The organism is Iodobacter violaceini (assembly GCF_011601265.1).
In the GTDB taxonomy this organism is placed as follows: Bacteria; Pseudomonadota; Gammaproteobacteria; order Burkholderiales; family Chitinibacteraceae; genus Iodobacter; species Iodobacter violaceini.
Window position 1 is genome coordinate 1 of sequence record NZ_JAAOLX010000014.1, and the last position, 56,217, is coordinate 56,217.

A 56,217-nucleotide genomic window follows, 5' to 3' on the forward strand; every position below is an offset into this window, starting at 1 on the left:
CTGCATGGCGAGGACGGCGTAGCGATCACCAGCCCGCAAAGCCAGACCATCGCCGCAGGCACAAACCTCGATCTGGTCGCCCAAAGAGACACCAACCAAACCTCCGGCCGCCGCTGGATACACAATGCTGGATCACACATCAGCCTGTTTGTAGCCGGGGTAAAAGACCAAGTTTCGCTCAAACTGATCGCAGCCAAAGGCAAAATCTAGCTGCAGGCGCAGAGCGACGATATTGAAATCACCGGCGACAAAGATTTAAAAGTCACCGCCTGCAAAGAAAGCATCACCGTGGTGGCTAAAGATGAAATTCTGGTCACCGCTGGGGGCGGCTATATCCGGCTGAAAGGCGGCAATATCGAAATCCACTGCCCGGGAACGGTTACGGTGAAAGGTGCAAACCACGATGTGAGCGGGCCTGCGCAAATGATGCCAACTTTGCCTTTTTTTCCAGATTCATTTTGTAAATCCTGCATGCTAAAAGCGAAAGCTGCAGGTAGCCCATTTGCGAAGAAATCATGATGATGATGGATGCTTATCCTCAAGACAGTGACCAAGTATTGTTTGCACAATTGGCCACTTACCTTTCTGAATCAATACAAGTCTATGCTTTGCTGGATCATAGTTTCGATCCTCGTTTGTTAAAGAAAATGAGAGATCGGATTGTATGGACTTCGCTTTATCAAGATCATGGGGCTGAGACAGATGTTTCTCCATTGCTTTGCGTGCTCAATAGTGAGAATGAAGCGGAGCTTATGGAGCAAATTAAGTTGCTGCTCAAAATCACCAATGGGCAGCCTATGCTTAGTTTTTATCTAAGCACACTGGATAGAGAAGCAATCTTTAGCCATTTTGATCACTATTTTGATGTCAGTATTCTTCCTGAAAAATTGAGTTATATATTGCGCTATGCGGACACGCGTATTTTGCCCAATTTGCTTGCGCAACTTAGCCCTGAGCAAAAAGCGGCATTTTTATCTCCATTCAGCAGCGTGGTTTATTTTGATCGGGCCGCGCAAATCATACAGCTTGAAGGTGGCGGACAAACTAAAATTACCAATCAGGCGTTGGTACTGACTGAAGTACAATTTATAAGCATGATGGATAAGGCTTTACCTGATCAAATTTTGCAAAATATCCAATTGCTTGGGCTTCAGTCGTTATTACCTATAGAGCCTTCAAAAGCCTATGCGCAAATAAGGGAGCTTTGCGATATCGCATTGGCTCAGGGGAGTAGTGATGATGAGATTCTTAGCTTTTGTGTTGAACATTTACGCGGCGAAGCAGGATGATTTCTGAATGAGTTGAGAAAGATATTCTAAGAGATGCATTATTAAATATATAAAAATACTTTCTTACTTAATTTTAATTATTTTCATAAAGGTTTATCAATGGAATTACCAGAAGAAACGCCGGATAAAACTGAGATTACAGATACTGAGCATGGATTTAATTTGTTTATGATTGTGGTGTCTGGTTTGAATGCTTATGCCCTGTATCAAAGCATGACCGGCTCTGGCTATGGAGCTGCTTACTTGATGATCCTTTCTCTTTTTGGATTATTCCTGAGTTATATCGTGGTGCTAATTTGGGCAGGTAAAGTAAAAGCAAGACTATGGCTTGTGTTTAAGCATTCACTCATGATTAACGGCCTTGTTTTTATTGCAATGGGGATTGCAATGAACGGGCCATCTGCTCAGACTGAAAATGATACGGTGAATAAGCCTGGTAATACGATTTCGGCCTCTGTTGATTCGGTTAATTATATGCATGATTGGGCTGTGAAATATACATTAACCGATTTGCGCAGTAATCAGGCCATAGGCGGCAGTATTGTTAATTTTCTGGAAGGTCCAGGAGGAAAAAATTGCTGTATCAGCTTGCCAAAACAATGGCAGCCGGGAATGTACGTGAGTGTTGATTGGCAAGAGGCGGATAAAATACGTACTAAACCCGATAAATATCATCGTGAATTAGAAATACCCAGCTATCAGCAGGCCGGTGATCTTTATGTATTGTTTCATCCTGGGCAGGAAGTGGAGTTGGTCGTATCCAAAGTGGAGCCAGGTTATCCGGCTTGGCCGGGAAGAATTAAAAAAGATGCAATGGCCGCATGTGTTGAACGGCTTTCGGAAAAGGAGTGTAAGAGGAATTTGCCGAAATACCTTTCAAACTCTTCAGAACAAATTGCGGCTGACTATAGAAGGTATTGTCAGCCAAAAAATATTAAGCCAGATGGTGACTCAACGGGATGGGATAAAAAAGGATGTTCGGAAATGAGAGAGTACTGCATGAAGGAATTGGATATTGATAAGCGCATGTGCGAAATAGATTATAAAGAGGACTAATAATGACAGCTCGATTTACTGAGGCATGCAGAGCTTCACCGCTGGATTTATTCAAAGATGAGCTTACAGCCAGATCAAAAACTCAAAATCGTCCCAAATGCCTGCCCTGTGAGCAAGACATTTATCTTGGTTTCTTTTTTGATGGCACAAATAATAATAAATACCGTGATACAGAGGCTTTTGCCCATAGCAATGTGGCGCGTTTATACGAGGTTTACTCGGGCGAACCCACCGTAACTCAATTGAAAATCCTTAAAAAGGCCGGTAAACCTGATGCCAAAGCTGTATGGTCTTCAGCGGTACCTAAGGGTGAAGAAAAGTATTACCGTAAAACGTATATTCCTGGGGTCGGGACACCCTTTATTGAACTGGGTGACTCAGGGGAAGGCATGGACAACACCCTGGGGCTGGCCATGTCAAAGCATGGCGAGGTTCGTATTAACTGGGCTTTGCTGCAGCTGGGCAACCATATTCATGCTGCGCTGATGGGGAAGGCATTGAGCGAGCCGCTGGAGGATGATGGCAAGCTGGCCGGAGAAATGTTGGAAAAATCGGTAGGGAGCGCTGTGCCCAATAGGGGCAGGAGCGCAATTTTGCAGGAAAGGACGCGGCTATTGAGTAAGGCCATTGCACCTATTATCCGGGGCTCTCCCACTATTCGTTCTGTTCGTATTTCCGTGTTTGGTTTTTCACGCGGTGCGGCCGAGGCCAGGGTTTTCTGCAGCTGGCTGCAAAAATATTACAGCGATGGCATTGCAGGTATTCCTTTAAAAATCGATTTTTTGGGCATTTTTGATACAGTTGCCTCGGTTGGTTTGGCCAACTCTATGCCTATTGGCGGTGTTGAAGGGCACTATGCCTGGGCTAGTGTGGAGAACTTGCAGGTGAGCTCTGCGGTTAAGCGTTGTGTGCATCTGGTATCAGCACATGAAGTGCGTGGCTCGTTTCCACTTGATTCAATTGGCAGTGGTGCACACTGTAAAGAGGTGGTCTACCCCGGTGTGCATTCGGATGTAGGTGGTGGCTACCCGCCAAATGATCAGGGGCGCTCTATTGGTGCGGGTGCGGCGGGGGATGCAAAAAAGCTTTCGCAGATTCCATTGGCACAAATGTACCGCGAAGCCCTTATTGCCAGTGTGCCCTTGCTGGCCCCAATAGATTTTAATGATTTTCATAAAAGCAATTTCAAAATTGATCCGGGCACGGTCAAAGCCTTTAACGATTATATTGCGGCCACGCGCTTTGGCAGCGGCAAGCCGTCTGGCGTGATGTGGCTGACAGAAACACAGGCTGAAGAGCCTTTACTGCAGATTATTCACCGCCACTATGGCATTTTCTTGCGCTGGCGAAAAAGCATGCTGGGTAAGATTCATTTGCTGCCCGGTATTGCAGCTTCGCTGGATAGTGCAGCGAAAAAAACGCAGGACCGGCATGACATACAAACAACGGATCAGGCTTTACAGCAGGAATTAAATATGCTGGAAAAATACACGTCCCTTGTTTCTGAGCTTTCAATCTGGCCGGCTAAAGTGGGGGATTGGAATGGGGGTGTTTATGCGGAATGGATTAAGCAGGAGGCGGTGCTATTTGCAAGTAAGGTGTTATTTGAAACGCTGGTTCATGATTCCAGGGCATGGTTTAAACCTGGTAATTTTAGTGACGATGATCAGGCTTGGTTTAATGAAGGCGGCATGGAAAAATCACGACGAGTAATGATTAAAAGTATTGAAGCGGAACAAGAAAGGATTCGCTCACCCTATCGTTTAAGTGATGAGCAAATGAAGTCGGTTGATAATAAAGATTACAAAAAGAATGTTGAGCGAATTGAAAATCTGAAAACCAATAAAACGTATATGGTAAGAAGCGGGGGCCAGGAGCCGATCAGGCTTTATGGCTATCTGCGCTGGCGGCATGTTTTTGGTGCGGCGGCTCTGTCTGCTCCGCTGCAAGAGCCTGTCAGCAAAGAAATCATGCGCCGCAGAGAGCTTGAAAATCAGCAGTATGAGAATAATCTGCAAAGCTTAAATCAGCAAAACATCAATGCCAGAAAGCGTTATCAGGAAGGGCAAATAAATGCCCAAAGTTATGGAGAAGCTTTGCGGGATAATAGCTTACGTATGAGTACTGAGCATCAGAGGCATGCTGCTGCAATGGCAGCAATAAAATAATATTTAAGTGTTTAGCTTTGCATAAATAAGGCCTGCATTTTTGAATTTTTCCCTTTGTCTTGTTCTGTATTGTTGCAGGCACTGCATGAAAGGCGGCAATAATTGCCGAAGGTTTGTGCCGGTATGTTTCAAAGCCCGCTGAATGCGGGCTTTTTGCTTGGCACGCTTCCTGCTTACAATAACGGGGAAAGCGCGTATTGTGTGGCGTGATGAGATAAACAGGAGTTTGGCTATGTTAGGTCGTTTGGACGATTACTTCCGCCCGCAGGAAACTGCGCTGTCGCTGCGCAGCCAGCGGCAAGAGGTATTGGCTTCAAATATTGCTAACAATGACACGCCGGGCTACAAGGCGCGCGATTTTGATTTCAAAAAAACATTTGAAGCGGCTTTACAAAAAAATCCGGTGAAACCACTGCAAAGCACCGATCCGCGCCATCTGCAGCCTAAAGATAATCTTGATCCTTTATCAAAGGCATTGCTCTATCGCAATCCAAGGCAATCGGGTATTGATGGCAATACGGTGGATATGAATGCTGAGATGGCGGCGTTTTCAGATAATGCGATTCGCTATCAGGCAGGGATTACTTTTATGCAAAAGCGGATTGAAGGCATGCGCACTGCGCTGACTGGCCAATAAGGGATAAATGATGTCGATGTTCAGAGTTTTTGATATTGCGTCTACTGCGATGCATGCGCAGACCACTCGTCTGAATACGGTGGCATCTAATTTAGCCAATGCTGAATCAATTACCAGCTCTAATGGCCAGCCTTATCGTGCCAGGCAGGTGGTTTTTCAGGCCGCGCCGATTGCGGGGGGCGGCAAGGGGGCAGTAGGGGTGCAGGTTTCTGATGTGATTGAAGATCAATCCCCGCCTAAGCTGGTGTATGACCCTAAAAATGTATTGGCCGATGCCAATGGTTATGTAGCGATGCCCAATGTCAATGTGGTTGAAGAAATGACCAATATGATATCCGCTTCGCGCTCTTATCAAACCAATGCCGATGTAATGAATACGGCTAAAACCCTGCTGCTGAGAACTCTGGCACTTGGTCAGTCATAAGGATAATCATCATGATCCCTCGTACAACGATTAATTCGACTACTGATTACTCCACCATTAATAAAAAGGCGGATACCAAAGCTTCGGCGGCAGATCAGCAGCAGGATCGCTTTTTAAAGCTGCTGGTGAAGCAGCTGCAGAGCCAGGATCCGATGAATCCTATGGATAACGCGGCTACAACCAGCCAGATGGCTCAGATCAGCAGTGTAACGGGGATTGAAAAGCTCAATACCACGATGCAATCGATGATGGCAAGTTTTGCCTCTGCGCAAAGTTTTCAGGCGGCCGCTCTGATCGGTAAAGAGGTGCTGACTCAGGGCAATCAGATGAAGTTTGATGGCACAAAGCCGATTGATGCCCGGGTGGATTTGCCTGCCAATGTCAGCAATATCAAAGTGACCATTACCGATAAAAATGGCGCGGTGGTGGATAAAATCACTTTGCCACAGCAGGCCGCCGGGGCCGCTGGTGTGGTTTGGGATGGCAAGTTAGAGGGTGACAAGCTGGCAGCGGCCGGTGATTACTATATTTCTGCGACTGGTGTGAAAGATGGCAAGGAAATTGCTTTAAATACTCTGACCTGGCAAACGGCAAGTAGCGTTGAGCTGGCAAAAACGGGTGTGAATGTCATGTTGGGCAATCAAAAAACCGTTGCATTTAGCGATGTGAAACAAATCCGCTAGTCGTGGATAGAACAAGGTGAGGTTAGGGTTATGGGTTTCCAGCAGGGCTTGAGTGGTTTAAGTGCGTCGTCCAAGAGCCTGGACGCAATCGGTAATAATATCGCCAACTCGAGCACGGTCGGTTTTAAGCAGTCGCGCTCAGAGTTTGCGGATATGTACGCCAACTCTTTTGCCAGCTCCTCAACGATTTCCGGGATGGGCGGGCGCACGGTTGCGGTGACTCAGCAGTTTGGTCAGGGCAATATTACGTCGACCAATAATCCGCTGGATATTGCCATTACAGGGAATGGTTATTTCCGCATGGTGGATGGCGAAGCCGTGAGCTACACCCGTAATGGCCAGTTTCAGGTCGATAAAGAAGGTTTTATTGTGGGCAATACCGGCCAGAAATTAACCGGCTGGCCCTTTGATCTGAACGCCAATGCCTTACAAAAGGGCGGTACACCTACCCCTTTACAACTGGCAAATGGCAATATCGGTGCCAAAACAACGGGCTGGACTGAAGTTGCTGGCGGAGGGGTGAGTGCAGGCCTGCAGTTTGGGATGAATCTGGATGCCAGCCAGCTGACTAAAGACAGAACCAATCCGCTGGCGGCTAATTATGTAGGGGCATTAAACCCTGCAGACGTAAAAACTTTTACCAATTCAACCTCGGCGCAGGTCTATGACTCGCAAGGGGTTGCTCATACGCTGACGATGTATTTTACAAAGACAGCACCTAATACCTGGGAAGTAAGAACCCGCTTCGACAGCGATCCGGTATCGCCTCCTAATGATCCGGTTACCAATTTACCCTACCCTAATGTGACTTTTGATTCAAATGGTAAGTTGGTTGATAACACGCCGCTTTCATTCAGTACCACTTTAACTTCCGGGGCCACAACGCCGTTTGCGTTTCATGTGGGCCTTGAAGGTACAACGCAATATGGCAGCCCGTTTGGTGTAAATACGATCAAGCAGGACGGCTACCCGGACGGGGTGTTAACAGGCGTTGCGGTAGACCGGGAAGGCGTTATTCTGGGTAAGTATTCTAATGGCCAGAACAGGGCGATTGGCCAGGTTACGCTGACTAACTTTACCAATTCTCAGGGGCTGCAAAATCTGGGTGATAATCGCTGGGGCGAAACCTTTGCTTCGGGGCAGCCCAGAACCAATGATCCGGGCACCAGTGATCTGGGCTCGCTTCAGTCTGCTTCTGTAGAAGACGCTAACGTTGATTTAACGGGTGAGCTGGTTAATCTGATTACGGCTCAGCGTACCTATCAGGCCAACGCGCAAACGATTAAGGCCCAGGATACGATCCTGCAAACGATTGTGAACTTGCGTTAATCAATTTCTGCGTGGGCCTGTTTTTTATGCCCACGCTGTCTTTCTGATCGTCCTGCCTTTGAGTAAAAATCAATGGATCGAATGTTGTACATTGCAATGACCGGGGCAAAGCAAACCATGCTGCGCCAGGCGTCTGTTGCCAATAATCTGGCCAACGTGGCCACGCCGGGTTTCAGGGCAGAGCTGACTGCTGCACGTGCAGTGCCGGTCATTGGCGGCACTGGCGTGCCAAGCCGTGCTTATGTGGTTGAGCAGACCACCGGCGCAGATTTTACGCCCGGGATTGTGCAGCAGACTGGCCGGGTTTTGGATGTGGCGGTGAATGGTGAAGGCTGGCTTTCCGTGCAAACACCGACGGGCGAGGCTTATACCCGTAATGGCGGCTTTGAAATTGATGCGGCCGGGCTGTTGAAAACACGCAGCGGTCTGGTGGTGCAGGGTGAGAATGGCCCGCTGACTATTCCTGAAAATACCCGCATTACGATTGCAAAAGACGGCACTATTTCAGGAGCGCCGTTTGATAATCCGGCTCAGGCAGTAGAAATTGGCCGGCTTAAACTGGTGAATCCTTCTGAGCGTGAGCTCGAGAAAGGCAGTGATGGTTTGTTTCGCCAAAGAAACGGCGAAGTGGCGCAGGCGGATGCTGGCGTGAAACTTGCTTCGGAGTCTTTAGAGGTGAGTAATGTGAACCCGGTTGATCAGCTGGTGCAAATGATCGGATCGCAGCGCCAATATGATTTACAGATCAAAATGATGCAAACCGTTGATCAGAACGCCAGAAGTGCGGCGCAGCTGTTAACACTGACAGGCTGATCAGCGTGAGCAGCGGGCTGGATAGTTAAAGTTTTATATTCATTCAGCCCTCTGAAGAAGACAAATTGTGTGGCTGAATAAGCAAGGGCCGCCTTGCGCGCCCGGCAGTAATCAAACCAAAAAATAGGAAGTACGCATCATGATGCGCTCGCTGTGGATTGCCAAAACCGGCATGGATGCCATGCAGATGAATGTAGACGTCATCTCGCATAATCTGGCTAACGTCAGCACGAATGGTTTTAAGCGGGAACGTGCGGTATTTGAAGATTTGCTTTACCAGAATTTACGTCAGCCCGGCGGTTCAACCAGCGCGCAAACCCAGCAGCCAACAGGTTTGCAATTGGGAACCGGTGTGCGGCCCGTGGCCACGGCAAGAATTCATATGCAGGGTAATTTGCAGCTTACAGATGGCCCGCTGGATGTGGCGATTAATGGTCAGGGCTTTTTGCAAATTGCCATGCCCGATGGCACGACGGCATATACCCGGGATGGCTCGTTTCAGGTAGACAGCCAGGGCGCGGTGGTAACTGCAAGTGGCTATGCCCTGCAGCCTGCTTTACAAGTTCCTCAGGGAACAACCAAGTTAACGATTGCTAAAGATGGTACGGTCACGGCGATTGTGAATAATGACTCAGCCGCACCAGTACAGCTGGGCAATATTCAGCTGGCTACATTTATTAACCCGCCGGGCTTGCAGTCTGTGGGTGAAAACTTATACATGGAAACCACCGCTTCGGGCGCGCCAACGGTGGGTACACCGGGCACCAATGGTCTGGGTGCGCTGAATCAGGGCTATGTAGAAACATCTAATGTGAATGTGACTGAAGAGTTGATCAATATGATTCAGGCGCAACGCTCTTTTGAAATTAACTCAAAGGCGATTAAAACGTCTGACGAAATGCTGCAGAAGCTGACGCAGCTTTAGTCTTAAAGGGGGTCGAATGATGATGCGCCTTGCCGTTACGGCAATGATTGCCGTTTTGCTTGCCGCTTGCAGTACCACGCCGCCATCGGTGGTGACGCTGCCTACAACGGCCAGACCCGTGCAGCCTGTGGTGGCAAGTATCAATAATGGCTCTATTTTTCAGCCCAATAGCTCGCGCTTGTTGTTTGAAGAGCGCGTGGCCCGGAATATCGGTGATTTGCTGAATATCACGATTGAAGAAAACCTTTCTGCCGTGAATACGTCTAACAGCAGCAGTAACAAGGCCGGATCGCTCGATTACAGTACCACCGGCAATATTCCTTTAGTGCCGTGGGATATTGAAAAATACTTCTCGCGGGAAGGGGCTGCTGCTGTGAAGCTGGCAGGAACCAATAAATTTGAAGGGAAAGGGGCGACCAATAGCACTAATACCTTTAAAGGTACGATTTCGGTCACGGTAACTGATTTGCTGGCCAATGGTAATTTGATTGTGGGTGGCGAAAAGCAAGTTGCCGTCAATAATCAAATTAATACCCTGCGTTTTACCGGCGTGGTTAACCCGCTGGATATCAAGGCAGGGAATACGATTTCATCGAATAAAGTGGCCGATGCGCGCATCGAGCAACTGGGTGTGGGCTCTATGGCAGATGCTAATACCATAGGCTGGTTGCAGCGGTTTTTCTTAAATGTCATGCCATTTTAAGTGTGTAGCCTGATGTTTTTAAATGTGATTTAAATAGGTTGTGTGTATGTCTCGCTTTGCCCTGATTTGCTGTTTGTTATTTGTGCTTTCGCCCGCCCGTGCTGAAAAGCTGAAAGAGCTGGCGTCCGTTGCAGGCGTGCGTAATAACCAGCTGGTGGGCTATGGTTTGGTGGTGGGCCTCGATGGCAGCGGGGATCAGACCACGCAAACGCCGTTTACTGTGCAATCGGTTGTGAATATGCTGACCAACCTGGGGATTCAGGTGCCCAGTGGTGGTAATTTGCAGCTCAAAAACGTGGCAGCGGTAACGGTTACATCGACTTTGCCTGCTTTTGCAAGACCCGGTCAGCCTCTGGATGTGACGATCGCCTCGATTGGTAATGCCAAGTCTTTGCGTGGCGGCACGCTCCTGATGGCCCCGCTGAAAGGGGCCGACGGGCAAATTTATGCCATGGCTCAGGGTAATATTATTGTGGCCGGAGCCGGTGCATCGGCAGGTGGCTCGAGTACACAGGTGAATCAGCTGGCGACAGGGCGTATCCCTGCTGGTGCGACAGTCGAGAAATCGGTGCCTACTCTTTTAGGTAATGGTGAGTTTATTCAGCTGGAGCTGCTGGCAACCGATTTTACTACCGCTAATCGTGTGGTGAATGCAGTGAATTCGCAGTATCCGGGTACGGCAGTGGCTTTGGATGGCCGGGTGATTCAGGTTCGTGCGCCGCAGGATAATAATTTGCGCGTGGCATTTTTATCCCGGCTGGAAAACATTGATGTTACCCCGGCAGAATCCGGGCCTAAGGTCATTATTAACGCCCGCACAGGCTCGATTGTGATGAATCAGGCCGTGAAGCTGGATAGTTGCGCAATTGCGCATGGCAATTTAACCGTGACTATCACTGCAGATAATGCGGTTTCTCAGCCCAATCCTCTTGCGGGTGGCAAAACGACTAAAGTGCAAAACGCGGATATCCAGATTCAGGCGGATAAAGGCCCTATCGTGCGTTTGCCTAAATCCAGCACCTTGCGCGATGTGGTGCGGGCGCTGAATGCTGTGGGTGCAACGCCCCAGGATTTGCTGGCTATTTTGCAGGCAATGAAAGCTGCGGGCAGCTTAAAAGCGGAGCTTGAAGTAATCTGATTTTTTTATAGGGGCTGATGATTTTGGCTCCTTATTTCTATCTGCCACCCCCTCTTTTTTCCTCGGCACGCTTATTGCTTGATATAAGCATATATTTTATCTGAGCTGCCCGGAATGATCTCTTCAGCTAATCCATCCAGTAATGATCTTGCCATTGATGTTCGTGGCGTGGATAGCCTGCGTCAGCTGGCACGCAAAGATCCCAATAAAGCAGCGCTGGCCGTGGCGCGTGAATTTGAAGCTTTGCTGACCAGCCAGATGCTGAAATCGATGCGCGAAGCCACACCTAAATATGATGAGATGGAATCCGGTACGGCTGATATGTTTCGCGGTATGCACGATCAGCAGCTGACCCAGATGTGGTCTAAGCAGGGTGGCGTAGGATTTGCTGAATCGATTGTGCGACAGATTGAGTTGCAACGGGACCCTTCGCTTTATCAGAAGCTTTCGCCTTCATTTCATAACAGCTTGCCAGCGGCAAAAGCGGCAGGGGCTTCGGCAAAAGATGCCGTTTTGAGCGGTGATTCTTTTGCTTCAAAATTAGCCTCTCACGCTGAAGGCGCAGCCGCATCGCTGGGAGTGTCCCCGCATGTGCTGGTGGCGCACGCCGCTTTAGAATCGGGTTGGGGTAAAAAACCGATCAAAGATGCTGCAGGCGCTGATAGCCATAATGTATTTGGTATTAAAGCGACTAAAGACTGGAAAGGTAAAACCAGCGATATCACCACTACAGAGTTTGTGGGCGGGCAAGCACAAAAACGGGTAGAAAGTTTCCGGGTTTATGATTCCTATGCGGATGCTTTTAATGATTACGCCAGTCTGATTAAGCGCCGCTATAGCGATGCAGTCGGGCAGGGGGCAGATGCTAAGGGCTATGCCAGGGCATTGCAATCAGGCGGCTATGCCACTGACCCGCAATATGCCAATAAATTAGCGCAAGTGGCCGAACAATTACGACGTCAGCTGACGTAATGAACTGTGGCAACTGAATATCCGCCAGGGTTTTGAGTTGCCTTCAAGTATTGGCCATTTGTGCCGATAAATAGCAGCAAAGGAGTTGCATCATGGGCGCCAGTGTTTTTGGTATTGGTTTAAGTGGCTTAAACGCAGCAAGTTTAGGTTTAAGCACAACAGGTCATAATATTGCGAATGCCAATACGCAGGGCTATTCACGCCAGAGCATCAAGCAAAGTGCGCCTTATCCCCAGTACACGGGGAATGGTTTTACAGGCTTGGGTGTGCGTGTTGATACGGTGCAGCGCTCTTATGATGAGTTTCTGACTAAACAAGTGCAGGCCGCCACCTCGCAAGATAGTTATTACGGCACCTATCTGGCAGAAATTAAGCAGGTAGATAATTTGGTGGCAGATCCTGCAGCGGGTGTCTCGCCTGTCTTGCAGTCATTTTTTAGTGCCGTGCAAGGCATATCAACCAATCCGGCATCATTGCCGGCCCGGCAATCTTTGATGAGTAACGCTCAGGGACTGGTGAATCGTTTTCAGGTGTTTGATCAGCGTCTTTCTGAAATGCGCGCAGGCGTAAATGGCAATTTAGTGAGTGCTGCAGACCATGTTACGGCTTTGTCCAAGCAAATTGCCCAGATTAACGGCCAAATTGCGGTGTCAAGCAGTGGCGGGCAGCTGCCCAATGACTTGCTGGATCAGCGCGATCAGATGGTGCTGGATTTAAATGGTCTCGTTAAAGCGACATCCATTAAACAAAGTGATGGCACCATTAATGTATTTATCGGTAATGGGCAAAATCTGGTTGTAGGCGGTACGGCGTATTCGATTGCGGCCAAGCCTTCGATTAGTGACCCGCAGCGGCTTTCCATTGTGTATACCCAGGGGGCTGTTGACGCGGAAATCCCTGAAAATATGCTGACCGGCGGGCAACTGGGCGGATTACTCGAATACCGGAGTAAAACGCTGGATTCCGCGCAAAATTCGATTGAGCGTATGGCTCTGGTGCTGGGGCAAACCTTTAACGCACAGATGCGCCAGGGGCAGGATTTGTACGGCAATATGGGTACAAACTTTTTTGATTATCAGCAGAGCAGCGTGTCGTTTAATCATACCGTTGCGGGTGTGAGTACGGTGGCTGTAACGGCCAGCCTGCCTGCCGGGGTAAAAAGTGTGGCGAGTGATTATTCGCTTACTTTTACCGGAACAATCGGAGCCGAATACAGTATTACGCGGCTTTCCGATAATGTGAGTCAGACCGTAAATTTTGCCACAATGGCAACAAATCCAACCGTGCTCGGGCTGACATGGAGTGTGCCGGGTGTGATGACTGCGGGGGAAAAGATTGGCGTGAGCATGCCGCCTGCCATCGGTAATGTCTTATCTAACCGTAATAACACGGCGGCTGTGCCGCCTGCTGTGGCGCCTTTATTGGGGGGGTATATTGAGGATGTGAGCAAGGCGCAGCCCAGCGATTATGAGGTGTTTTTTGATGGCACGGATTATCAGGTCACCCGGCAGTCTGACGGGCAGCGTACGCAGATTACAGGCGCACAATTTGTTAACAATGCCAATGCTATCAGTGTGGATGGATTGCATCTGAGTTTTTCACAGGGCACGCCAACGGCAGGAGACCGGTTTACTGTTCAGCCTTATGTGGGGTTTAGCCGTGGCCTGAGTATCAAGCCGACAGATCCCAGAGTGATTGCAGCAGGCGTTCCGATTATCTCGGATACACAGCGCAGTAATACGGGTACCGGGAAGATCGGGCAAGTTGCCATCGATCCGGCCTCCACTGTGACTTCGCAATCTGCCGTCAATCCTCAGTTAAAAAACCAGGTTGATATTACGTTTTCGGTACCCACAGCGGGCCCGCAGACTGGCATTTTATCGTACAGCCTTGCAGACACCGTGTCTGGTGCAACGGTAGGTCCTTTAACCTATGTGGCGGGGCAAACCATTTCGTATAACGGCTGGAATGTGAAAATTGATGGGCAGCCGGCTCAGGGAGATAAATTTTCAGTTAAAGCGGGGACCTCTCAGGATGCGGATGGCCGCAATGCGCTGAAGCTGGGCGAATTGCAATCCAAAAAAATATTGGATGGGGGCAAGGCCAATTATCAGGAGGCCTATGGGCAAATGGTGGCCGTTATTGGTGCAAAAACCAATGAGGTGACGATTATGTCTGCCGCGCAAACGGAAGTGCTTAAACAGGCTGAGATTTCGCGTGATTCTGTCTCAGCAGTTAATCTGGATGAAGAAGCCGCAAACTTATTGCGCTATCAGCAGGCTTATCAGGCATCCAGCAAAGTGATTCAAATTGCACAACAAGCATTTGATGCCATTGTGCGAATTGGTGGCTGACAGCCCTGACAGGCTGCGGCTCAGTATTTATAAGGAATAATTAGCATGCGTATCGCAACCACGACAATTTATAAGCAAGGGGCTGCTGAATTACAGCGCCATTCCAGCGTGCAAGCGAAGTTGCAAAATCAATTGTCCACCGGTCGCCGGGTATTAACGCCTGCTGATGATCCTATCTCATCAGCAAAAATACTGGATGTTACCCAGGCCCAGGAGCTGAACAAGCAATATGCGGTAAACAGCCAGACTGCTGATTCTGCAATGCGCCTTTCCGAATCGACCTTGCAGCAGGTGACCGATCTGCTGCACGATATTTATTCGCTGGCAGTAAAGGCGGGCAACCCTTCGCAGACCCTGGCCGAAAAAAAGCTGCTGGATTCGGAATTACAAGGTCAGTACCAGGAAATGATGAGCCTTGCCAATGCAACCGATGGCGGCGGATCGTATTTGTTTTCGGGTTTTAAAGGCTCCACTAAGCCATTCAGCGAAACATCCTTTGGCAATGTGACATACGCAGGTGATGACGGTCAGCGCCAGATGCAAATATCGGGATCCAGACAGATTCCGGTATCCGAATCGGGCTATCAGATTTTTCAGGCTGGCCGTACCGGTAACGGTAATTTTGTGAGCTCTGCTAACGCTGTGGCGCCTGGCAATTCAGGGAGTGGGGTGATCAGCCCAGGCGAAGTGGTTGATATTACAAAGTGGAATAATCCGGCTCATTCACAAAAATTTAAAATTGAATTTAAATCGGTTGATGATCCGGCTCAGCCGGGTAAGCCAGTAATTGCTTACGATATTATCGATAATCAGGCGATGCTGGCCGACGGGGTGACCGCCAATCCCAATTTTAATAAATCAGCAATCGATGGCTACAATTACACGGCCGGTGCGAGGCCTGCTGTGCCGGGCGCGCTGAATAACTACCCGCGTGCCTACGTGCCGGGTGGTGACATTGTGTTTAAAAACCTGGCCAGCGACCCTGTTGGGGTTCCGCCGGTTGCCCCTTGGGATTACGGTATAAAAATGAATGTGACCGGGCAGCCAAGCGTGGTGATTGGGCCGCTTGGTGCTAACCCAACACCCGCAGGGCCGGTTTCCAGTGGCGTAACGGATTCATTTAATGTAGATCCAAGCCGCAGTAATGGTGATATTTTTCAAACCATGAAGGTCTTTTCTGATGCTTTAAATTCTTATCAGACCAGCCCGACCGGAATGGCTAATTTCCAGAATCAGTTAAATACTGTTTTGCAAAATACCAGCAATATGCTGACCAATGTATTGTCATCCCAGGGGAATCTTGGAGCCAGAATGATTGAAACTCAGTCTGTGCAGGATACGAATGGCGATTTGAAAGTGCAATATGGACAAACATTGTCGCAATTGCAGGATCTGGATTATTCAACCGCCCTGAGTGATTTTTCTTTAACGCAAACTCTGCTTGAGGCATCACGAAAATCGTTTTCCCAGGTGCAGGGCTTAAGTTTATTTCAATATATTAGCTAATCTGAAAAGCGGCCATATCTGGCCGCTTTTTTTATAACTGGCAGCGGGCCCTTTGTAATATCGGCCGGGCTGCCCGGTGCTGACTCCTGTATTATCCGGCCTATGGCTAAAATTCGATCCTCTTTTGTTTGTCAGCTCTGCGGTGCTGCATCTTCTAAATGGCAGGGGCAATGCCCCGGTTGTGGTGAATGGAATACCCTGCAGGAAGGTGTGGCAGAAACTGCAGCAAGCACCCGCTTTCAGTCATTGGCTGCCGATGGTGCAATCCGCCAGCTAAGCGATGTGGAGGCGGCGGAAATCCCTCGTATCGCAACGGGTATGGCCGAGCTTGACCGCGTATTGGGCGGTGGCCTGGTGCCCGGTGGTGTGGTGCTGATTGGCGGGGACCCGGGAATTGGTAAATCCACGCTGCTGCTGCAGGCCATGACCCTGCTGGCTGCAGAGCGCCCTGTTTTGTATGTATCCGGTGAGGAATCCCCTCAGCAAATTGCTTTACGCGCTAAACGCCTTGGCTTGCCTGCGGGCAAAGTGGCGCTTTACGCCGAAATTGGTTTGGATAAAATTCTGCTTGCACTGGAAAAGGTGGGCCCGCAGGTTGCGGTTATTGACTCGATTCAAACGGTTTATTCAGAAGCACTTACATCGGCTCCAGGTAGTGTGGCACAGGTCCGGGAGTGTGCCGCGCAGCTTACACGCTATGCCAAACGTACCGGGACCACTATTTTTCTGGTGGGCCACGTTACAAAAGATGGCGCAATTGCCGGGCCGCGGGTGCTGGAGCATATTGTGGATGCGGTGCTGTATTTCGAAGGGGATACGCATTCCAGCTTCAGGCTGATCCGTGCGATTAAAAATCGCTTTGGTGCAGTTAACGAGCTGGGCGTCTTTGCCATGACTGATAAAGGTCTGCGTGAAGTCTCCAACCCCTCCGCACTCTTTTTGTCTCAGCATAAAGAACCTGTGCCGGGGAGCTGTGTTCTGGTCACACAGGAGGGGACCCGGCCGCTGCTGGTAGAAATTCAGGCGCTGGTTGATGATTCGCACTCCCCTCAGCCTAAGCGCCTTGCTGTTGGGGTTGAGCAGAATCGTCTGGCTTTGCTGCTTGCTGTTTTGCATCGGCATGCGGGCATTGCGGCATTTGATCAGGATGTGTTTATTAACGCCGTGGGTGGTGTGCGGATCGCCGAGCCCGCTGCAGACCTTGCCGTTTTACTGGCGATTGTGTCTTCTTTAAAAAACCGGCCTTTGCCGGAAAAACTGGTGGTGTTTGGTGAGGTAGGGCTGGCGGGTGAAGTGAGGCCGGTACAGCGGGGGCAGGAGCGCCTGCGTGAGGCCGCCAAACTGGGGTTTACACATGCCATTGTGCCCAAAGGGAACCGGCCACGCCAAAGTATTGAGGGGATGACGGTGACTCTGGTTGAGCGTCTTGAAGAGGCTGTTAACGCGGCCATGTAAGTTTTCGAGTACAATGGGCTTGAAAAATAAGCATACGCCCACATCAATAAAACATTGCTGGCTGCTTCATCCTTCGTCTAGGATTTGATGAGCCAATTGATTACCCCCATGCTGGAGATTAAATATGAGTGAACATATCGCACAGGTTACAGATGCCACTTTTGAAGCAGAAGTGTTGCAGGCCCAGGGCCCTGTTTTGGTTGATTATTGGGCAGAATGGTGCGGCCCGTGCAAAATGATTACTCCGATTCTGGAAGAAGTTGGTGCCGAATACGCAGGCCGTTTGAAAGTGGCTAAGCTGAATATTGATGATAATCAGGCGACTCCGCCTAAATATGGTATTCGTGGTATTCCAACACTGATGCTGTTTGTGGCAGGTGAAGTGAAAGCCACTAAGGTTGGTGCGTTGTCAAAATCGCAATTAACCGCATTTCTTGATAGTAATATTTGACAGCACTGAGTAAATCCATATAGGCTTATGGATATTCAACTGGGCCAGCCGGATATTCTTTTCGGCCCGCCCGGATTATTTAATTTCTATTTTTTCCCTTCCCGATTTATTCAAGCGCGCCCTCCCTATGCACCTGTCTGATTTAAAACACCTCCATGTTTCCGAACTTGTTGATATGGCTACGTCCTGCGAGATCGACGGTGCAAACCGGCTGCGTAAGCAAGATCTTGTTTTTGCCATTCTGAAAACAAAAGCCAAAAAAGGCGAGAGCATTTACGGCGATGGTACGCTGGAAGTGTTGCCCGATGGCTTTGGTTTTTTGCGAAGCCCGGATACTTCCTATCTGGCCGGCCCTGACGATATTTATGTCAGCCCCAGCCAAATCCGCCGCTTTAACCTGCATACCGGCGATACCATTGATGGCGAAATCCGAACGCCTAAAGATGGCGAACGCTACTTCGCTCTGGTTAAGGTTGATAAAGTAAATGGCGAGCCACCAGAAAACGCCAAGCACAAAATTCTGTTTGAAAATTTAACTCCATTATTCCCCAATAAGCGTTTACATCTTGAGCGTGATATTCGTGCCGAAGAAAATGTTACCGGCCGTATCATTGATTTGATCGCGCCTATTGGTAAAGGCCAGCGCGCACTCTTAGTGGCGCCGCCTAAAACCGGTAAAACGGTGATGTTGCAGCATATTGCCCACGCAATCAGTGCGAATCACCCTGAAGTGATGCTGATTGTGCTGCTGATTGACGAACGCCCTGAAGAAGTAACCGAAATGCAGCGCTCCGTGAAGGGCGAAGTGGTTTCTTCTACCTTTGATGAGCCGGCAACACGTCACGTGCAAGTGGCCGAAATGGTCATTGAAAAAGCCAAGCGCCTTGTTGAGCACAAAAAAGACGTGGTGATTCTGCTGGATTCGATTACCCGATTAGCCCGTGCCTACAACACCGTAGTACCTGCCTCTGGCAAGGTATTGACGGGTGGTGTGGATGCAAACGCATTGCAGCGTCCTAAGCGCTTCTTTGGTGCTGCGCGTAATATTGAAGAGGGTGGCAGCTTAACGATTATTGCCACTGCGCTGATTGATACCGGCAGCCGTATGGATGATGTGATTTACGAAGAATTCAAGGGAACGGGTAATAATGAAATCCACCTTGATCGTCGTATGGCAGAAAAACGTACTTATCCTGCATTAAATGTAAATCGCTCCGGCACACGCCGTGAAGAATTGCTGATTCAGCAGGATCAATTGCAAAAGATTTGGGTTCTGCGCAAATTACTTTATCCAATGGATGATTTGGATGCGATGGAGTTCCTGCTTGATAAAATCAAAGGCACCAAAAATAATATGGATTTCTTTGATTCAATGCGCCGATAAACACATACAGCGCAGCTTGTTCTCAGTGCGCTTTTGTGCGATGATCTCGTTTTTATGGCTAGTGTTGGCACAACCCCAGCACGCTAAATGTAAAGGGAAGTAAAATGAAAGACGGTATTCACCCAGAATATAAAGATGTTGTATTCCAAGACGTAGCTGCTGATTTCACATTTATGAGCCGCTCTACTCTGACTGCTAAACAAACTATCGTTTGGACTGACGGCAAAGAATATCCACTGGTTAAGCTGGATATTTCTTCGGAATCACACCCATTCTACACCGGCAAACAAAAGATCGTGGACACTGCTGGTCGTATCGACAAGTTCCGTCAAAAATACAGCATGTACGGCAGCAAGGAATAATTGTTCCTGCGCAGTATCTGAAAAAGGCAGCCGCGCGCTGCCTTTTTTGCATTTTTAAGTTGTCTTTAAAAATCTGATCGTCATTTTCAGATTCCTGTAGGCCCCGGGCAAATACCATGTTGACTTATATTCCTCCTCTAGAGCGTGAGCCGCAGGCTGCAGCTGCTGAAAAGCCCTGGCTGCTGTTGCTGCTTTGTTTGGTCTGGCTGCTGCCGGGCCTGATTGGGCATGATCCATGGAAGCCCGATGAAGTTGAAACTGCAGCCGTGATTCAGCAGTTTATGCATGGAGCGTATTGGTCTGTGCCCCAGTTTGCAGGGCAGCCTTATTTGGAGCACGCCCCTTTATATTATTGGAGCGCGGCGCTGCTTGCGTGGCCTTTGCAAAAATTAGGTATGGCAGTGCACGATGCGGCACGGTTAACAACAGGCATCTGGATGGCGCTGGCTTTATGGGGCTTGGGTCTGGCAGGGCGTGAGTTATACGGGCGCCGTTATGGCAGGGTTGCTGTTATTACGCTGATAGGCTGCATTGGGCTGATCATCTGGGGGCATCATTTGTCCCCTCAGGTTTTGGTTTTGACTGGGTTTGCCTGGCATATTTATGGATTAGCCTATGCCCTGCGCCAGCCTTTACGTGCGGGCTTAATACTGGGGCTTGCATGGTTGCTGCTGCTTTTAGGGGGGAATTGGGCTGAGTTTTTGCTGGCACTTACTTCAGCATTGTTGTTGTTTTTATTCAGACCATGGCGAAACACCTCTTTTGGGGTGAGTTTGCTTTCTGCCCTGGTGATTGCTGTGCCGCTTAGTGCAATTTGGCCTATCGATCTTTATCAGCATGCGCGCCCGGTATTTAATTTGTGGATTGATCAATATGCTCTGGGGCCATTTGGCGGCATGGCGGATTTTAAAGCATTTCATGCATTTGGCTTTTTCTCCTCGATTGTATTGTGGTTTGCCTGGCCAGCTTTGCCTCTGGCTATTTGGGGTTTATGGGCAAACCGCCGGCAGCTCATTCATCCTAAAATGCTTTTGCCTAGTGTTTTGCTGCTTTTGCATGTGCTTTGGTTTGTGATGGCAGGCGATGCGCGTGAGTCTCATGCGCTGATCGTGTTGCTGCCTTTGTCTATTCTTGGGGCCAGCGGAGTGGATGATTTACGCCGTGGTGCAGCTCAGGCTCTGAATTGGTTTGGCCTGATGACTTTTGGCCTGTTCACTGCTTTGCTATGGCTGGGCTGGCTGGCGGTACACACGGGCGCACCTGCCGGCCTGGCAAGGACCTTGCGTGAAGCAAGCCCTGCCTATCTGGAGCAATGGGATGTGCCGGGCATTATTTTTGCGATTGGCCTGACTGTTATCTGGGGCATTGTTATTGCCCGTAAACGTCCGCCAGGGCGGCTGGCGGTAACTAATTGGGCGTGCGGGGTAACTTTGATCTGGGGCGTCTTAATCAGCCTCTGGCAGCCATGGCTGGATGCTCAGAAAAGCTATCGTGCGGTTTCATATTCTTTGCTGGGTGCAATGAAGGAGCAAAAAGGGTGTATCGACGGGCGAAATATTCCTTCTGCGCCGCTGGCTTCGTTTGAATATTTTGCGGGTATTACTTTGCAGCAGGGCACGAAGGCAGAGTCTTGCGGTTTGCGGATGACCATTGGAGGCGAGCCGCTTGGGAGTACCGTTTTATGGCGTGGAAACCGGGCGGGTGAGCGTAAAGAATCTTTTGCACTCATTGTGGTTCAATAATTAAAAAGGATCGCCCCGGCGATCCTTTTTAACAGCTTCAATTATATTATTTATTGTTTACTGGTGTTTTTATCCAGTGTTTTTAAATGCGCTACAGTGTCTTCACTTACTTTACGGCGTACATAGAAAAAAATATAGATAGCCATACCCAGGACGAAGAATATAGTAAATAAGCTTAATAAGCCGATATCGGAAGTAAACAGCGCTTGAAGTGGTGTATTTTCCATGATGACCGCCATATATTTATATATATGATATATAAATACAAACTGGGCCTGTGGGTATTGATGCATATCAATTTTTATATGTCATTACTTATTAAAAATAACGGTTTGATTTCTTCCATCGTGTTTAGCCTGATACAGTGCCTGATCGGCGCGTTTAAGTATCCGGTCAATTTTTTGATCATCGGCTTCTAAAATAGTCAGCCCAAGACTGGCTGTGAATTGTAAGGTTTGCTTGTCAGTTAATGAAATACGCTGTGCTTCAATTCTTTGTCTTAAGCGCTCCGCAACCGGGAAACCTTTTTCTAAATCGGTTTCTGGCAACAAAATAGCAAATTCTTCACCGCCAATACGGCCAATAATATCAATGTCTCTGAGAGTAGACTGGCAAAGCCCGGCTAAACTTTGAATTGCTATATCGCCCGTATCATGTCCCCAGTTATCATTAATTTTTTTGAAATGGTCAATATCGAGCATGATCACAATAAGGGGCTGCTGGTTGCGTTTAGCACGTGCAATTTCATGGTTAGCACGCTCGGTAAAATAAGCACGGTTAAATAAACCGGATAAGCTGTCTATGGTTGCCCTGTGCTGAAGATCGGCCTCCAGCTGTTTTTTACTGGTGATATCACTAATACCAATCATGATGGTGGTTGATTGATTGGTTTCATGCACAGACATAGATAAATTACCCCAGAAGGGCTGTCCGTCTTTGCGTTGCAGCAAGACCTCTATATTGTGCTGGGCATCGCCTTGATGAATTCTTTGCACCTGTTCCATGAAGGTCAGTTTAGATTTATATAGTTCGAATGCACGCTGAGAAAGTGCCCCTGCCTGAGTCTGGTCAAATAATTCAGCGGCCTGATGATTGATATAGGTAATAAAATAATCAGGCATGCGCGCTAATACAATAGCGACTGGGCTGGTTTCAATCATCTGGCGAAAACGGGCTTCACTTGCATTTAAATATTTTTCTTTTTTATGCAGGTTTTGCGTGAGCCGGTGCGAGCGCCAGAAGAAATAGCACATCAGCAGGGCCATGATCAGTAATATGCCCCCGCCAAATAAATAATAAAGTGTGTTTTTGTGCCAGAGAAGTAAATAGTCTTCTGATGACACATTCACTACAACAATAAATGGGGTGTCTTTGATCGGGTGATAACTGCTGATGCTTTGTGTTGGCTCGGTATGGCTAATTAATGCACTGCTTTCTTTGCCGTTCATTAAATTTTGAATAACGAGGTCATCAAATACAGGTGCAGAGGCGTGAGAAGGGTATTTAGCTAATACGCCTTTGTTCTGGTCTATAAGATGGATGCTGGCATGCTTGCCAATATTTTGGTTGCTGAGCAGATTGTCTAAATAATTGCGGGTAACACTGGCAACAATCAGGCCGGAAAAATCGGCCATCAGCGATTCCACTCTGCGCGCAACAATTATGCCTGTGTTTTCACTGCGGTTTGAAAGACGGGCATAAATTTTTTCCTGGTAACGATTATTGCGGACAAGTTGAAAGTAATCGTTATTGATAAGCTGGCCGCTGCCTGGCGTATCTAATGCACGGTGACTGATATTACTATTGCTGCTGACCAGCATAATGTTGTCGGCCTGATGAATTTGCAGCAGTTTATCTAATAAAATATTTTGCAATTCCTGATTGCGGGCGCTGCTTTTTTCGGTATTGCTTAAATCATCCGGGCTGATTTTATCACTCAGATCTTTGAGGATAATGTCGATTTCTCTTAACGAGCTGCTAATCTGGCTGGCAATTGTGCTGGATTGATGGGCAGCTTCAAGGCGTGTGCGCTGTACTTCTACTTGATAAGAGCTATTCACCTGATAGGCAAGAATAAATATCATCCCCAGACCAAAAAGCATGGCAAGCAGGGTTATAAAAGCAGATTGGCGAGTGGTCCAGTTCATGGTGTGGGCGGCAGAAACTCTGCCGCCCTGATCCTAAGTATTAGTCGCGGAAGTTTTGATATTGTAATGGGAAGTCAGTAATGGATTTTCTCATTAATGCAATCACTTCCTGCAGGATGTCGCGCTTGGCACCTGTTACACGCACGGTATCACCCTGAATCGCTGTTTGCACTTTCAGCTTTTCATCTTTAATCAGTTTGATGATTCTTTTGGCTAAATCCTGATCAATCCCCGCCTTGATTTTCATTTCTACTTTGACTTTGTTGCCGGATACTTTTTGTACATCACCGCTTTCCAGGCGTTTGCTGCTGTCAGCTTCTTTTTTTTCCAGTGCAGGAAATAAAATGTCTTTAATCTGATCGAGCTGAGCGTTTGAATCACCATGCAAAGTGATGGTTTCATCTTTTTCGTTTAAATCGACTTTGGCGCTGGTGCCTTTAAAATCAAAGCGATTATTGATGACGCGTTCAACAGCATCAATCGCGTTTTTAAGGGCGACCATATCGAGTTCGGAGCTGATATCGAAAGAAGGCATGGGCTTCTCCTTTATAGTAAGTAGTGAATTAAAGCTATTTGGGCCGTTTGCTGTTTAAGCAAAATGGCAAACATAATGCAGTGTTTCTATCGTTTCAATGTCAAAACTGGAGTTAGCAGGTACATTGAAGCTTTGGCCTGCAGTATAGGGGGTGGCTGCAGATTCACCGGCCAGTTTTACATGGCAGAGGCCATCAATGATTTCCATGATCTCTGCAGCGCCGGTGTTAAAAGTTAAAGCAGATGGCAAAATAACGCCGACGGTTTTCTTTTCGCCGCTTGCTAATATGAGGGTGTGAGATACACAGCGCCCGTCAAAATAGACATTGCCTTTTTTTAATACAGATACATTATCGAATTGCGACATGATTTACTCTTTATTTTTGAATGATTTCGGTCAGTACGGTTTTAACAATAAAGCCAAATACACCGAAGCCTAAGGTGAAAAATAGGACGAGTGAGCCATAGCGGCCGGCTTTAGAGTCAGCTGCTAAGCGATAAATAATAAAACCCATATAAATGATGAGGCCGGTGCAGAGAATGGATACCGATAAAGTGGTAAATGTTTCCTCTGAAATGTTTTTAAATGCCTCAAGCATGGCGTTTCCCTTGGTTCTGTTGACGAACAAAGCCGGCAGTAAGCCGGCTTTGTTTTAATCATATCTAAACTTACGAGCGTAATTTAGCGGCAATTCTCATACGCAATGCATTCAGTTTGATAAAGCCTGCAGCATCAGCCTGATTATAAGCCCCGCCATCGTCTTCAAAGGTAGCAATATTGGCATCAAACAGCGATTCTTTAGAATCACGTCCCACCACAATCACATTGCCTTTATAGAGCTTCACGCGCACCCAGCCATTTACATGGGCCTGGCTGGCGTCAATCATGCTTTGCAGCATCAGACGCTCAGGTGCCCACCAGTAACCGTTGTAAATCAGGCTGGCATATTTAGGCATCAGCTCGTCTTTCAGGTGAGCCACTTCGCGGTCAAGACAGATGGATTCAATAGCACGGTGCGCTTTAAGCATAATCGTGCCGCCTGGGGTTTCGTAGCAGCCGCGGCTCTTCATACCCACAAAGCGGTTTTCAACCAGATCAAGACGGCCAATGCCGTGCTTACCACCCAGCTGATTGAGTGTGGCCAGTACGGTAGCCGGGCTCATTTTTACGCCGTTGATGCCGGTGATATCGCCTTTTTCATATTCAAGCTCTACATATTCTGCAGCATCAGGTGCTTTTTCCGGGCTGACAGACCATAGCCACATATCTTCTTCCGGCTCATCGGCAGGGTTTTCTAATACCTGGCCTTCGTAAGAGATATGCAGCAGGTTGGCATCCATAGAATAAGGGCTGCCGCCATTCTTTTTCTTGGCGATATCTATGCCGTGTTTTTCAGCGTAATCCAGCAGTTTCTCACGGCTGTTTAAATCCCACTCACGCCATGGCGCAATCACTTTGATGTCCGGGCGCAGGGCGTAATAGCCCAGCTCGAAGCGAACCTGATCATTGCCCTTGCCTGTAGCGCCGTGGCTGACTGCATCTGCCCCGGTTAAGTTCGCGATTTCAATCTGACGCTTGGCAATCAGCGGGCGGGCAATGGATGTACCCAGCAGGTATTCGCCTTCGTAAACGGTGTTGGCGCGAAACATGGGGAAGACAAAGTCACGAACGAATTCTTCGCGTAAATCATCAATAAAAATATTCTCTGGCTTAATGCCAAAATTCACTGCTTTTTGGCGGGCAGGCTCCAGCTCTTCACCCTGGCCCAGGTCTGCGGTAAAAGTCACCACTTCGCATTGATATGTATCTTGCAACCACTTCAGAATTACCGAGGTATCGAGGCCACCAGAGTAGGCAAGAACCGCTTTTTTTACGTCAGACATGAGAACTCCAAGAGGGGGAGAAAGGCAAGGATTAGTGAAAGAGAGCAAGCCGCGCACCAAAACTGATGAAAAGTACACCGGTCAGGCGAGCCAGCCAACGGCCCAGCCACTGTTTGCCTGCTAGTCGCCTGGAAAGGCCAGCACCAGCAAAAATTAAAAAGGTCAGATAAGCCAGACTTACGGCTTGTACGATCATGCCAAGTACTACAAAAGTGAGCGGAATCCGGTCATAAGTCGGGTCCACAAACTGGGGGAAGAATGCCATAAAAAACAAAATTGCTTTCACATTTACAAGCGAAATAGACAGTGCCTGCTTATAAATATGGCCGGACGGTATTTCAACCGCTTTTTGATTGCCTGCCTGAGGTTTTGGCAGCAGCATTTTGATGCCCATCCATGCTAAATAGGCGGCTCCGGCGTAGCGAACCATATCAAATGCTGCAGGATGAGTACGCATCAAAGATGCAACACCCACACTGGCGAGTAACATCAGGATTAAATCGCCGGTCACAATGCCTGCGGCGGCAGCATAACCTGCACGTACGCCTTGTTTGGCTGCAACAGACAAAGCGAAAATCGAGTTTGGCCCCGGCAATAAAATGATAAATATAGTGCCGAGCAAATAACTGCTTAAATCGGTAATGCCAAACATGAAGTGCGATCCTGTATTACTGGGCTATCCGGCGCTGAAAATGCGTCATTTTTTAAATCTTGGTGCTCTAAACGAGGGTAAATGACCAGTTTTGCTTATTTTTGAGCGTTTAGCCCTCTACTTTACCCAGTAATAGATATTCAATCACTGCTTTTTGCGTATGCATGCGATTTTCTGCTTCATCCCACACGACAGATTGCGGGCCATCGATCACTTCAGGATCAACTTCTTCACCGCGATGAGCAGGCAGACAGTGCATAAACATGGCGTTGGCCTTGGCTTGCAGCATCACTTTTTCGCTGACCTTGTAGTGCAAAAAGTCTTTTCTGCGCTGCAGTGTTTCACGCTCAAATCCCATTGAGGTGCAAACGTCAGTGGTGACGATGTCGGCATCTCTGGCGGCCTGATAAGGATCGTAAAAGGTTTCAAAATGCTCAGCGCCGTATTTTTGTCCATCCAGGATGGTCATTTCATAGCCACGCGGGCAGGCCTGATTGAGCTTAAAGTTAAAAATTTTGGCAGCTTGCAGCCAGGTGCGGGAGATATTATTGCTGTCGCCGATCCATGCCACGGTTTTGCCTTCGATCGAGCCATTTTTTTCGATATAGGTAAAAATATCGGCCAGAATCTGGCATGGGTGGTATTCATTAGTCAGCCCGTTAATCACAGGGACTAAAGAATTATCGGCAAAGCGCTCAACAATGCTTTGCTCAAAAGTGCGCACCATCACAATATTGGTCATGCGGCTAATGACTTTTGCCACATCTTCGATCGGCTCGCCACGGCCCAGCTGGGTGTCTTTTGATTGCAAAAACATCGCATGACCACCGAATTGCGCCATGCCGGCTTCAAAAGAAACGCGGGTGCGGGTCGATGATTTTTCAAAGATCATGGCTAAAACTTTGCCAATCAGCGGCTGGTAAAGCTCGCCTGCGGCTAGTTTTGCTTTAAGAATGGCGGCGCGTTTGAACAGGTAATCGTATTCTTCGCGGGTGAAATCAGTAAATTGCAGATAATGGCGCATAGGGAACAGTCCGAATGGGCTGCCGGTTCAAAAAAGGATTAACCGTGGTGTGCCCGAAGCTGTGATCTGCTGTGCTGTGCACAATTTCTTACAGGTTTTCAAGGCGATGCCAAGGTTATTCATGCAGACCATGCGGCCTTCATTTTTGAAACGGTGTGAGCCACTTTGAGAAAAAAACAACCATTATTCAACCGTTTGCAGGCAGCTGGCAAGCTCTGTCAGCTGCTTTTTTTATTATTGGCCAGATATGATCAGTAAGAGTTTGAGAATTTCTAAGGCAGCAGTTTGGCCTGCGATGGTATAATCTGGTAGATATTCCACCATTAAATACGCTGTTGTTAAAATGATCTGCAATCCATACGAAATCATTATTCAGGGCATTACCAGTAATGGGCGTGAATTTCGGCCCAGCGACTGGGCTGATCGCTTGTCTGGCATCCTCAGTACTTTTGGCGTTGATCAGAAACTTTCTTATGCTCCTTTTGTTCGCCCGATGGTGCACGATAATGTGCGTTGTGTGGCGGTTGATAAGCAGCTTGAGAAAATCGACCCGCGTGTCTTTGAGTTCCTTATGACCTTTGCCCGCGACAATGACTTGCGCATTGTTGATTGCCGCTCCTTGCTGAGCGAGCATTACGCGGACAAGCCCGCAGAATAAACATTCTGCTTATCGCTGGCCGGACATTGTCTGGCGGCGAATCTTCATTTTCCCCCTCTATTTAGTCCGGTTTGCTGTGCATTGTGCTGCGCAGGTATGGGCTGTTTGATCCATTCACAAAATGTGTGAATCTTTTGATTCTTGCGATTATTGGCTTGTTGCGTTGCACCAAGTACGTCTATGCTGGAATTAATTGCTTGTTTGCTGTTGATGCACAGGCTTATAAGTCAGCGGGCTTGCGTAATCAGCACATTTCGGGCGTGGCCATTTTCAATTGATATGAAAGGTGTGTTATGAGACTTAAAGATAAAGTTGCGATTATCACAGGTTCCGCCAGCGGGATTGGTCAGGCCACAGCGGTTAAGTTTGCAGCAGAAGGCGCTAAAGTGGTGGTTTGTGATGTAAACCAGAGTGGGATTGATGCGGTTGTTTCCAGCCTGGTACAAAGCGGCGCTGTGGCAGTAGGCCATGTGGTGGATGTCACTAATAAAACCCAGATTGCCGAAATGGTGGCGGCGGTTAAGGCTCAGTTTGGCCGCATTGATGTGCTGGTGAATAACGCCGGTATTGTGCAGGACGCACAGCTGATCAAAATGACGGAAGAGCAGTTTGACCGCGTCATTGATATCAATCTGAAAGGCGTTTACAACTGTGCCCGTGCTGTGGTCGATACCATGGTGGAGCAGGGCAGCGGCGTGATATTGAATGCCTCTTCCGTCGTTGGCGTATATGGCAACTTTGGACAGACCAATTATGCTGCGGCCAAATTTGGTGTGGTTGGCTTTGTCAAAACATGGGCCAAAGAGCTGGGTAAAAAAGGCATTCGTGCCAATGCAGTCTGCCCTGGCTTTGTTGCCACCCCTATCCTGAAAGCTATGCCAGAAAAAGTGATCCAGGCCATGGAAGAGCGTGTTCCCATGAAACGCATGGCAGCCCCTGAAGAAATTGCCAATGTATATGCGTTTTTAGCCAGCGATGAAGCTAGCTATATCAACGGCGCCGCGATTGAAGTGACGGGTGGTTTGACGTTGTAAGTTTGGATGCTTGAATTCCCTGAAATCTGCAGACACAGAGCTAAAGGGAGAATACAAAGGGCACTGAGAAAACCTGATATTGGTTTTCTCAGTGCCCTCTTTTTTGAGCTGCTAATGCAGGGTGGGGCAGGCAGCCCGTGGTGCTGATTAGAGGGCTGAGCTGTTTCGGCCGTAACCCGCTATTGTGCCGCGGCGGATTACGGCGGGGAAGCTGTTCTTTCTTGATTCGAATTTCAATTGGCCTAAGCTACCCTGTACGTTTTACCCCAGTGTTTTTCCACTGAGCTTTTTAACCACCATCATCAGCTCATCAATCGCCGCATCTCCTTTCCCGTCTTTAATGGCCTGTGCCACACAGCCATGGGCGTGGTTTTCCAGTAACTGCATGGCGACGGAATCCATGGCGGATTTTATTGCCGAGATTTGCGTCAGCACATCCACGCAGTATCTGTCTTCATCAACCATTTTAATCACGCCACGCACCTGGCCTTCGATGCGATTCAGGCGGGAGAGCAGTTTTTGCTTGCCTGGCTGAACCACTTTTGGCCCTTCATCCGGGCAGCAATCAGGCAAGCTCAAAGCCCGCTCCTTCAATGGCCTCACTTAATGTGTCGGTCGTAGTCAGGGCGGCGTTGTGATCGACTTTAGCGATGCCGCTTTCCAAATCAATCGCCACATGGCTAACGCCGGGCAGGGCGTTTAATACGCCGGTTAAAGTACGTACACAACCCATGCAGGTCATGCCTTCGATTTTAAGTGTGCTGTGTTCCATTTTTTGCTCCTTTAAATGTTTCATGATCTGAATTCTTACTCTGAAATCCCCGCACTTCTCCACCGTCTCAGCAGCAGAGAATTACTCACTACCGAAACCGAGCTCAGCGCCATCGCAGCTCCTGCCAGTACCGGGTTGAGCAGGCCGATGGCCGCCATTGGTATACCCAGCGTGTTATAGAAAAACGCGAAGAATAGATTCTGGCGGATTTTTTTGATGGTGGCGCGGGAGAGGGCAATCGCGTCGCTCACCGCCAGTAAATCGTTATGCAGCAGGGTGATGTCGGCAGCTTCAATCGCCACATCGCTGCCCGCACCCATGGCAAAGCTGACCCCGGCTGCGGCGAGTGCAGGGGCGTCGTTTACACCATCGCCAACCATCGCTACTACCTTATTTTGCTGCTGAATAAACGCAGCCTTGTCTTGCGGGCGCATTAGGGCCTGATGCTGACGGATGCCGCTGGCCTTGGCAATGGCGGCGGCCGTGGCGGGCTGATCACCAGTCAGCATAACTACTTCTATCCCCATTTTGTGCAAGCGTTTGACGGCTTCTGCCGAGCTGGCTCGTAGCGTATCAGCCAGTGCCAATTGTCCAAGCAAAAGGCCATTCTTGGCGATGCTGACCAAGGTGTACGGCTGGGTATTTTTTTCTGGCATTTCGCCAGCCCAGCTTGGGATGCCGGCCTTGATTTCACTGCCATCGCCAAGCTTTCCCATCACGCCTTGCCCGGGTACAGCTACAAAGTCACTGACAGGCAAGAGTGGCAGAGTGTTGGCGGCCAGGATGGCGTGGGCTAATGGGTGTTCTGAGCCTTGCTCTAAGCTGGCTGCCAGCTGCAGCAATTCATCTTTGGAGATATCACTTTGTAAACTGATGATCTCCACCACCTTGGCCTGCCCTGTGGTGAGCGTGCCGGTTTTATCGACCACCAGCATTTCAATTTTGCCCGCATGCTCCAGCGCCGTGGCATTCCTGAATAAAATACCCTGCTTCGCTGCACGGCCTATGCCGACTGAGATTGCCGTTGGCGTGGCCAGCCCCAAGGCGCAAGGGCAGGCGATGACCAGGACAGCAACCGCGTGGATCAGTGCGGTAACGGCGCTATCCCAATACCAAAAACTCCCCAAAAAGGTCAGCACGGCAATCGCCGCTACGATGGGCACAAAGATGCCGGAAATCTGGTCGGCAAGTCGCTGGATAGGTGCTTTAGAGCCCTGGGCATGGGCCACCAGCCGCACAATTTCTGCTAACTGTGTTTTGCTGCCCACGCTGCTGGCGCGGATTTTGAGCATGCCGCTGCTGTTTTTTGTGGCAGCAAATACTTTACTGTCGATATTTTTTTCGACCGGCAGGCTTTCGCCGGTCAGCATGCTTTCATCGACTGCAGCCTGGCCCTCGATGACTACACCATCGACGGGAATCACTTCGCCGTGGCGCACGATCACGATATCGCCGGGCTTGAGCTGGCCGATGGCTACGTCAATGAGTCCTTCAGCCGTTTCTACTCTTGCAGTTTTAGGTTGCAGCTTTAAAAGCTCGCTAATCGCCCCAGATGTCTTCTTTTTGGCGCGGCTTTCCAGCCATTTTCCTGCCAGTACCAGCGTAATAATCACCGCGCTGGCTTCAAAATAAACGTGCTGCTCGTGCAGGCCCAGCAAGGTAACGGAGGCGGACAGGCCATAAGCCATGCTTGTGCCCAGCGCCACCAGCACATCCATATTTGCTCCGCCATTTTTCAGCGCAAAAAATGCCCCGCGATAAAAGCGCCAGCCCAAAATAAATTGCACTGGTGTAGCCAGCAGCATCTGCAGCCAGCGCGGCAATAGCTCGGCGTGATCTGTGCTAAACATGCTGGCCATCAGTGGCAGGCTGAGCAGGGCGGCAATAAGCAGCGGCCAGCGCTCGTCTTTCTCTGCCGCAGCTGGCGTGCTGGCCAGCTCGGCGGTGAACCCTGCGCGGCTGATGGTGGCAATCAGCGATTCGGCGGTGATAGTCGTGTCGCTACGGCTGATATGCGCAGTTTCAGTCGCAAAGTTAACCTCCGCAGCCACACCTGCCTGGCGATTAAGGATTTTCTCAATCCGAGCCGCACAAGCCGCACAAGTCATGCCACCAAGACGAAGTTGGATTTCTGTAGTCATTTTTCCTCTCCAGTTCGGAATAATAATATACCCATGTAGGGTATATTGAAAGCCTTAGAAAGCACGGGCTGGCTCATACTGGAAAAATAAATTGATTAGGAGTCCTTTACAATTCGCACTTCATGTTTTAGGATGTAGGGATGGATACAGAACTTTCAACACTTTGGAGTGATACCCCGGCGGGCAGCGAGCGCATTGTCAGTGCCATCTCTCGCATTGCTTCGGTATTGCGCACGGGGGTGTGGCAGTTTGCGACGGCTGAGGGCTTAAACCACGCTCAAGTGGAAGTCTTAGAAATCTTGCGCTCACGCAGCGAGGGTGTTCGGTTATCGTGGATTGCGCAGCAGCTGGGCGTAACGGCAGCCAGTGCCAGCGATTCGATTGCCGCTTTGGTGGCCAAAGGGCTGATCGAAAAAGGGCGTGCTGTCGGGGACGGGCGGGCCGTGGCTTTGCGGCTCACTTCAGCAGGGCAGGCGCTGGCTTTAAAAATTGTGGATGCTACGGGTTTTGCGCTGGAGGCTGTCGGGCGTTTACCTCCGCCTAAGCAAGAGCAATTGTTTTCATCCCTGCTGGCTTTGATTGGGCAGCTGCAGCAAACAGAGCGTTTTCCTGAATTACGCGCCTGCCTTAGCTGCCAGCATTTTGCGGCCAATGTGCATGCAAATAGCATTGCGCCGCATCATTGCCGCTTGGTTGATGCACCATTGTCAGTGGCCTTGCTGCGGCTTGATTGCCCTGAGCATATTCAGGCAGAGCCTGTGATTGCCCGGCAAAATTGGGAAAAAATGGAATAGCAGCAGTAGCGCTATTTTTTTTAATCTAAATAGTTAGGAGTCCTATGTATATGTGCGATAACTGAATTAAAACGTGCTAAGCAGCTCTTGTTTTACCCCTCTCTCATTTCTATCTATGCAAAGGAATTAAAATGTCTCACCTTCACTTAATTGACACCCAATCCACCACCGCAAATCGTCAGGCCGTTTTGTCACAAATTCATGCTGCATTTGGGGCCACGCCAAATATGTTTCGCGTTGTTGCCCATTCGCCTGCGGCGCTTAAAAGTATGTGGGGCTCTTTTGCTGCGCTGGGTGCAGGGGTGATTGCCCCTAAGCTGGGCGAGCAAATTGCGGTAGCCGTTGCCAATCGTAATCGCTGCGAATACTGCCTGGCCGCGCATACCGCCTTAGGAAAAAATGCAGGGGCAACTGCCGATGAAATGCGGGCGGCCCAGGCGGGTGAAGCTGGCGATCCGCAGACCAGCGCTGCGCTGCAGTTTGCTTTGAAGCTTGTGGGAAACCGCGGGCAAGTCTCAGCGGACGACATTGCCCGGCTGCGGGAGCATGGTTTTAACGACGAGCATATCGTTGAGATTCTTGCCCATGTTGCTCTTAATTTATTCACCAACTATGTCAATGTGGCATTTGATGTGCCGGTGGATTTTCCTGAAGTAGCGCTGCTTGCTTAATGGATAAGGGGGCAGCGCGCTGCCCCTCTGTCGTAACAGGAAAAATAATCATGAATTCATCCATTTGCCTGGCGCCAGCTCTGCAGACCTCTCAATGGCTTAATAGCGATCAGCCCGTGGTCTTAAATGATCTTTTGGGTAAAGTGGTGCTGATCTATGTGTTTCAAATGCTATGCCCGGCCTGCGTGAGCCATGGCTTGCCACAAGCCAGAGCCATCCGTGGTGCTTTTGTCAAATCGGATGTTGTGGTGCTGGGGCTGCATTCGGTTTTTGAGCATCATTCGGTGATGGGTGCTGAGGCTTTACGGGTATTTTTGCACGAATATCGCATTGGCTTTCCCGTAGGAATCGATCAGGCCTCCTTGCAGGGGCCTATCCCGCAGACTATGCAATACTATGGGCTACAAGGCACACCCAGCCTTATTTTAATCGACCGGCAAGGCCAGCTGCGCTTGCAGCACTTTGGCCATCTGGATGATTTACGCCTGGGGGCAAAGTTGGGTGGTTTGCTGGCAGAGGCAGTGGTGGATCCTGTGGCAAATACGCCAGAAGGCGCTTGCGATGCCAATGGTTGCCGCATTGCTTAGAATGGGCCTGAAGGAAGAAAACCCAAATCTTAAATCCTCGATGCCCCAGAGAGCATAGAGTTGCACAGAGAAAACCAAAGAATTGCTGCTTGTGTGCTCTGTGTTCCCGCTTACTTTGTGGTTTTAGGTTTAGTCGCCTCTTTTAATCAGCGTGTTTTATTCCTTTTTATCTTCCGCATTCACACCATCCCCTAGCGATGTCCAAAGATGCTGCGCAGCATAGGCTCGCCAAGGCTGCCATGCTTCGGCTCTGGCGCTGAGCTTGCAAGGCCCTTCTAATTGGGTGATGGCTTTGATCAGGGCAACGTCGCTGGCGGGAAAGGCGTCGGGCTCCCGCAATTGGCGCATGGCAATATATTGGGTGGTCCAGTCGCCGATGCCGGAGATGGCGAGCAGTTTGGCGCTGGTTTCTGCAAAATCACTGCCGCTGGCTAATAAATCAGGATCGGCCCCAAAAACAGCGGAAAGCGCCGATAGTGTTTTGGCGCGGCTCTGCGGCATGCCGGTGAAATTTGCCTTACTCAATACGGCAGGCGTGGGGAATACATGGCTTAAAGAGGGATGTTGTGTATCGGTGGTGAGCAAGGGCTCGCCATATTGTGCCACCATTTTTCCCGCGAGTTTAATCGCGGCGGCGACGGTGATTTGCTGGCCCAGGATGGCGCGAATCGCCAGCTCAAAACCATCCCAGGCACCGGGTACGCGCAGGCCAGGGTGTCTTGTGGTGAGTTTTGCCATCAGCGGGTCACTGGCTAATTGTTGATTAATGATGTCCGGGTCGGCAGCTAAATCAAACATGGCTCTCAGGCGGGCAATAATTTGTGGCAGGGCGGCTAAGTTGGGAAAACAGATGGTGGCTGCCAGCGCATGGTGCTGGCTCTGTTGCACCGATACCGTGCCTTGCACGCCGTTGATGCAGATCGTTCTGGTGTAAATGCCGCTCTCTACGATCTCTAGCCCAGTTATGGCGCGAGCCGATAAATAGGCCAGCATCGCTTGCCAATCATAAGGCGGGTGGTAGCGCAGCAGCAGGGTGACGCCGGCCGATGATCCGGCCTGCTTATCTCTGCGCAAATCACTGGGCGGGCGCTGGTAAAGCTGCTGAAAGACTTCGTTAAAGCGGCGCACACTGCCAAAGCCTGCGGCAAAAGCAATATCGGTGATGGGCATTGCGGTTTCGTGGATCAGCTGCTTGGCCAGCAACACCCGGCGCGTTTGTGCCACGCCCTGTGGCGATGCGCCCACAAATTGCTCAAATAGTCGGCGCAACTGGCGCTCGCCTACGCCCAATTTATCGGCAAGTGAGGCCAGCGAGCCTTCGTCCAATGCCCCCATCTCAATCAGCCTGAGCGCACGGCTTACCGTGTTGGAAAATCCAGAGTTAGATACGCCACGCCAGGCGCCAGAATGGGGGGCGGCTTCTGGCCGGCAGCGTAAGCAGGGGCGAAAGCCAAGCTCTTGCGCCTCGGCCGCGGTATGAAAAAATAAAACATTTTCTTGCCTGGCCGTGCGGGCAGGGCAGATGGGCCGGCAATAGATACGGGTGGTTTTGACGGCAATAAAAAATCGCCCGTCAAAGCGCGCATCGCGGCTGGCCAGTGCCCTGTAGCAAATATCGTGATCGAGTTTCATAGGTGAAATCATGACAGGCAAGGCAGACGCAGGCTAGCGGTTTTCGGACGTGGCTGGCATGTAAAACCCAAATCTTAAAACACTGAGGACACAGAGAACACGGAGTTTCACGGAGAAGCCCCGTCTGTGTTTTCCTCCGTGACTCTCTGTGTTCTCCTTTTACTCCGAGGTTCAAATATTTGGTTTTGTGTCTGCAGAACTTTTTAGCCTCAGCCATGGCCGTGTCCGAAAAGCGCCAGCCTTGTCTTTGCTATCACGGCAAGATGCGATTTTTTCGGGAGACACACTATGCAGCTTGCTCAGCAATTTCGCACACTTAACGAACAGGGCCAGTTTTTACTTGCTAATGCCTGGGATGCAGGCAGCGCGCGGGTTTTTGCCGCAGCGGGCTTTGCAGCCATCGGTACAACGAGTGGCGGTATCGCCTATTCGCGTGGGTTTAAAGACGGCGAGCAAATGGATCCACAGATCATGTTCAGCGAGCTGGCTGCCATCTGCCGCTCGGTAGACGTGCCGGTGACTGCCGATATTGAAGCAGGTTACGGCAGCCCGCCCGAAGCGGTGGCAGAAACCATTAAGGCGGTGATTGCGGCGGGGGCCGTAGGGGTGAATTTAGAAGATAGACAGCATGGCGCAGCGGGGCTGTTTGATTTAAGCGCCCAAGCGGCCCGAATAAGTGCCGCCCGAAGGGTGGCGGGGGATTTACTCTGGATCAATGCCCGCACCGACACCTATTTGCTGGGCTTGGGTGTGAATGAGGAAGCGCGTTTAAGCATCACGGCAGAGCGGGCCAATGCGTATTTAGCCGCAGGGGCCGATATGGTGTTTGTGCCGGGCCTCGTTGATTTACCCACACTGACGCGTCTTTGTACGTTGGTAAACGGCCCCGTCAGCGTGATGGCCATGCCCGGCGCGCCTTCCGCTGCTGCACTGTTTGCGACCGGCGTGCGCCGGGTGAGCTTGGGTGTTTGTCCGATGTTGGCGGTGATGGGCGTCTTGCGTGATATTGCCCATGAGGCGCGTGAAGCAGGAACCTGGCAATTGATGGGTGAGCGCTTTTATGGTTTTGCAGAGGCAGAATCGCTAGGGCGCTCAGCAGCGGGCAGAGCCTGATGTTTTTTCCATCTGCGCAGTTTTGAGCACGCACTTTGCCATGGGGCGATGGTGTTGACTTGTATCCATTTTACGATCGGCCATTTGTCCCTCGCCCAGTTTCTTTTACCCTGTTCAAAAAGCGTGCTTTCTTCATTATCCAGAATAAATTGCCGAATTTTCCCGGCTAATTCGGCAAATTCTGCATTTAATTGGCTGAATGATGAATTGCAATGACGGGTGTAAAAGCTTTGGGCGAGCAGCCCAAGCTGATTCCATTTAAAACCCGGTGCAGGCATTTGTGCAGGCTTCCCTTGTAACTCGTCTTTATCCCATTGCAATAAAAGTTGCCCCCAGCCTATTTGATAGGCAAGCAGATCGCACGCCGATATTTCTCCTTCTATTTCAGGCAATCTTGTATCTTGTGGCGCTATGGTGGCTAGCTCTTTTATAAGTCTGGAATAAGCACTGTCGAAGTTCAGAAGCAGCTCTGCTTTATTGCATGGAAGTGGCATGGCATAAGCCCTGTTATCTATTGGCTGGCATAAATAGATTTTACTTAAAATATGTAAATAATCTGGGTATCTGCTCTGCCGTATTCAGGTTAACTTGAGTATCCATCATCCTGAGCAGAGTCATTATGCTAAGCCGGTTTCTCAGTTTTACGCTGGTTTTATCTGTTATGAGTTCGCCGGCTTTTGCTGCCGCGCCGACTCTGCAGCACTTTATTTACATCAATCACCGCGAGGCAGATGGTGTAAATATTAAGGCAGATAAAGGCCTGCTTGATCCGCGCTTTAGTGGCGCGCAAATTGTTTATAAATGGCGGGATCTTGAGCCGACTAAAGATAACTATGATTTTAGCGCCATTAAAGCAGATATCGCCTATTTGAATTCGATGAATAAAAAACTTTGGATTCAGCTGCAGGAAAAGTCTTTTTCGCCCCGCCCCAATGTGCCTGCCTATCTTTTGCAAGACCCTGTTTATAAGGGCGGAGCGATTAAGCAAAGTATGCTGAGTGCGCCAGAGCGCGATCCAAATAAGCCGGTTACTGATGATGAATATGGCTGGTCGCCTAAAATGTGGGAGCCACCAGTACGTGAACGTTATCAAAAACTCATCCGGCAATTGGGGCGTGAATTTGATGGCAAAATTGCAGGGATAAATTTTAGCGAAAGCTCGATTGATATTGGCACTGAAAATGCCGATGGCACAACGACTTTTCCTGAAGATTTTAGTTCTAAAGCCTATGTGGATGCGATTGGTGACAATATGCGTGTATTGGCAGGGGCATTTAAGAAATCCACTGCCATGGTTTATTTAAATTTCCTGCCGGATGAATGGCTGCCAGACGATGATAAGGGCTATATGCGCGGGCTGTTTGCCCTGGCTAAATCGCTGAAAATGGGCGTGGGCGGGCCAGATTTAATGCCTTACCGCAAAGCTCATATGGCCCAGAGTTATGGTTTTTTTAAAGACTATCCTCATCGCTTAATCAAAGGCATGGCGGTGCAGGATGGTAATCTTCGCCAGATTAATCCAAAGACCGGCAAAAAAAATACGGTGGATGATATTCTGAAATTTGGTCAGAATTATCTCGGCCTGGATTATATATTCTGGGTAGAAGACGAGCCCTATTTTACGAATGAAGTATTAAAACAGCTGCCTGCGGCAAGGCATTAAAACCTGAATAAAAAAGGTTTGTGAAGGCCGCAATGGTATTGCGGCCTTTTTGCTGCGGATGATGTTTTTTATGTGCATTTGCTTACATTGCGGGCGAATGTACCGGAACCGGATAAGCGCCTGAACGGGATGAAGCTAAGCAGATCAGAGCCACTGTGGCGGCCAGGGTGGCTTGTGATTTCCCTTAAATATCTGTAAACCCGTAAAATATGTTTATTCACTCAGTTTTTATGCATTGTTGATTTATTAATTAAATTGGATACGCTGTGGAATTATTAAATATTAATTGCCTCGGAAAATCGCTCAGGCTTGAGGGCACGCCTGCGGGCTGGCAGCAGCTATTTTGGGATAATACCCTCGTTGCCGAAAAAAATGCCTCGGCTGAGCGCGAAGGCTTAAGTGTTTTGCAATTTGAGCTTTCGGCAGTCAGCCCGGATGGCACTATGGCAACGACGCGTGTTCATCTTGAAACAGATTTGCAATGGCAGCCTTTTATTCTCAAATATCGCTTATTGATTGATGAAAAAGAGGCGCTTAAAGGCATGCGTAATACACAGGATATTGAGCGCCAAACCCCGGTAAAGCAAAATATAAAGCCAAATAAACTCAGTATTTTGGGTTTGGGCGCGCTGGCGCTGAAACTGCTGAAAAGTGCCAAGCTGGTTAAGGTGGCATTGGCCGGGGCCAGTGTTGCCGCCTATTCATGGCTGTTTTCTTTCCAGTTTGCCATTGCGCTGATTGTCTGCCTGGTTTTCCATGAATATGGGCATATTAGGGCGATGAAATACTTTGGTTTAAAAACCAAGGGCATTTACTTAATCCCCTTTATGGGCGGTTTAGCTATGACGGATGATAAAATCAATACCCGCTGGCAGGATGTGGTGATTTCAATTATGGGGCCAAGCTTTGGTCTGTTGCTATCGATTGCCTGCCTGATTATTTATTGGCTGACAGGCTCGATGCTGTTTGCGGGTTTGGCTGCCTTTAATGCCCTGCTTAATCTGTTTAATTTATTACCCATTTTGCCGCTGGATGGCGGGCATATCTTAAAAAGTATCAGTTTTTCAATGAACAGCAAATTAGGGCTCATCGCCTGCGTGGTTGGTGCGGCGCTGGGTGTGTTTATCAGCTATTCACTGGGTCTGGCATTACTTGGGTTTTTACTATTGATTGGCAGTGTGGAAATTATTTTTGAATGGCGCGGCCGGCATCAAAGCCATCTGTTGCCGCTGGATCGTTACGGGCAAATCTTTTCCACTGTTTGGTATTTAATCACCGTTGGCGCTTTGATTGGCATCATCTGGTATTTTGCAGGCCATGGCGACGAAATGCTGCGTATGCCTTTGCAGGTTTTAAAAAGTTAAGGCGCTGCATAGTTTGTAAATTTTAAAAGCCAGATTGGATGATCTGGCTTTTTTATAGGGTAAAGGTTAATAAGCTTTTAAAACAATAGATTTGTTACGCTTTTGTAGTTGCTGAATATGATAGACAGGATTAAATCCAATGAAAATAGTGCAAGTAATAATGAAATAGCCGCTAGTAATAGCATAAGTTTTGCGTATGTGTGTTTTTGGTCTTCTGCATTCTTTTTGTGTAGTCTTAGAGAGATACTTACGGCCAAAAGTAAAGGAGCTAAAAGTACGGCGGAGCACATAGTGGCAGGAAAAAGGCTGCCCCAGCCACCCGGCCCCCCATGGCCGCTATTGCCAAAAGTATATGCTGTCAGTATTGATAGTGGAACACAAGCAAAGCTGCTGATAAGAAAAAAACGAATTAAATTGTTATGCATTTGGATCGCCTAAGATGCACATCTTATTGCATTTAAAACAGAGAGAGGCTAGTTGCTAAGTGATGGCTTTATTTTCTCTTGATTGATCTCTGTAAGCTGTTTAAGAAGGCCGTTATACCCTTCAGTGCGAATTGTTTTGCCAAACTTATTGCGATATCTCTCTTCAAGCGAATCGTTTCCAGAGATGATGTCGGCGATCAGCCAATGATCCCAGCCCCTGAGAAGAAAAAAATCGACACGTTTTGATTTTTTACTAGCTAATTTTACTGATGTGACTACATAGCTAACCGTAAAGTCAACATTGCTTTTTTGGGTTTTTAAATTTGTTGCTGAGCAGAATGATTTAATGGAATTTAAATTATCCTGGATGATATATTTTTTAAATTCTGTATTTAGCTGGTTTTTAAAATCATCTGGCAATCCGGAAAGAGACTCTTCTGTTTGCTTAAATCCAATATTGTGCAGTAAATTGTGCGTGCTTAAAAATATATCGAATTTGGTCAGTAAATAATCTTTGATTGCCCATTCGTTGCAGCTTTTTAGCTGCTCGTTGGCCGATAAATCATGAAGAAACTCTTGATAAACATGCTGGATATGTTTTTCGGGGTTCTCAAAGTCTTCAGCAAAAGCCATGTTTGATATGAAAATCAATAAGAGCAAGTTTGCGCTGGTAAAGTGTTTCATTAGTCGGGAAAGCGTGTTGTGTGTGTGCATAAGGCTGCTCTGCTTGTATTCACAGGGAGGTTTGAAGTATACAAAATAGTAGAAAGTGTGCTTCGTTGCTTGAAATTTGTCAGTTCAGTGTTTTGCTTACGGCTCTTTTTCTTGATGGCGGCACTGGTTTTTTTGAAAGGGTTGATCTTGTACAAGCACAGCAGGCGAGGCATAGCCTTGAATGTATTCCCTGTATTTGATCGCCTCCAGTATCCTTTAGACCGTAAAATACCCCCCTTTGCCTCAGCCAGATATCTGCCATGTCGATTATTCTTTCTACTCTCAACGCCCGCTACACCCATGCATCCCTTGGGCTGCGCTATTTGCTGGCCAATATGGGCGATTTACAGGGTGAGACGCAGCTGGCGGAGTTTGTGATTGGCACCAAAACCACCGAAATCGTTGAACAATTACTGGCTAAGCAGCCCAAGATCATTGGCTTTGGGGTGTATATCTGGAATGTTGAGGAAACCGAGCGGGTGGTGGCGATGCTCAAACGCGTTGCGCCGCAAATTAAGATTATCCTCGGCGGGCCAGAGGTGTCTTATGAAAGCGCCGGGCAAAGTATTGTTAAGCAGGCGGATTATTTAATTACTGGCTGGGGCGAGGTGACACTGCCGCAGCTTTGTAAGCAGATTTTGAACGGCCCGCAGCCGCTGATGAAAACCCATGTTGGGGTGCAGCCGCCACTCAATGACCTGGTGCTGCCTTATTCCCTTTATACCGATGAAGATATCGCCCACCGCACCCTGTATGTGGAGGCTTCCCGAGGTTGCCCGTTTAAGTGCGAGTTCTGTTTGTCGGCGCTGGATAAAACCGCCTGGCCCTTTGATCTGGATGTGTTTCTGGCAGAGATGGAAACGCTGTATCAGCGCGGCGCGCGTTTATTTAAATTTGTGGACCGCACGTTTAATCTGAATATCAAATCCAGCTTAAAAATTATGCAGTTCTTTCTGGATAAAATTGCCGCCCACCCGGATGACCCGGTCTTCGCGCACTTTGAAGTGGTGCCGGATCATTTGCCCGAGGCCTTAAAGGCGGGCATCAGCCAGTTTCCTGCCGGAGCTTTGCAATTTGAGATCGGCATTCAAAGCTTTAATCCTGAGGTGCAAGCGCTGGTTAGCCGTAAGCAAAATAATGAAAAGGCGGCGGATAATATTTCCTGGCTGATCAATCATTCGCACGCGCATTTGCATGTGGATTTAATTGCGGGTTTGCCGGGGGAAGATATGGCGAGTTTTGGCCGTGGCTTTGATCAGCTCTATGCCCTGCGCCCGCATGAAATTCAATTTGGTATTTTAAAACGCCTGCGCGGCACGCCGATTATTCGCCATACCGGGGATTTTGGCATGGTGTATGACAGCTTCCCGCCGTACACCATTCTTGCAAATAATGTGATTGATTTTGCCACCATGCAGCGCCTGGTGCGCTTTTCACGCTATTGGGATTTAGTCGCCAATTCAGGCCGTTTTGCCCATACCCTGCCGGTATTACTGGGCGATTCGCCATTTAATCGTTTTATGGCCTTTAGCGACTGGCTGTATCAGAACACCGATGCTACGCACCGGATTGCATTAGACAGGCTGGCGAAAATGGTGGTGCAGTATTTGGTGCAAGAGCAGGGCCTTACCCAGGATGCCGCGCAAAGCCTGATTGCAAGTGATTATGCGGGCAAGCAGGCTAAGGGGAAAACGACGGCTGCACCGCAAAGGCAGGCGGTGCATCTGGGCGCTTAGTCCGCTGTGATTATGTGTTTGATGGTTTTTTTACAGGCAATACTTTACGCAGGTAAAGTTTGCCTTCTAATTCTGGCCCATAAAAATCGGGGACCAGCCCTACAGGCATAAAACCATTCTTTCCATAAAAAGCGATCACATCATAATCAGCGGGGTAGGTGTGCAAATACAGGCAATAGACGGAATCTAATTGTGATTCAATATATTGCAATAATTGCGTGCCATAGCCCTTGTGTTTTAAATCGGCGCGAACACCGATTTGCATAATTTCGGCACTTTGCCAGTTATCACAGATGCCGGGCGGGCGCTTATCTATTCGCACGGATACAATACCGGCTGCTGTTTTATCCACTGTATAAATCCCAAAAAAACGGGTTTTACAATAGAGTAACTGATCGGTTTTTTGTTGCAGCCAATCATGGTGCTCTGGAATTTTCTCATTGAATAATTCGAACTCTGCATTGCCCAGAATCGCAAAAAATGGCGCAATATCATCTTGATTGAATAGCTCTTTAATCATAAAGTTCCCCGGCGAATGATGCAGATCAAATCATAAATGCAGCCTTCTACTGTAATAATCTGCACAAATTGGCGCTTTGCTGTGGATCAATACGATTGCATGTTTCAGGTTATGGGTAATGCCAGTTTTTTATCATTACTTGCCGGGATAAAAATCAGGCAGGCATGATTCTTTTTCCCTCTTTTTAAATGGATTCCTTAGCCGCTGTGCCTTGTATCAAATATGTGCGGATTTGATTTTTTGGGTGCCATTATTTTTGTGCTCAATTCTGGGGGGGGGGGGGGCTGTTTTGAAGAGATGGGGTCTGCAGAAGTATTACTTAATGCGATGAGGGCATGGTCTTGCCGGGTGTTTAGTTTTGATTTTTTAAGCAAAAAAATACCTCCGTTATTGCCGGAGGTATTTCGTTGTGGCAGGGGCTTTAAAAAATGTCTGCTGATTAGCTTAAAGCTTTATTCACAATCTCAGCCAGGTCACTGGACAGCTCGCTTTGCTGGGCAATGCGTTGCAGCTCGGCCTGCATCATTTGCTTGCGTTGCGGCTCCATTTTTTTCCAGCGGTTAAAGCTGGAAGCCAGGCGGGCAGCGACTTGCGGGTTGATTTTGTCGAGTTCAATAATCCGGTCTGCGGCAAAAGCGTAGCCATAGCCATCTGCGGCATGGAAATGCACTGCATTTTGCAGGCAGAAACCCATGACCAGCGAGCGCACTTTATTCGGGTTTTTAATCGAAAACGCCGGATGATCCATCAGAGCCTGCACACGGCTGAGTGCGCCGGGGCGGCGGCTGGTGGATTGCAGGGCAAACCATTTATCCATCACCAGCGCATCGTCGTGCCATTGCACTGCAAAATCAGCCAGCTGTGCTTCGCCGCCATCGCGGTTGACCAGTGCTTTAAGCGCGGCAAGGCGATCTGTCATATTGTCGGAAAGACGATATTGCTTAGTGAGCAGCTCGGTGACTAAGGGCTCATCCAGCTCGGCTAAGTAATCCAGGCAGATGTTTTTCAGGCTGCGTTTACCGGCGTTTTCATACAGGTAGGCGCTGCCATCATTGAGCTTATTGTATGTTGCAATCAGCTCGGCGCGTAATTCACGGGCGATCTGCGCTTTAATACTGCGATGCACCAGATGCAGGCGGGCCGGGTTGACTTCATCCAGCTGCTCCAGCAGATAGTTTTCGCGTGGCAGCTCCAGCATCAGGGCAATCAGCGAAGGATCAAGCTTTTCACTTAATACTTTACGCAGTGCATTGATAAAGCTTGCAGGGGCTAAAGGCTGCTCTTCATTGCTGGCGTAAAGCGCCAGCAGCAGATTTTTGGCGAAGGTATTGGCCGCTTCCCAGCGATTAAAGGCATCGCTGTCGTTGGCCATCAGAAACACCAGCTCTTCATCACTGTAAGCGTAGTTGAGTTTTACAGGCGCAGAGAAATCACGCAGCAAGGATGGCGTTGGCGCTTCGTCAATATTGATAAAGCTAAAGCTGTGGCTGTCTGCTGTCAGCTCCAGTACACGGGTTGTGCCCTGTGCAACTGCTTCGCCTGCTAATTGCAGTGGCAAGTCTTTGCCATGCTTATCCAAAAGGCCCAGTGCCAGTGGAATATGGAAAGGGCGCTTTTCGGCCTGGCCCGGTGTGGCCGGGCAGCTTTGCTTGATATTCAGGGTGTAAGTTTTGCTTGCAGCGTCATACTGGCTGGTGATGGCCAGTTCCGGTGTGCCTGCTTGCTTATACCATTCTTCAAACTGAGTGAGATCTGCGCCGTTGGCGTCAGACATTGCCGCACGGAAATCATCACAGGTCACGGCCTGGCCATCGTGGCGCTTAAAGTAGAGATCCATCCCTTTACGGAAACCTTCACGCCCCAAAAGGGTGGCATACATGCGCACCACTTCCGAGCCTTTCTCGTAAATGGTCATGGTGTAGAAATTATTAATTTCTGAGTAAGCCTCAGGACGAACCGAGTGCGCTTGCGGGCCTGCATCTTCGGCAAATTGCATTTCGCGCAGGGCTTTCACATTATTAATACGCTCAACCGAGCGGCTGCCGATATCGCTGGAGAATTCCTGATCGCGATAGACAGTCAGCCCTTCTTTAAGACTGAGCTGGAACCAGTCGCGGCAGGTCACACGATTGCCGGTCCAGTTATGAAAGTATTCGTGCGCAACTACGGCATCGATGCCGTCAAAGTCAACGTCGGTCGCCGTTTCAGGCTTGGCCAGCACGTATTTTGTGTTGAAAATATTCAGGCCTTTGTTTTCCATCGCGCCCATATTGAAGTCGCTGGTGGCAACGATCATATAGGTGTCCAGATCGTATTCCAGGCCAAAGCGTTCTTCATCCCAGCGCATGGCTTTTTTAATGGCGGCCATGGCGTGGTGGCATTTATCCAGGTTGCCCGGCTCTACAAAAATCTCCAGCGCTACCTGGCGGCCACTTGGCGTGGTGTGCTGATCGGCCAGCATGACTAATTTACCGGCAACCAGCGCAAACAGATAAGCCGGCTTTTTAAACGGATCAACCCATTTTACCCAGTGGCGGTTTTTATCCATCTGGCCGCTGTCTACGCGATTGCCGTTAGATAGCAGCACTGGGTAGCGGGTTTTATCGGCAATGATGGTGGTGGTGAACTTAGCCATCACATCAGGGCGATCTAAATAATAAGTAATCTTGCGAAAGCCTTCGGCCTCACATTGGGTAATAAAATTACCGCTCGAAACATACAGCCCGTTTAAGCTGGTGTTGGTGAGCGGGTTGATAATCGTGACGATTTCCAGAATGGCTTCATCGGGCATGGCCGCGATGACCAGGCCTTTGGCCGTAACTGTATAAGCATCGCTCTTCAGTGGCGCGCCGTCTAACTTGATCGATTCAAGTGTCAGCTCTTCGCCTGCCAGCTCCAGCGGTAACAGGGGAGCGGCCTCGGGGTTACGTTTGAGCACCAGGCGGGATTTCACCCGGGTCTGGCTCTCTTCCAGTTCAAAAGTAAGATCCACCCGGTCGATCAAAAAGGCTGGCGGGGTGTAATCGAGGCGATTAATTGGGGTGCTTTGGAGTGTCATGCTATGGATTCAAAGTTCGATTGAAATGCGAGGATACTCTTCGTGCAAGAGCCGTGTAAATAAAACACCGTTGTGGATATCCCATATGATTGGCCCGCGCCAGAAAATAGCAAGGTAAATACTTATCTTAAATTCTTCTTATTACTGTAAGGCGCAGTGGGCTCAGTGCTCAGCGGGCTTTATGTTTTTGTTTTCCTGTCTGATCTGCCTTGTCTGAAGGGGGGATTTCTTTGCAAGGCCCCAGTGTATATGCCGATTGCAGCCTAACCTTATTCAAAAATAGTCATTTAGTTTGCAAAGTGCCGCTGGTATAGTCCTACGGATAAATTGGTTTTAATGGTTTTAAGCTAAGCACACTCGGGTAGACAATCTCTGCAGGTAGTGAGATTTTCTGCCCTTTTTATTGCAGCTTTAATAGCAGCGAATAGCCCGATCTCTTTTTTGGATGATTCAGATGTATATCTACGACGACTACGACCAACGCATCGTAGACCAGCGTGTGGTTCAGTACCGTGATCAAACTCGCCGCTTTTTGGCTGGCGAGCTGAGTGATGAGGAGTTTCGCCCGCTACGTTTGCAAAACGGCCTGTATATCCAGCGCCATGCCCCTATGCTGCGCGTTGCCATTCCCTATGGCCATTTAAGCAGTACGCAATTGCGTAAACTGGCCGAAATTGCGCGTAAATATGATAAAGATTATGCGCACTTTACCACCCGCCAAAATGTGCAATATAACTGGCCAAAATTAGAAGATGTGCCTGATATTCTGGCTGAATTAGCTACGGTGCAAATGCACGCTATTCAGACTTCGGGCAATTGTATTCGTAATACCACCTCGGATCAGTTTGCCGGTGTGGCACATGATGAAATACTTGATCCGCGCCCATGGTGCGAAATTATTCGTCAGTGGTCTACTTTCCACCCGGAATTTGCTCATTTACCGCGTAAATTTAAAATTGCCGTCAATGGTGCAGTGGAAGATCGCGCGGCAATCTGGGTGCACGATATTGGTTTAAATGTTGTAAAAAATGAAGCAGGTGAAATTGGCTTTAAAGTGATTGTGGGTGGTGGCCTTGGCCGCACGCCGATTATTGGCAGCGTGATTCGTGAGTTTTTGCCCTGTGTTCATTTGCTGACCTATCTGGACGCGGTATTGCGTGTGTATAACCGCTATGGCCGGCGTGATAATAAATATAAGGCGCGAATTAAAATTCTGGTTAAAGCCATGACACCCGAAGCTTTTGCCAGCAAAGTTGAAACAGAATGGGCTTTTGTAAAAGATGGCCCGCAAACTTTAACGGCGGCTGAAATCGACAGAATGAAAGGCTTCTTTACCGTGCCGGATTACACTGCTTTTGCAGGGGATGATGCGGCTTATGTTCAGCAGCAAATAGAAAATAAAGCCTTTTCCCGCTGGGCAGAGCGCAATGTGTTTAAGCATAAACAAGCGGGCTATGCCGCTGTAACGCTCAGCCTTAAAAAGCATGGTGTTGCACCTGGCGATGCATCAGGCGATCAGCTGGCTGCTGTGGCTGATTTGGCCGATGCTTATTCTTTTGGTGAATTGCGTGTTTCGCATGAGCAGAATTTAATTCTGGCCGATGTAAAGCAAGCAGATTTATTCGAGCTTTGGGAAAAAGCCAAAGCAATTGGTTTTGCAACCCCAAATATCGGCTTAATGACCGATGTGATTTGCTGCCCTGGCGGCGATTTCTGTTCGCTTGCAAATGCTAAATCAATCCCGATTGCCATTGCCATTCAGGAGCGCTTTGATAATTTAGATTATCTGCATGATCTGGGTGAAATTGATTTAAATATGTCGGGCTGTATGAATGCCTGTGGCCATCATCATGTGGGCAATATCGGTATTTTAGGCGTCGATAAAAATGGCTCCGAATGGTATCAGGTGTCTTTAGGCGGGCGTCAGGGTAATGGCGCGGCATTGGCTAAAGTGGTCGGGCCTTCTTTTGCCCAGGAACAAATGCCGGACGTGATCGAAAAAATCATCGCAGTATTTGTTGAAAACCGCTCAGGTGAAGAGCGCTTTATTGATGTATTTGACCGCATTGGTATGCAGCCCTTTAAGACCCGTGTTTATGCAAAGGAGATTGCATAATGACACGCATGATTAAAGACGCTGAAATTATCAGCTGTGATGCGCAGCTTTTGCGCCTTGCGGAAGACGGCAGCTTTGCTGAGCTGCCAGCCAGCGGGCTGGTGATTGTGCCGCTGGCTCAGTATTTGGCGCAGAAATCAGCGCTGATCAGCCGCGGTGATTTTGGGGTATGGTTTGCACCTGATGATGAGCCGGAAAGCCTGGGGGAAGATGCAGCCAGCCTTGCGCTGATTGCTGTGGAGTTTCCTGCTTTTACCGATGGACGCGGTTTTTCTATTGGCCGTTTATTGCGGGAGCGTTTTGGGTTTGTGGGTGAATTACGCGCATTTGGTGATGTATTTAAAGACACCATGGGTTATTTAAAGCGCTGTGGTTTTAATGCCTTTGTCGTTAAAAGTGATAAAAACCTGGAAGATGCCCTCTTGGGTTTAAATGATTTTCCAGAGGCCTATCAAACAGGCCTTGATCAGCAGCAGCCATTATTCAGACGCCGCTCTTAAATCATCACTGATATTTGTTTTTAAAACCCCTTTTTGATAAAGGGGTTTTTTTACATCAAAAATAGGGCAGGGGAACTACTTTTTATGAATAGCGTCTAATCGCTATTATTCTATTAATGCCTGCTTTACAGGCGGGTTTGGAGATCTGGATGAGTGCATTGCCCCCCATTACGGTGTCGGTTTTAGATAGCGATCGTCTTTATGCTTTGCTGGATAAATTGCCTGCAGGTGCTTTTCCTGATGCTGATGCATTAGAGGCCGAGCTGGGCCGTGCCACGGTGCTGGAGCAATCTGATATGCCGGATGATGTGGTGACGATGCACTCTACTGCGCGCTTTTTAATGACGCCAGGTAATAAAGAGTTTGAGCTGACTTTATGTTTCCCACATGAAATTGATGGTGCTGCGGGCAAGGTATCCGTGACGGCGCCGGTAGGGAGCGCTTTATTGGGTTTATCTGTGGGGCAGAGTATTGATTGGCCTGCACCGGGTGGTAATGAAGTAAAAGTAAAAATATTAAGTGTCAGCAGGTAATATCGGATAAGTAAAATAACACCGGCATATTTATATATGTGCGGTGTTTTTTTTGTTCAGCCTAATTCATTGGCCCAGCTCATGGCGCTGAGCAGGGCATCAAAATCGCAGGGTATTTCATTATTGATCTGAGGATCGTTATCCTCAGCAAGTAATGCCTGATTGAGTAATTCCCCCAGAGCATTGTTTCTGCCTGTGAGTGCATCCCTCACATCATCATTTAAATTAAGGGGTTCAATCAGCTCCTGAAGCGGCGCATTAAAAAGCACATCAATTAATGAAAACATCCCCACCATAAAGGCCTGGTCTGCAAAGCTCTGGTCGCGTGGTTTTTTCTTTAATGCGAGCAGCTCCATAAATTTGCCGCGAATTGCTGCGGTTTGAACCAGCGGATTGCTGCCTATGTTTTTTCCGGATTGCTGCACATAGGCCAAAAGATGAATCCAGCGGCCCAGCTGGCGGCGGCCTAATACGGTAATTGCGGCAGCCAGGCTGTCTATTTTCTTGGGCGTGCCCGAGCCGACTGAATTAACGAGTTTAAGTAAATTAATAGTCAGATCAGGGGAATGCTTAAATGACAATTCAATATCGTGATTATCCGCATTGCTGTTAATCAGCCCCAATAAACGCAATAAAGCCATTTGTGAGGGCTGGGGTTTGCTGCCAGATAATATAGTTGGTTTGGCAAAGTAATAGCCCTGGAATAAATCAAACCCCAGCTGCATGCAAAGCTGGTGCTGATCGGGGTTATCTACTTTTTCTGCCAGAATTTGCAAAGGATAGGGGCGAAGCTCTTTGATCAGGGCGCTCATTTGCGCGGCCTGCATATCCATGACTTCCAGTTTTGCAAAGCTTAAATGCGGCAGGAGTGATTTTTGTGTGTCATCCAGATGAATGATGTCATCAAGGGCAAGCTTAAAGCCTTTCTTTTTCAGTGCAAGGCAGCGCTCAATAATGGTTGGCGTGATGTCTACGGTTTCCAGAATTTCTAAAACAACTTGTTGTGGCGGGAGTAATTCTAAAACGTCAGACATGAGTAAATCTGCGCTGACATTTATAAACCCCAGTTTGTCCCCCAGCACACTGCTTGCCCCTAATGTGCTGAAAGCATGCTGAATGACGTCCAGAGTGGCCAGAAAATCATCGGGAACGATGGCCTCATTGCGGTGGCTGCTGTTTCTGAAGAGTAATTCATAAGCCACCAGCTCTTGCTGGCGGTTAAGAATGGGCTGTCGTCCCAGATGATATGAGTTTTGCATGGCAGTCTGAGCAGAGAGAGGTGAGTAATGCAGTCTAGTCGCTAATTTTTAAGACTGGAGAGATCACTTTTACTTTGTTGCTGCCCGACAAGATAATCGGTTTAAAGCGAGGGCTTGTTGAGTGTGGCTTTCAGCCTGAGCAGGTCATGCCATGCGCGGGATTTATCCGGTAAGTTGCGAAGCAGGTAGCTTGGGTTGTAGCTGACTACCAGCGGAATCTGCTTGTAGTGCTGGAGTTTTTCTCTTAATACGCTGACCGGCTCGTCGCTTTCCAGCAAAGTTTTAAGCGCGAAGCGGCCCACAACAAATAATGATTTGGGCTGAAGCAGCTCAATCTGGCGCTTTAAAAATGGGGCGCATTGTTCCGCTTCGGCGGCCTGCGGGTTGCGTTTGCCGGGGGTGCGGCATTTTAGAATATTGGCTTTGTAAACCAGCGGGTTCTCGCCAATGGCGGCCAGCATATTGTCCAGCAGCCTGCCTGCCTCAGCCGGAAACGGGGTGAGTTGTGCTTCGTCGTCGTGATCGGGGGCTTCGCCCAGTACCATAATATTGGGCTGCATCGGCCCGGTGCCAAATACGGGCTGCTCATTGTTTTTCTGACGGCTCTGGCACAGCGGGCAGGCGGTGCAGCTGCTGACTGCGCTCTGCAGCTCATCCCAATTCATTATGGCAATGCGTTTTGAGCGCTCGTCTTCGGGCTTATCGATGGCGGGAGCCGTGACTGGCGGGGGCGTGAACTTGGGTGTGCTCACCAGGGGGGCAAGGGCCTGATGCGCTGCGACGGCGACAGGAGACAAGCCTTGCGGCCGTACGATGGCAACTGGCGCTGCAGCTGGCGCGGCGGGGGCTGCAGCTGCACGTATTTGCAGCTCAGGCAGGATGGCTGTGCGTACCCATACCGGGTTCAGGCCCAGTTCTTCCAGTATCAGCGCCCGGCGGCTCATCAGGCTTTACTCATCATCATTGCAAAAATCAGGGCGTCTTCCCGGCCCGCACCACAGGCTGCAGGGTAGTAGGCAGGGCGAATGCCGGTTTCGGCAAAGCCTGCTGATTCATAAAAACGCCGGGCTTTGCTGTTGGATTCGCGAACTTCTAAAAACAGGCTTTGCGCACCGTTTTTTGTCAGCTTTTGAGTCAGTGTGTTAAAGATGATTTGCCCAACGCCTTTCCCTTGCAGGTTAGGCTGCACCGCGATGAGCAGTAATTCGGCCTCATCAACCATTTTCATGGCAACGGCAAAGGCTGCAAGCTCGGTGCTGCCGTCGATGCCAAGGCAGACATCGGCTTTTAATGAGTGCTGCCAGTGGCTGATATCCCACGGGTGCGAATTAGTCGCGGCATCCAGCGCCATCAGTTGTGGAATATCGCTGGCATTTAAATCACGCACTTTCATTTTTTAATCCGCTCGTGTGTCTTAAGGGCTACTTTATTGCGCAGGTAGACCAGCTCTGCATCTTGTGCGGCCAGTCCTTTTCCGGCTGAAAAATCAGCCAGAGCCAGTTTCAGAATGTCTTTGGCGTGCGGGAAACGTTCTGCATTGGCACCATTGAGCTGAGTGCCAAGGCGTTGCCTGAGCGTTTCGCCATAAGCCGCAAACCCGCTGCCTGCGCCCAGCCAGTTGCTGCCATCTGGCAGCGGTATGTTGTCCGGATCGCTAAGACAAGGCTCGATGATGGTTTGCCAGACGTCTGCTTCCTTGCGATAAGCCGCGCAATAAACTTGATTCATGCGGGCATCAAGGCACACATACACCTGATCGGCATGGCAGCCTTCGGCCAGTGCCGCTAAGGTGGAAACGCCCAATACCGGCACATTACGAGCAAAGGCGAGGCCCTGGGTAATGCCCGCTGCGATACGCAGGCCGGTAAATGAACCAGGGCCATTACCAAAGGCCACGCCTTCGATGTCTTCCATGCTGAGCTGGCATTCTTGCAGCAGGGAGGCAAGCGCAGGAAGAATCATTTCCGCGTGCTTTTGCCCTGCAGGCCAGTCACGGGCAACGATGCCCTCTGCGGTACTGATGGCGAGGGAAAGATATTCGGTCGAGGTGTCGAGTGCTAGATAGGGCATGGGAGGGCAGAAAAACAGATAAGGCCTGATTCTACCATGTACGCTGGTATTGCAGGCTTTGTGAATAGGGCGCTTAAGGCTTAAAGCACCACTTTGTGTTGTTCGGGCTGTTTGCAGCGCCAATGTAAAAAGCCCACGTTGTCGTGGGCTTTTGAATGAACTGCTTAGCTTAGATTGCAGAATCAGTGAAATTGCACTTGAATCTGCTGTTTGGCTAAAGCTGCGGCGCTGTTTAAAACGCTGTGCAACTTATTGTCGTGTGCCTGGGGGGCCGCTTGCCAGTCTGTGACTGGTTTTTTTTGCTTGCCGTGACAAACGACGATTTGGTACCAACCTTCCATGCCTGTGTGGCGGGTGGACGGACGTGCTTCTACGATAAAATCAAATTGTGCCATGATGGCTCCTAGTAAATGGCCATCCAGACATTGGATGGCAAAGCACCAAAAGAAGAGCACCTGGTTCGGGGAGAACTTGCAGAAAAGCTGAGAAGGCTTGCTGGATAGTACTGCTACAAACACATTGCGAATGAAGATATTCGCTTTACAAGGTTATGCTCAATCAAATTAGTGAGGTGATTGTTGCTGTCTTCTTGTGTCTTGTCAATGGTTTTTTGGTTTTTTTGATAAAAAAGTGCAAATTGCAGGGTTTTTTTATGTCATTATTCTGTAATAATTTGTTTTTAAAGCATAAATTCATATGGGCTGCATGTAGTGCAAAGTGTGGCTGGTATGAGAAAACCTGCAAAACAGTTTTTTACTTTCATTTGTTTTTACTGTTTTGACAGGTTTTGATGGTATGCCCGAAGATTGATGTTAATTTTCTGTCAGAACTTCATCCATGATGCGGTGTCGCTCGTCATGGTAGGCCTCTTCGCTGTGCTGGTGTTTCCAGTAGGGCACGGCGTAGCAATTGCTTACGCTTAGCCTTTTATTAATACGCAAATATTTGCGTATTTGCACCACGGCATCTGTTTCACCCGCAATCGTCGCTGAGACTGATCCTTGCGGCCAGGGCAGATCAAACACAGCTTGTGGCAGCAGGGCGCCTGGCATGCTGCTGACCAGCCATACAATCTTTACACCCGCAGGATGATGCAGTTTGTGTTGATCTGCCTCGCTGGGGATCTCTATAAAAGCAGTGCCAGCGGCATTTTCAGGCAGGGCTTCAAGCACGGCGCTGATTGCAGGCAGGGCGGATAAGTCACCTGCTAATAAAAAATAATTTGCATCCGGATTAAAGCGTGCCGGGCCACTGGGGCCGGCTAAACCAACATCATCGCCTGTTTGTGCATGCTGCGCCCAGTATGAGGCGGGGCCATATTCATCATGAATCACAAAATCAACGGTCAGCGTTTGTTGCAGGGCGTCAAAATGGCGGACGGTATAGGTGCGTACTACTGGCCGGTTTTGTGCCGGAGGCCAGATTAATCCTTTTGGCCCCGCCGTGGGCAGCGTCAGTGCCTGGCCTCGCTGGGGTAAAAGCAGTTTGATATGTGCGCCATCACAGTGGCTGGGAAAGCCGTTCAGCCCGGGGCCGCCCAATGTGAGCCGTTGGAGGTGAGGCGTAAGCCGCAGGCTTTGCAGCACTTGCAGTTTGCGCGGTGCTTGTTTGGGCGAGGATTCCTGACTCATGGCAGCTCACTTTTTCTACGGCTTCTGAAAAAGCTACATTATCATTAATGATAATTATTATCAATTATTTGAAGGGGGTTTGTTCTTGTTAAAACGGCCACCACGGGTGGGGTGGCCGTATGCTTTTTACAGCGCCGGGGCGCTTAAGTGGCGGGCGATATCGTCTTGCGAGATTTCACCCTGATAGTTGTTGTCATCATCCACAATCGGCATCCACACCAGATTGTGTTCATAAAGCTTGGAAAGAATCACCCGCAAATTATCGCTGGCCTGAGCAGTAACTTCGAAGGGGTGAAGCTTATCGAGACACACACCGCTGGCGTTGCGGATTTCCCGCCGGGATACATAGCCCATTGGGGTGGCTTTATCGTCCACAATGGTTAAAAAGCGCTGCTCGTTTTCATCCATCAGGTTAAACGCTTCTTTTAAATCGGTAGAAGGTTGAGCGGTTAGGGTGGTTTGGCCATCGCAGACCTGGCCGGCATTAATGAGCAACAGACGTTTTAAGGTGCGGTCCTGGCCTACAAAAGAGCCTACAAAATCGTCTTTAGGGGCGGCCAGCAGCTGATCCGGCGTGGCGTGCTGCACAATCTGCCCCTGCCTGAAGATGGCAATGCGATCGCCCAGCTTAATGGCTTCGTCAATATCGTGGCTGACCATCAGCACGGTTTTATTGAGCTTGCGCTGCATCAGTAAAAATTCATTCTGAATGGATTCGCGGTTGATCGGATCGACTGCACCGAAGGGCTCGTCCATCAGCAGCACAGGGGCATCCGCTGCCAGTGCGCGAATCACACCAATACGCTGCTGTTGCCCGCCTGACATTTCACGCGGGTAGCGGCTCAGAAAACGCTTGGGGTCGAGTGCCACCATATCCATCAGCTCTCTGGCCCGCTCGCGGCTTTTCTTTTTATCCCAGCCCAACAGGCGCGGCACGATGCAGATGTTTTCTTCGATGGTCATGTTCGGGAACAGGCCAATCTGCTGAATGACGTAGCCAATCTGGCGGCGCAGTGCCACCACATCCATTTCTTGCGTATCCTGGCCATTAATAAAAATGCGGCCAGAAGTAGGATTAATCAGGCGGTTTACCATTTTAAGTGTGGTGGTTTTGCCGCAGCCTGATGGCCCGAGTAAGACGCAAATTTTGCCTTCTTCAACCTGCAGATTAACGTCTTTAACCGCAGTAACGGTTTGGCCGTTTTTTTGGGTAAATGTTTTACTTAGATTTTCTAGCTTAATCATGAGCTGGCCCCTTGTGAGGTGGTGCTGAATGAGCGATTCGGTTTGCCATTACATTGTCGTGGGGCTGATTGCACTCACGCCGGTGAAATGGCCTTATGTTTTTTTCGCGAGAAATTATGAGCGGATACCTTTAGGTGTAAGGTAGTGCTGGATACGATTGAGGATCAGATCCATCACAATGGCGAGCAGGCTGATCATCATTGCACCTGCGATCAGCTGGCGGATATCGCTCTGACTGATGCCGTGTAAAATCAAGAGGCCAAGGCCGCCTGCACCGATGGTGCTGGCAATCGCCATCACACCAATATTCATCACCACAGCGGTACGGATACCACCAAAGATAAGTGGT

At 49.0% G+C, this 56,217-nt stretch carries 55 protein-coding genes and 2 pseudogenes (1 of these 57 only partly in view); 32 read left to right on the top strand and 25 right to left on the bottom strand.

The genetic code is table 11. The features are described 5' to 3' along the window. The 20 genes and pseudogenes from HA050_RS19760 to HA050_RS19855 all read left to right on the top strand — a co-directional run bounded on the left by HA050_RS19760 (position 1) and on the right by HA050_RS19855 (position 21,391). Positions 1-519: pseudogene (locus tag HA050_RS19760) on the top strand (DUF2345 domain-containing protein). After that, on the top strand, positions 516-1,289 hold the full coding sequence (locus HA050_RS19765; protein ID WP_166830002.1) for a DUF4123 domain-containing protein: 774 nt from the start codon (positions 516-518) through the stop codon (positions 1,287-1,289). Before HA050_RS19760 ends, HA050_RS19765 begins: the two are co-directional and overlap by 4 nt. 99 nt (positions 1,290-1,388) lie before the next feature. After that, positions 1,389-2,345: a DUF3304 domain-containing protein gene (locus tag HA050_RS19770; RefSeq protein ID WP_166830005.1), complete on the top strand. Its 957-nt coding sequence runs from the start codon at positions 1,389-1,391 to the stop codon at positions 2,343-2,345. 2 nt (positions 2,346-2,347) lie between these two features. Next, positions 2,348-4,513 carry a T6SS phospholipase effector Tle1-like catalytic domain-containing protein gene (locus HA050_RS19775; RefSeq protein WP_166830008.1) on the top strand — a complete coding sequence of 722 codons (2,166 nt, stop codon included), beginning with the start codon at positions 2,348-2,350 and terminating at the stop codon, positions 4,511-4,513. Between the two features lie 232 nt (positions 4,514-4,745). Then, positions 4,746-5,150 carry a flagellar basal body rod protein FlgB gene (flgB, locus tag HA050_RS19780; RefSeq protein WP_099397369.1) on the top strand — a complete coding sequence of 135 codons (405 nt, stop codon included), beginning with the start codon at positions 4,746-4,748 and terminating at the stop codon, positions 5,148-5,150. A 10-nt stretch (positions 5,151-5,160) separates the two neighbouring features. After that, positions 5,161-5,574, top strand: a complete 414-nt coding sequence (gene flgC / locus HA050_RS19785) for a flagellar basal body rod protein FlgC (protein WP_166830011.1) — start codon at positions 5,161-5,163, stop codon at positions 5,572-5,574. An 11-nt stretch (positions 5,575-5,585) separates the two neighbouring features. Next, on the top strand, positions 5,586-6,257 hold the full coding sequence (locus HA050_RS19790; protein WP_166830014.1) for a flagellar hook assembly protein FlgD: 672 nt from the start codon (positions 5,586-5,588) through the stop codon (positions 6,255-6,257). 30 nt (positions 6,258-6,287) lie between these two features. Beyond that, the gene (gene flgE, locus HA050_RS19795; protein WP_166830016.1) at positions 6,288-7,586 is read left to right on the top strand and encodes a flagellar hook protein FlgE; all 1,299 of its coding nucleotides are present in this window, start codon (positions 6,288-6,290) and stop codon (positions 7,584-7,586) included. An 81-nt stretch (positions 7,587-7,667) separates the two neighbouring features. Next, positions 7,668-8,399 (top strand): flagellar basal-body rod protein FlgF, encoded by a 732-nt coding sequence (flgF, locus tag HA050_RS19800; RefSeq protein WP_240929196.1) that lies wholly within the window; start codon positions 7,668-7,670, stop codon positions 8,397-8,399. Between the two features lie 139 nt (positions 8,400-8,538). Then, a complete protein-coding gene (gene flgG / locus HA050_RS19805) occupies positions 8,539-9,324 on the top strand; it encodes a flagellar basal-body rod protein FlgG (protein WP_099397364.1) in 786 nt (261 codons plus the stop codon). Between the two features lie 16 nt (positions 9,325-9,340). After that, the gene (locus HA050_RS19810; protein WP_233702885.1) at positions 9,341-10,027 is read left to right on the top strand and encodes a flagellar basal body L-ring protein FlgH; all 687 of its coding nucleotides are present in this window, start codon (positions 9,341-9,343) and stop codon (positions 10,025-10,027) included. A gap of 46 nt (positions 10,028-10,073) precedes the next feature. Next, positions 10,074-11,165: a flagellar basal body P-ring protein FlgI gene (locus HA050_RS19815; protein ID WP_166830022.1), complete on the top strand. Its 1,092-nt coding sequence runs from the start codon at positions 10,074-10,076 to the stop codon at positions 11,163-11,165. A gap of 114 nt (positions 11,166-11,279) precedes the next feature. Then, complete coding sequence (flgJ, locus tag HA050_RS19820) at positions 11,280-12,137, top strand: flagellar assembly peptidoglycan hydrolase FlgJ (protein WP_205836521.1); 858 nt, start codon at positions 11,280-11,282, stop codon at positions 12,135-12,137. A gap of 92 nt (positions 12,138-12,229) precedes the next feature. Further along, positions 12,230-14,491, top strand: a complete 2,262-nt coding sequence (flgK, locus tag HA050_RS19825) for a flagellar hook-associated protein FlgK (protein WP_166830025.1) — start codon at positions 12,230-12,232, stop codon at positions 14,489-14,491. 45 nt (positions 14,492-14,536) lie between these two features. After that, on the top strand, positions 14,537-15,997 hold the full coding sequence (gene flgL, locus HA050_RS19830; protein ID WP_166830027.1) for a flagellar hook-associated protein FlgL: 1,461 nt from the start codon (positions 14,537-14,539) through the stop codon (positions 15,995-15,997). 102 nt (positions 15,998-16,099) lie between these two features. Then, positions 16,100-17,452 carry a DNA repair protein RadA gene (gene radA / locus HA050_RS19835; RefSeq protein ID WP_099397359.1) on the top strand — a complete coding sequence of 451 codons (1,353 nt, stop codon included), beginning with the start codon at positions 16,100-16,102 and terminating at the stop codon, positions 17,450-17,452. A gap of 124 nt (positions 17,453-17,576) precedes the next feature. Beyond that, on the top strand, positions 17,577-17,903 hold the full coding sequence (gene trxA, locus HA050_RS19840; protein WP_099397358.1) for a thioredoxin TrxA: 327 nt from the start codon (positions 17,577-17,579) through the stop codon (positions 17,901-17,903). Between the two features lie 127 nt (positions 17,904-18,030). After that, complete coding sequence (rho, locus tag HA050_RS19845) at positions 18,031-19,287, top strand: transcription termination factor Rho (RefSeq protein ID WP_099397357.1); 1,257 nt, start codon at positions 18,031-18,033, stop codon at positions 19,285-19,287. Between the two features lie 104 nt (positions 19,288-19,391). Continuing rightward, positions 19,392-19,649 (top strand): type B 50S ribosomal protein L31, encoded by a 258-nt coding sequence (locus HA050_RS19850; protein WP_099397356.1) that lies wholly within the window; start codon positions 19,392-19,394, stop codon positions 19,647-19,649. A 116-nt stretch (positions 19,650-19,765) separates the two neighbouring features. Then, complete coding sequence (locus tag HA050_RS19855) at positions 19,766-21,391, top strand: ArnT family glycosyltransferase (protein ID WP_166830029.1); 1,626 nt, start codon at positions 19,766-19,768, stop codon at positions 21,389-21,391. Between the two features lie 50 nt (positions 21,392-21,441). Here the strand turns inward: HA050_RS19855 and HA050_RS19860 are convergent, their stop codons facing one another. The 8 genes from HA050_RS19860 to argF form a co-directional block, all read right to left on the bottom strand. Beyond that, complete coding sequence (locus tag HA050_RS19860) at positions 21,442-21,618, bottom strand: DUF3149 domain-containing protein (RefSeq protein ID WP_166830031.1); 177 nt, start codon at positions 21,616-21,618, stop codon at positions 21,442-21,444. Between the two features lie 84 nt (positions 21,619-21,702). Beyond that, on the bottom strand, positions 21,703-23,538 hold the full coding sequence (locus HA050_RS19865; protein WP_166830033.1) for a sensor domain-containing diguanylate cyclase: 1,836 nt from the start codon (positions 23,536-23,538) through the stop codon (positions 21,703-21,705). Between the two features lie 40 nt (positions 23,539-23,578). Further along, complete coding sequence (locus HA050_RS19870) at positions 23,579-24,073, bottom strand: YajQ family cyclic di-GMP-binding protein (RefSeq protein WP_166830035.1); 495 nt, start codon at positions 24,071-24,073, stop codon at positions 23,579-23,581. Positions 24,074-24,127: 54 nt separating this feature from the next. Beyond that, positions 24,128-24,439 carry a pyrimidine/purine nucleoside phosphorylase gene (gene ppnP, locus HA050_RS19875; protein WP_166830037.1) on the bottom strand — a complete coding sequence of 104 codons (312 nt, stop codon included), beginning with the start codon at positions 24,437-24,439 and terminating at the stop codon, positions 24,128-24,130. A gap of 10 nt (positions 24,440-24,449) precedes the next feature. Next, a complete protein-coding gene (locus tag HA050_RS19880; RefSeq protein WP_115226795.1) occupies positions 24,450-24,671 on the bottom strand; it encodes a DUF2788 domain-containing protein in 222 nt (73 codons plus the stop codon). Positions 24,672-24,741: 70 nt separating this feature from the next. Further along, a complete protein-coding gene (locus tag HA050_RS19885; protein ID WP_166830039.1) occupies positions 24,742-25,956 on the bottom strand; it encodes an argininosuccinate synthase in 1,215 nt (404 codons plus the stop codon). 31 nt (positions 25,957-25,987) lie between these two features. Next, positions 25,988-26,608 carry a leucine efflux protein LeuE gene (gene leuE, locus HA050_RS19890; RefSeq protein WP_166830041.1) on the bottom strand — a complete coding sequence of 207 codons (621 nt, stop codon included), beginning with the start codon at positions 26,606-26,608 and terminating at the stop codon, positions 25,988-25,990. A 109-nt stretch (positions 26,609-26,717) separates the two neighbouring features. Continuing rightward, positions 26,718-27,632 carry an ornithine carbamoyltransferase gene (gene argF / locus HA050_RS19895; RefSeq protein WP_180273564.1) on the bottom strand — a complete coding sequence of 305 codons (915 nt, stop codon included), beginning with the start codon at positions 27,630-27,632 and terminating at the stop codon, positions 26,718-26,720. Between the two features lie 343 nt (positions 27,633-27,975). On the opposite strand from argF, the pseudogene HA050_RS19900 reads away from it, so the two are divergent. Both HA050_RS19900 and fabG read left to right on the top strand, forming a co-directional pair. Further along, positions 27,976-28,263: pseudogene (locus HA050_RS19900) on the top strand (DUF3579 domain-containing protein); the annotation flags it as partial. 320 nt (positions 28,264-28,583) lie between these two features. After that, positions 28,584-29,324: a 3-oxoacyl-ACP reductase FabG gene (fabG, locus tag HA050_RS19905; protein WP_166830043.1), complete on the top strand. Its 741-nt coding sequence runs from the start codon at positions 28,584-28,586 to the stop codon at positions 29,322-29,324. Between the two features lie 261 nt (positions 29,325-29,585). Here the strand turns inward: fabG and HA050_RS19910 are convergent, their stop codons facing one another. The 3 genes from HA050_RS19910 to HA050_RS19920 are packed head-to-tail and all read right to left on the bottom strand — an operon-like array spanning position 29,586 to position 32,237. Further along, complete coding sequence (locus HA050_RS19910; RefSeq protein WP_369698419.1) at positions 29,586-29,903, bottom strand: metal-sensitive transcriptional regulator; 318 nt, start codon at positions 29,901-29,903, stop codon at positions 29,586-29,588. After that, the gene (locus HA050_RS19915) at positions 29,890-30,096 is read right to left on the bottom strand and encodes a heavy-metal-associated domain-containing protein (protein WP_166830045.1); all 207 of its coding nucleotides are present in this window, start codon (positions 30,094-30,096) and stop codon (positions 29,890-29,892) included. Before HA050_RS19915 ends, HA050_RS19910 begins: the two co-directional genes overlap by 14 nt. 35 nt (positions 30,097-30,131) lie before the next feature. Next, positions 30,132-32,237 (bottom strand): heavy metal translocating P-type ATPase, encoded by a 2,106-nt coding sequence (locus HA050_RS19920; protein ID WP_166830047.1) that lies wholly within the window; start codon positions 32,235-32,237, stop codon positions 30,132-30,134. Positions 32,238-32,377: 140 nt separating this feature from the next. Here HA050_RS19920 and HA050_RS19925 point away from each other — a divergent pair, with 140 nt between their 5' ends. From HA050_RS19925 to HA050_RS19935, 3 genes are all read left to right on the top strand, one after another. Next, on the top strand, positions 32,378-33,031 hold the full coding sequence (locus HA050_RS19925) for a MarR family winged helix-turn-helix transcriptional regulator (protein ID WP_166830049.1): 654 nt from the start codon (positions 32,378-32,380) through the stop codon (positions 33,029-33,031). A gap of 131 nt (positions 33,032-33,162) precedes the next feature. Next, entirely contained in the window at positions 33,163-33,702 is a 540-nt protein-coding gene (locus HA050_RS19930; protein ID WP_166830051.1) for a carboxymuconolactone decarboxylase family protein, read from the top strand. A 50-nt stretch (positions 33,703-33,752) separates the two neighbouring features. Then, the gene (locus HA050_RS19935; protein ID WP_166830052.1) at positions 33,753-34,289 is read left to right on the top strand and encodes a peroxiredoxin family protein; all 537 of its coding nucleotides are present in this window, start codon (positions 33,753-33,755) and stop codon (positions 34,287-34,289) included. Between the two features lie 156 nt (positions 34,290-34,445). On the opposite strand, the gene HA050_RS19940 is transcribed toward HA050_RS19935, so the two are convergent. Beyond that, positions 34,446-35,921 (bottom strand): DNA-3-methyladenine glycosylase 2 family protein, encoded by a 1,476-nt coding sequence (locus HA050_RS19940; protein WP_166830054.1) that lies wholly within the window; start codon positions 35,919-35,921, stop codon positions 34,446-34,448. A gap of 288 nt (positions 35,922-36,209) precedes the next feature. Between HA050_RS19940 and HA050_RS19945 the strand changes: the two genes are divergently transcribed. Next, complete coding sequence (locus HA050_RS19945; protein ID WP_166830055.1) at positions 36,210-37,034, top strand: isocitrate lyase/PEP mutase family protein; 825 nt, start codon at positions 36,210-36,212, stop codon at positions 37,032-37,034. On the opposite strand, the gene HA050_RS19950 is transcribed toward HA050_RS19945, so the two are convergent. Beyond that, the gene (locus HA050_RS19950; protein WP_166830057.1) at positions 36,980-37,528 is read right to left on the bottom strand and encodes a ClbS/DfsB family four-helix bundle protein; all 549 of its coding nucleotides are present in this window, start codon (positions 37,526-37,528) and stop codon (positions 36,980-36,982) included. The two genes, HA050_RS19945 and HA050_RS19950, sit on opposite strands and share 55 nt — an antisense overlap. A 167-nt stretch (positions 37,529-37,695) precedes the next feature. Here HA050_RS19950 and HA050_RS19955 point away from each other — a divergent pair, with 167 nt between their 5' ends. Together HA050_RS19955 and HA050_RS22225 are read left to right on the top strand one after the other, a co-directional pair. Then, positions 37,696-38,697 carry a hypothetical protein gene (locus HA050_RS19955; protein ID WP_205836522.1) on the top strand — a complete coding sequence of 334 codons (1,002 nt, stop codon included), beginning with the start codon at positions 37,696-37,698 and terminating at the stop codon, positions 38,695-38,697. Positions 38,698-38,963: 266 nt separating this feature from the next. Beyond that, positions 38,964-40,061, top strand: coding sequence for a site-2 protease family protein (locus HA050_RS22225; RefSeq protein WP_205836523.1), 1,098 nt, complete (start codon positions 38,964-38,966; stop codon positions 40,059-40,061). Positions 40,062-40,138: 77 nt separating this feature from the next. Here the strand turns inward: HA050_RS22225 and HA050_RS19965 are convergent, their stop codons facing one another. Continuing rightward, positions 40,139-40,486: a hypothetical protein gene (locus HA050_RS19965; protein WP_166830059.1), complete on the bottom strand. Its 348-nt coding sequence runs from the start codon at positions 40,484-40,486 to the stop codon at positions 40,139-40,141. Between the two features lie 48 nt (positions 40,487-40,534). After that, the gene (locus HA050_RS19970) at positions 40,535-41,170 is read right to left on the bottom strand and encodes an ABC transporter substrate-binding protein (protein ID WP_166830061.1); all 636 of its coding nucleotides are present in this window, start codon (positions 41,168-41,170) and stop codon (positions 40,535-40,537) included. A gap of 290 nt (positions 41,171-41,460) precedes the next feature. Between HA050_RS19970 and HA050_RS19975 the strand changes: the two genes are divergently transcribed. After that, entirely contained in the window at positions 41,461-42,936 is a 1,476-nt protein-coding gene (locus HA050_RS19975) for a B12-binding domain-containing radical SAM protein (RefSeq protein ID WP_166830063.1), read from the top strand. A gap of 10 nt (positions 42,937-42,946) precedes the next feature. Here HA050_RS19975 and HA050_RS19980 read toward each other — a convergent pair whose 3' ends face one another. Further along, positions 42,947-43,456: a GNAT family N-acetyltransferase gene (locus tag HA050_RS19980; RefSeq protein WP_166830065.1), complete on the bottom strand. Its 510-nt coding sequence runs from the start codon at positions 43,454-43,456 to the stop codon at positions 42,947-42,949. Between the two features lie 439 nt (positions 43,457-43,895). Next, a complete protein-coding gene (gene pepN / locus HA050_RS19985; protein WP_166830067.1) occupies positions 43,896-46,514 on the bottom strand; it encodes an aminopeptidase N in 2,619 nt (872 codons plus the stop codon). Positions 46,515-46,968: 454 nt separating this feature from the next. On the opposite strand from pepN, the gene HA050_RS19990 reads away from it, so the two are divergent. The 3 genes from HA050_RS19990 (at position 46,969) to rnk (ending at position 49,663) form a co-directional block, all read left to right on the top strand. Continuing rightward, positions 46,969-48,630 carry a nitrite/sulfite reductase gene (locus HA050_RS19990; RefSeq protein ID WP_166830069.1) on the top strand — a complete coding sequence of 554 codons (1,662 nt, stop codon included), beginning with the start codon at positions 46,969-46,971 and terminating at the stop codon, positions 48,628-48,630. Next, positions 48,630-49,130, top strand: a complete 501-nt coding sequence (locus HA050_RS19995) for a DUF934 domain-containing protein (protein ID WP_166830071.1) — start codon at positions 48,630-48,632, stop codon at positions 49,128-49,130. The genes HA050_RS19990 and HA050_RS19995 overlap by 1 nt, the downstream gene beginning before the upstream one ends. A 149-nt stretch (positions 49,131-49,279) precedes the next feature. Continuing rightward, complete coding sequence (gene rnk, locus HA050_RS20000; protein WP_166830073.1) at positions 49,280-49,663, top strand: nucleoside diphosphate kinase regulator; 384 nt, start codon at positions 49,280-49,282, stop codon at positions 49,661-49,663. Between the two features lie 56 nt (positions 49,664-49,719). Here the strand turns inward: rnk and HA050_RS20005 are convergent, their stop codons facing one another. The 8 genes from HA050_RS20005 to HA050_RS20040 form a co-directional block, all read right to left on the bottom strand. Further along, positions 49,720-50,922: an EAL and HDOD domain-containing protein gene (locus HA050_RS20005; RefSeq protein WP_166830075.1), complete on the bottom strand. Its 1,203-nt coding sequence runs from the start codon at positions 50,920-50,922 to the stop codon at positions 49,720-49,722. Between the two features lie 101 nt (positions 50,923-51,023). Continuing rightward, positions 51,024-51,866: a uracil-DNA glycosylase gene (locus HA050_RS20010; protein ID WP_166830077.1), complete on the bottom strand. Its 843-nt coding sequence runs from the start codon at positions 51,864-51,866 to the stop codon at positions 51,024-51,026. Beyond that, entirely contained in the window at positions 51,866-52,315 is a 450-nt protein-coding gene (gene rimI, locus HA050_RS20015; protein WP_166830079.1) for a ribosomal protein S18-alanine N-acetyltransferase, read from the bottom strand. Before rimI ends, HA050_RS20010 begins: the two co-directional genes overlap by 1 nt. Then, positions 52,312-52,992: a tRNA (adenosine(37)-N6)-threonylcarbamoyltransferase complex dimerization subunit type 1 TsaB gene (tsaB, locus tag HA050_RS20020; RefSeq protein WP_166830081.1), complete on the bottom strand. Its 681-nt coding sequence runs from the start codon at positions 52,990-52,992 to the stop codon at positions 52,312-52,314. Before tsaB ends, rimI begins: the two co-directional genes overlap by 4 nt. 182 nt (positions 52,993-53,174) lie before the next feature. Next, a complete protein-coding gene (locus HA050_RS20025) occupies positions 53,175-53,387 on the bottom strand; it encodes a hypothetical protein (RefSeq protein ID WP_046351320.1) in 213 nt (70 codons plus the stop codon). 417 nt (positions 53,388-53,804) lie between these two features. Beyond that, on the bottom strand, positions 53,805-54,623 hold the full coding sequence (locus HA050_RS20030) for a siderophore-interacting protein (RefSeq protein ID WP_166830083.1): 819 nt from the start codon (positions 54,621-54,623) through the stop codon (positions 53,805-53,807). Between the two features lie 126 nt (positions 54,624-54,749). After that, positions 54,750-55,868 (bottom strand): ABC transporter ATP-binding protein, encoded by a 1,119-nt coding sequence (locus HA050_RS20035; RefSeq protein WP_166830085.1) that lies wholly within the window; start codon positions 55,866-55,868, stop codon positions 54,750-54,752. A gap of 114 nt (positions 55,869-55,982) precedes the next feature. Next, a protein-coding gene (locus HA050_RS20040; protein WP_166830087.1) for an ABC transporter permease crosses the window boundary here: on the bottom strand, positions 55,983-56,217 show its end. It continues 416 nt past the right edge of the window; only the last 235 of its 651 coding nucleotides appear in the window; its start codon lies beyond the right edge, outside the window; it ends in the stop codon at positions 55,983-55,985.

What these genes read in the sequence shown, in the direction of transcription:
- HA050_RS19765 (WP_166830002.1), top strand. Translation starts at nt 516, where the DNA reads ATGATGATGATGGATGCTTATCCTCAAGACAGTGACCAAGTATTGTTT.
- HA050_RS19770 (WP_166830005.1), top strand. Translation starts at nt 1,389, where the DNA reads ATGGAATTACCAGAAGAAACGCCGGATAAAACTGAGATTACAGATACT.
- HA050_RS19775 (WP_166830008.1), top strand. Translation starts at nt 2,348, where the DNA reads ATGACAGCTCGATTTACTGAGGCATGCAGAGCTTCACCGCTGGATTTA.
- flgB (WP_099397369.1), top strand. Translation starts at nt 4,746, where the DNA reads ATGTTAGGTCGTTTGGACGATTACTTCCGCCCGCAGGAAACTGCGCTG.
- flgC (WP_166830011.1), top strand. Translation starts at nt 5,161, where the DNA reads ATGTCGATGTTCAGAGTTTTTGATATTGCGTCTACTGCGATGCATGCG.
- HA050_RS19790 (WP_166830014.1), top strand. Translation starts at nt 5,586, where the DNA reads ATGATCCCTCGTACAACGATTAATTCGACTACTGATTACTCCACCATT.
- flgE (WP_166830016.1), top strand. Translation starts at nt 6,288, where the DNA reads ATGGGTTTCCAGCAGGGCTTGAGTGGTTTAAGTGCGTCGTCCAAGAGC.
- flgF (WP_240929196.1), top strand. Translation starts at nt 7,668, where the DNA reads ATGTTGTACATTGCAATGACCGGGGCAAAGCAAACCATGCTGCGCCAG.
- flgG (WP_099397364.1), top strand. Translation starts at nt 8,539, where the DNA reads ATGATGCGCTCGCTGTGGATTGCCAAAACCGGCATGGATGCCATGCAG.
- HA050_RS19810 (WP_233702885.1), top strand. Translation starts at nt 9,341, where the DNA reads ATGATGATGCGCCTTGCCGTTACGGCAATGATTGCCGTTTTGCTTGCC.
- HA050_RS19815 (WP_166830022.1), top strand. Translation starts at nt 10,074, where the DNA reads ATGTCTCGCTTTGCCCTGATTTGCTGTTTGTTATTTGTGCTTTCGCCC.
- flgJ (WP_205836521.1), top strand. Translation starts at nt 11,280, where the DNA reads ATGATCTCTTCAGCTAATCCATCCAGTAATGATCTTGCCATTGATGTT.
- flgK (WP_166830025.1), top strand. Translation starts at nt 12,230, where the DNA reads ATGGGCGCCAGTGTTTTTGGTATTGGTTTAAGTGGCTTAAACGCAGCA.
- flgL (WP_166830027.1), top strand. Translation starts at nt 14,537, where the DNA reads ATGCGTATCGCAACCACGACAATTTATAAGCAAGGGGCTGCTGAATTA.
- radA (WP_099397359.1), top strand. Translation starts at nt 16,100, where the DNA reads ATGGCTAAAATTCGATCCTCTTTTGTTTGTCAGCTCTGCGGTGCTGCA.
- trxA (WP_099397358.1), top strand. Translation starts at nt 17,577, where the DNA reads ATGAGTGAACATATCGCACAGGTTACAGATGCCACTTTTGAAGCAGAA.
- rho (WP_099397357.1), top strand. Translation starts at nt 18,031, where the DNA reads ATGCACCTGTCTGATTTAAAACACCTCCATGTTTCCGAACTTGTTGAT.
- HA050_RS19850 (WP_099397356.1), top strand. Translation starts at nt 19,392, where the DNA reads ATGAAAGACGGTATTCACCCAGAATATAAAGATGTTGTATTCCAAGAC.
- HA050_RS19855 (WP_166830029.1), top strand. Translation starts at nt 19,766, where the DNA reads ATGTTGACTTATATTCCTCCTCTAGAGCGTGAGCCGCAGGCTGCAGCT.
- HA050_RS19860 (WP_166830031.1), bottom strand. Translation starts at nt 21,618, where the DNA reads ATGGAAAATACACCACTTCAAGCGCTGTTTACTTCCGATATCGGCTTA.
- HA050_RS19865 (WP_166830033.1), bottom strand. Translation starts at nt 23,538, where the DNA reads ATGAACTGGACCACTCGCCAATCTGCTTTTATAACCCTGCTTGCCATG.
- HA050_RS19870 (WP_166830035.1), bottom strand. Translation starts at nt 24,073, where the DNA reads ATGCCTTCTTTCGATATCAGCTCCGAACTCGATATGGTCGCCCTTAAA.
- ppnP (WP_166830037.1), bottom strand. Translation starts at nt 24,439, where the DNA reads ATGTCGCAATTCGATAATGTATCTGTATTAAAAAAAGGCAATGTCTAT.
- HA050_RS19880 (WP_115226795.1), bottom strand. Translation starts at nt 24,671, where the DNA reads ATGCTTGAGGCATTTAAAAACATTTCAGAGGAAACATTTACCACTTTA.
- HA050_RS19885 (WP_166830039.1), bottom strand. Translation starts at nt 25,956, where the DNA reads ATGTCTGACGTAAAAAAAGCGGTTCTTGCCTACTCTGGTGGCCTCGAT.
- leuE (WP_166830041.1), bottom strand. Translation starts at nt 26,608, where the DNA reads ATGTTTGGCATTACCGATTTAAGCAGTTATTTGCTCGGCACTATATTT.
- argF (WP_180273564.1), bottom strand. Translation starts at nt 27,632, where the DNA reads ATGCGCCATTATCTGCAATTTACTGATTTCACCCGCGAAGAATACGAT.
- fabG (WP_166830043.1), top strand. Translation starts at nt 28,584, where the DNA reads ATGAGACTTAAAGATAAAGTTGCGATTATCACAGGTTCCGCCAGCGGG.
- HA050_RS19915 (WP_166830045.1), bottom strand. Translation starts at nt 30,096, where the DNA reads ATGGAACACAGCACACTTAAAATCGAAGGCATGACCTGCATGGGTTGT.
- HA050_RS19920 (WP_166830047.1), bottom strand. Translation starts at nt 32,237, where the DNA reads ATGACTACAGAAATCCAACTTCGTCTTGGTGGCATGACTTGTGCGGCT.
- HA050_RS19925 (WP_166830049.1), top strand. Translation starts at nt 32,378, where the DNA reads ATGGATACAGAACTTTCAACACTTTGGAGTGATACCCCGGCGGGCAGC.
- HA050_RS19930 (WP_166830051.1), top strand. Translation starts at nt 33,163, where the DNA reads ATGTCTCACCTTCACTTAATTGACACCCAATCCACCACCGCAAATCGT.
- HA050_RS19935 (WP_166830052.1), top strand. Translation starts at nt 33,753, where the DNA reads ATGAATTCATCCATTTGCCTGGCGCCAGCTCTGCAGACCTCTCAATGG.
- HA050_RS19940 (WP_166830054.1), bottom strand. Translation starts at nt 35,921, where the DNA reads ATGAAACTCGATCACGATATTTGCTACAGGGCACTGGCCAGCCGCGAT.
- HA050_RS19945 (WP_166830055.1), top strand. Translation starts at nt 36,210, where the DNA reads ATGCAGCTTGCTCAGCAATTTCGCACACTTAACGAACAGGGCCAGTTT.
- HA050_RS19950 (WP_166830057.1), bottom strand. Translation starts at nt 37,528, where the DNA reads ATGCCACTTCCATGCAATAAAGCAGAGCTGCTTCTGAACTTCGACAGT.
- HA050_RS19955 (WP_205836522.1), top strand. Translation starts at nt 37,696, where the DNA reads ATGAGTTCGCCGGCTTTTGCTGCCGCGCCGACTCTGCAGCACTTTATT.
- HA050_RS19965 (WP_166830059.1), bottom strand. Translation starts at nt 40,486, where the DNA reads ATGCATAACAATTTAATTCGTTTTTTTCTTATCAGCAGCTTTGCTTGT.
- HA050_RS19970 (WP_166830061.1), bottom strand. Translation starts at nt 41,170, where the DNA reads ATGAAACACTTTACCAGCGCAAACTTGCTCTTATTGATTTTCATATCA.
- HA050_RS19975 (WP_166830063.1), top strand. Translation starts at nt 41,461, where the DNA reads ATGTCGATTATTCTTTCTACTCTCAACGCCCGCTACACCCATGCATCC.
- HA050_RS19980 (WP_166830065.1), bottom strand. Translation starts at nt 43,456, where the DNA reads ATGATTAAAGAGCTATTCAATCAAGATGATATTGCGCCATTTTTTGCG.
- pepN (WP_166830067.1), bottom strand. Translation starts at nt 46,514, where the DNA reads ATGACACTCCAAAGCACCCCAATTAATCGCCTCGATTACACCCCGCCA.
- HA050_RS19990 (WP_166830069.1), top strand. Translation starts at nt 46,969, where the DNA reads ATGTATATCTACGACGACTACGACCAACGCATCGTAGACCAGCGTGTG.
- HA050_RS19995 (WP_166830071.1), top strand. Translation starts at nt 48,630, where the DNA reads ATGACACGCATGATTAAAGACGCTGAAATTATCAGCTGTGATGCGCAG.
- rnk (WP_166830073.1), top strand. Translation starts at nt 49,280, where the DNA reads ATGAGTGCATTGCCCCCCATTACGGTGTCGGTTTTAGATAGCGATCGT.
- HA050_RS20005 (WP_166830075.1), bottom strand. Translation starts at nt 50,922, where the DNA reads ATGCAAAACTCATATCATCTGGGACGACAGCCCATTCTTAACCGCCAG.
- HA050_RS20010 (WP_166830077.1), bottom strand. Translation starts at nt 51,866, where the DNA reads ATGAGCCGCCGGGCGCTGATACTGGAAGAACTGGGCCTGAACCCGGTA.
- rimI (WP_166830079.1), bottom strand. Translation starts at nt 52,315, where the DNA reads ATGAAAGTGCGTGATTTAAATGCCAGCGATATTCCACAACTGATGGCG.
- tsaB (WP_166830081.1), bottom strand. Translation starts at nt 52,992, where the DNA reads ATGCCCTATCTAGCACTCGACACCTCGACCGAATATCTTTCCCTCGCC.
- HA050_RS20025 (WP_046351320.1), bottom strand. Translation starts at nt 53,387, where the DNA reads ATGGCACAATTTGATTTTATCGTAGAAGCACGTCCGTCCACCCGCCAC.
- HA050_RS20030 (WP_166830083.1), bottom strand. Translation starts at nt 54,623, where the DNA reads ATGAGTCAGGAATCCTCGCCCAAACAAGCACCGCGCAAACTGCAAGTG.
- HA050_RS20035 (WP_166830085.1), bottom strand. Translation starts at nt 55,868, where the DNA reads ATGATTAAGCTAGAAAATCTAAGTAAAACATTTACCCAAAAAAACGGC.